This is a genomic window from Mycobacterium sp. NGS54, from assembly GCF_059812465.1.
Map to the genome: position 1 here is coordinate 788,719 of NZ_JCALCS010000002.1, position 56,392 is coordinate 845,110.

The 56,392-nt window shown below is 70.2% G+C and carries 56 protein-coding genes (2 of these 56 running past the window's edge); 29 read left to right on the forward strand and 27 right to left on the reverse strand.

The genetic code is table 11. The features are described from left to right. From rbfA to rimP, 5 genes are all read right to left on the reverse strand, one after another. Positions 1–302: the 5' portion of a 30S ribosome-binding factor RbfA gene (rbfA, locus tag AC5Y5E_RS08530; protein WP_499902531.1), read on the reverse strand. 181 nt of this gene lie to the left of the window's left edge; the window shows 302 of its 483 coding nt (coding positions 1–302); it begins with the start codon at positions 300–302; its stop codon lies beyond the left edge, outside the window. Next, the gene (gene infB, locus AC5Y5E_RS08535) at positions 302–3,037 is read right to left on the reverse strand and encodes a translation initiation factor IF-2 (protein WP_499902532.1); all 2,736 of its coding nucleotides are present in this window, start codon (positions 3,035–3,037) and stop codon (positions 302–304) included. Before infB ends, rbfA begins: the two co-directional genes overlap by 1 nt. Before the next feature lie 63 nt (positions 3,038–3,100). Next, complete coding sequence (locus AC5Y5E_RS08540; RefSeq protein WP_499902533.1) at positions 3,101–3,472, reverse strand: YlxR family protein; 372 nt, start codon at positions 3,470–3,472, stop codon at positions 3,101–3,103. A 62-nt stretch (positions 3,473–3,534) separates the two neighbouring features. Continuing rightward, positions 3,535–4,578, reverse strand: a complete 1,044-nt coding sequence (nusA, locus tag AC5Y5E_RS08545) for a transcription termination factor NusA (RefSeq protein WP_499902534.1) — start codon at positions 4,576–4,578, stop codon at positions 3,535–3,537. Continuing rightward, positions 4,575–5,126: a ribosome maturation factor RimP gene (gene rimP / locus AC5Y5E_RS08550; protein ID WP_499902535.1), complete on the reverse strand. Its 552-nt coding sequence runs from the start codon at positions 5,124–5,126 to the stop codon at positions 4,575–4,577. The genes nusA and rimP overlap by 4 nt, the downstream gene beginning before the upstream one ends. Positions 5,127–5,308: 182 nt before the next feature. On the opposite strand from rimP, the gene AC5Y5E_RS08555 reads away from it, so the two are divergent. Together AC5Y5E_RS08555 and AC5Y5E_RS08560 are read left to right on the forward strand one after the other, a co-directional pair. After that, positions 5,309–5,848, forward strand: a complete 540-nt coding sequence (locus AC5Y5E_RS08555; RefSeq protein ID WP_499902536.1) for a twin-arginine translocation signal domain-containing protein — start codon at positions 5,309–5,311, stop codon at positions 5,846–5,848. Then, complete coding sequence (locus tag AC5Y5E_RS08560; protein ID WP_499879823.1) at positions 5,845–6,291, forward strand: ferritin-like domain-containing protein; 447 nt, start codon at positions 5,845–5,847, stop codon at positions 6,289–6,291. Before AC5Y5E_RS08555 ends, AC5Y5E_RS08560 begins: the two co-directional genes overlap by 4 nt. A gap of 7 nt (positions 6,292–6,298) precedes the next feature. Here AC5Y5E_RS08560 and AC5Y5E_RS08565 read toward each other — a convergent pair whose 3' ends face one another. The 8 genes from AC5Y5E_RS08565 to mqo form a co-directional block, all read right to left on the reverse strand. Beyond that, the gene (locus AC5Y5E_RS08565; RefSeq protein ID WP_499902537.1) at positions 6,299–8,047 is read right to left on the reverse strand and encodes a proline--tRNA ligase; all 1,749 of its coding nucleotides are present in this window, start codon (positions 8,045–8,047) and stop codon (positions 6,299–6,301) included. Positions 8,048–8,165: 118 nt separating this feature from the next. Further along, positions 8,166–9,758, reverse strand: coding sequence for an MFS transporter (locus AC5Y5E_RS08570; protein ID WP_499902538.1), 1,593 nt, complete (start codon positions 9,756–9,758; stop codon positions 8,166–8,168). 22 nt (positions 9,759–9,780) lie between these two features. Further along, entirely contained in the window at positions 9,781–11,007 is a 1,227-nt protein-coding gene (gene cobA / locus AC5Y5E_RS08575) for a uroporphyrinogen-III C-methyltransferase (protein ID WP_499902539.1), read from the reverse strand. 9 nt (positions 11,008–11,016) lie between these two features. Then, positions 11,017–12,384: a cobyrinic acid a,c-diamide synthase CobB gene (locus AC5Y5E_RS08580; protein WP_499902540.1), complete on the reverse strand. Its 1,368-nt coding sequence runs from the start codon at positions 12,382–12,384 to the stop codon at positions 11,017–11,019. Further along, positions 12,381–12,995: a cob(I)yrinic acid a,c-diamide adenosyltransferase gene (cobO, locus tag AC5Y5E_RS08585; RefSeq protein WP_499902541.1), complete on the reverse strand. Its 615-nt coding sequence runs from the start codon at positions 12,993–12,995 to the stop codon at positions 12,381–12,383. The genes AC5Y5E_RS08580 and cobO overlap by 4 nt, the downstream gene beginning before the upstream one ends. Before the next feature lie 16 nt (positions 12,996–13,011). Continuing rightward, on the reverse strand, positions 13,012–14,838 hold the full coding sequence (locus tag AC5Y5E_RS08590; protein ID WP_499902542.1) for a magnesium chelatase subunit D family protein: 1,827 nt from the start codon (positions 14,836–14,838) through the stop codon (positions 13,012–13,014). Beyond that, the gene (locus AC5Y5E_RS08595) at positions 14,835–15,308 is read right to left on the reverse strand and encodes a GNAT family N-acetyltransferase (RefSeq protein ID WP_499902543.1); all 474 of its coding nucleotides are present in this window, start codon (positions 15,306–15,308) and stop codon (positions 14,835–14,837) included. The genes AC5Y5E_RS08590 and AC5Y5E_RS08595 overlap by 4 nt, the downstream gene beginning before the upstream one ends. Next, on the reverse strand, positions 15,305–16,792 hold the full coding sequence (gene mqo, locus AC5Y5E_RS08600) for a malate dehydrogenase (quinone) (RefSeq protein WP_499902544.1): 1,488 nt from the start codon (positions 16,790–16,792) through the stop codon (positions 15,305–15,307). The genes AC5Y5E_RS08595 and mqo overlap by 4 nt, the downstream gene beginning before the upstream one ends. Positions 16,793–16,872: 80 nt before the next feature. On the opposite strand from mqo, the gene AC5Y5E_RS08605 reads away from it, so the two are divergent. Continuing rightward, positions 16,873–17,895 (forward strand): alpha/beta hydrolase, encoded by a 1,023-nt coding sequence (locus AC5Y5E_RS08605; RefSeq protein ID WP_499902545.1) that lies wholly within the window; start codon positions 16,873–16,875, stop codon positions 17,893–17,895. A 10-nt stretch (positions 17,896–17,905) separates the two neighbouring features. After that, positions 17,906–19,285, forward strand: coding sequence for a mycothione reductase (mtr, locus tag AC5Y5E_RS08610; RefSeq protein ID WP_499902546.1), 1,380 nt, complete (start codon positions 17,906–17,908; stop codon positions 19,283–19,285). Here mtr and AC5Y5E_RS08615 read toward each other — a convergent pair. Next, a complete protein-coding gene (locus tag AC5Y5E_RS08615; protein ID WP_499902547.1) occupies positions 19,268–19,756 on the reverse strand; it encodes a Fur family transcriptional regulator in 489 nt (162 codons plus the stop codon). The genes mtr and AC5Y5E_RS08615 overlap by 18 nt on opposite strands. A gap of 97 nt (positions 19,757–19,853) precedes the next feature. Between AC5Y5E_RS08615 and nicT the strand changes: the two genes are divergently transcribed. The 22 genes from nicT (at position 19,854) to AC5Y5E_RS08725 (ending at position 40,059) form a co-directional block, all read left to right on the forward strand. Next, entirely contained in the window at positions 19,854–20,933 is a 1,080-nt protein-coding gene (gene nicT / locus AC5Y5E_RS08620) for a Nickel transporter NicT (RefSeq protein WP_499902548.1), read from the forward strand. 59 nt (positions 20,934–20,992) lie between these two features. After that, positions 20,993–21,328: a hydrogenase maturation nickel metallochaperone HypA gene (locus tag AC5Y5E_RS08625; protein WP_499902549.1), complete on the forward strand. Its 336-nt coding sequence runs from the start codon at positions 20,993–20,995 to the stop codon at positions 21,326–21,328. A gap of 28 nt (positions 21,329–21,356) precedes the next feature. Next, positions 21,357–22,142, forward strand: coding sequence for a hydrogenase nickel incorporation protein HypB (hypB, locus tag AC5Y5E_RS08630; protein WP_499902550.1), 786 nt, complete (start codon positions 21,357–21,359; stop codon positions 22,140–22,142). A 280-nt stretch (positions 22,143–22,422) separates the two neighbouring features. Next, positions 22,423–23,478 (forward strand): NADH-quinone oxidoreductase subunit B family protein, encoded by a 1,056-nt coding sequence (locus AC5Y5E_RS08635; RefSeq protein WP_499902551.1) that lies wholly within the window; start codon positions 22,423–22,425, stop codon positions 23,476–23,478. A gap of 42 nt (positions 23,479–23,520) precedes the next feature. Beyond that, positions 23,521–25,320, forward strand: coding sequence for a nickel-dependent hydrogenase large subunit (locus AC5Y5E_RS08640; RefSeq protein WP_499902552.1), 1,800 nt, complete (start codon positions 23,521–23,523; stop codon positions 25,318–25,320). Between the two features lie 3 nt (positions 25,321–25,323). Continuing rightward, positions 25,324–26,226 (forward strand): NifU-related iron-sulfur-binding protein, encoded by a 903-nt coding sequence (locus AC5Y5E_RS08645; RefSeq protein ID WP_499902553.1) that lies wholly within the window; start codon positions 25,324–25,326, stop codon positions 26,224–26,226. Further along, a complete protein-coding gene (locus tag AC5Y5E_RS08650) occupies positions 26,223–26,870 on the forward strand; it encodes a DUF5947 family protein (protein ID WP_499902554.1) in 648 nt (215 codons plus the stop codon). The genes AC5Y5E_RS08645 and AC5Y5E_RS08650 overlap by 4 nt, the downstream gene beginning before the upstream one ends. Then, positions 26,867–27,520, forward strand: coding sequence for a DUF6084 family protein (locus AC5Y5E_RS08655; RefSeq protein WP_499902555.1), 654 nt, complete (start codon positions 26,867–26,869; stop codon positions 27,518–27,520). The genes AC5Y5E_RS08650 and AC5Y5E_RS08655 overlap by 4 nt, the downstream gene beginning before the upstream one ends. After that, a complete protein-coding gene (locus AC5Y5E_RS08660) occupies positions 27,517–28,839 on the forward strand; it encodes a hypothetical protein (protein ID WP_499902556.1) in 1,323 nt (440 codons plus the stop codon). The genes AC5Y5E_RS08655 and AC5Y5E_RS08660 overlap by 4 nt, the downstream gene beginning before the upstream one ends. A 12-nt stretch (positions 28,840–28,851) precedes the next feature. Beyond that, a complete protein-coding gene (locus AC5Y5E_RS08665; protein WP_499902557.1) occupies positions 28,852–28,971 on the forward strand; it encodes a DUF6893 family small protein in 120 nt (39 codons plus the stop codon). 17 nt (positions 28,972–28,988) lie between these two features. Beyond that, on the forward strand, positions 28,989–29,486 hold the full coding sequence (locus AC5Y5E_RS08670; RefSeq protein WP_499902558.1) for a hydrogenase maturation protease: 498 nt from the start codon (positions 28,989–28,991) through the stop codon (positions 29,484–29,486). Further along, positions 29,486–29,752: a HypC/HybG/HupF family hydrogenase formation chaperone gene (locus tag AC5Y5E_RS08675; protein ID WP_499902559.1), complete on the forward strand. Its 267-nt coding sequence runs from the start codon at positions 29,486–29,488 to the stop codon at positions 29,750–29,752. Before AC5Y5E_RS08670 ends, AC5Y5E_RS08675 begins: the two co-directional genes overlap by 1 nt. Position 29,753: 1 nt before the next feature. Next, positions 29,754–32,126 (forward strand): carbamoyltransferase HypF, encoded by a 2,373-nt coding sequence (hypF, locus tag AC5Y5E_RS08680; RefSeq protein WP_499902560.1) that lies wholly within the window; start codon positions 29,754–29,756, stop codon positions 32,124–32,126. Further along, complete coding sequence (locus AC5Y5E_RS08685; protein WP_499902561.1) at positions 32,126–32,845, forward strand: HypC/HybG/HupF family hydrogenase formation chaperone; 720 nt, start codon at positions 32,126–32,128, stop codon at positions 32,843–32,845. The genes hypF and AC5Y5E_RS08685 overlap by 1 nt, the downstream gene beginning before the upstream one ends. Beyond that, complete coding sequence (locus AC5Y5E_RS08690; protein ID WP_499902562.1) at positions 32,842–33,510, forward strand: D-sedoheptulose-7-phosphate isomerase; 669 nt, start codon at positions 32,842–32,844, stop codon at positions 33,508–33,510. The genes AC5Y5E_RS08685 and AC5Y5E_RS08690 overlap by 4 nt, the downstream gene beginning before the upstream one ends. Beyond that, positions 33,507–34,613, forward strand: a complete 1,107-nt coding sequence (gene hypE / locus AC5Y5E_RS08695) for a hydrogenase expression/formation protein HypE (RefSeq protein WP_499902563.1) — start codon at positions 33,507–33,509, stop codon at positions 34,611–34,613. Before AC5Y5E_RS08690 ends, hypE begins: the two co-directional genes overlap by 4 nt. Before the next feature lie 12 nt (positions 34,614–34,625). After that, positions 34,626–34,898, forward strand: a complete 273-nt coding sequence (locus AC5Y5E_RS08700; protein ID WP_499879851.1) for a HypC/HybG/HupF family hydrogenase formation chaperone — start codon at positions 34,626–34,628, stop codon at positions 34,896–34,898. A gap of 13 nt (positions 34,899–34,911) precedes the next feature. Continuing rightward, positions 34,912–36,039: a hydrogenase formation protein HypD gene (gene hypD, locus AC5Y5E_RS08705; RefSeq protein WP_499902564.1), complete on the forward strand. Its 1,128-nt coding sequence runs from the start codon at positions 34,912–34,914 to the stop codon at positions 36,037–36,039. Continuing rightward, positions 36,036–36,770 carry a DUF6390 family protein gene (locus AC5Y5E_RS08710; protein WP_499902565.1) on the forward strand — a complete coding sequence of 245 codons (735 nt, stop codon included), beginning with the start codon at positions 36,036–36,038 and terminating at the stop codon, positions 36,768–36,770. Before hypD ends, AC5Y5E_RS08710 begins: the two co-directional genes overlap by 4 nt. A gap of 49 nt (positions 36,771–36,819) precedes the next feature. Beyond that, positions 36,820–37,458: a hypothetical protein gene (locus AC5Y5E_RS08715; protein ID WP_499902566.1), complete on the forward strand. Its 639-nt coding sequence runs from the start codon at positions 36,820–36,822 to the stop codon at positions 37,456–37,458. Positions 37,459–37,487: 29 nt separating this feature from the next. Next, positions 37,488–38,600 carry an alkaline phosphatase family protein gene (locus tag AC5Y5E_RS08720; protein ID WP_499902567.1) on the forward strand — a complete coding sequence of 371 codons (1,113 nt, stop codon included), beginning with the start codon at positions 37,488–37,490 and terminating at the stop codon, positions 38,598–38,600. Positions 38,601–39,216: 616 nt separating this feature from the next. After that, positions 39,217–40,059: a PPE domain-containing protein gene (locus AC5Y5E_RS08725; RefSeq protein WP_499902568.1), complete on the forward strand. Its 843-nt coding sequence runs from the start codon at positions 39,217–39,219 to the stop codon at positions 40,057–40,059. On the opposite strand, the gene AC5Y5E_RS08730 is transcribed toward AC5Y5E_RS08725, so the two are convergent. The 7 genes from AC5Y5E_RS08730 to map all read right to left on the reverse strand — a co-directional run bounded on the left by AC5Y5E_RS08730 (position 40,046) and on the right by map (position 47,366). Further along, positions 40,046–40,822, reverse strand: a complete 777-nt coding sequence (locus AC5Y5E_RS08730) for a 3-oxoacyl-ACP reductase (RefSeq protein WP_499902569.1) — start codon at positions 40,820–40,822, stop codon at positions 40,046–40,048. The genes AC5Y5E_RS08725 and AC5Y5E_RS08730 overlap by 14 nt on opposite strands. Beyond that, positions 40,819–42,186, reverse strand: a complete 1,368-nt coding sequence (locus AC5Y5E_RS08735) for an aldehyde dehydrogenase family protein (protein ID WP_499902570.1) — start codon at positions 42,184–42,186, stop codon at positions 40,819–40,821. Before AC5Y5E_RS08735 ends, AC5Y5E_RS08730 begins: the two co-directional genes overlap by 4 nt. Further along, on the reverse strand, positions 42,183–42,968 hold the full coding sequence (locus tag AC5Y5E_RS08740; protein ID WP_499902571.1) for a gamma-glutamyl-gamma-aminobutyrate hydrolase family protein: 786 nt from the start codon (positions 42,966–42,968) through the stop codon (positions 42,183–42,185). Before AC5Y5E_RS08740 ends, AC5Y5E_RS08735 begins: the two co-directional genes overlap by 4 nt. After that, positions 42,955–44,319, reverse strand: coding sequence for a glutamine synthetase family protein (locus tag AC5Y5E_RS08745; RefSeq protein ID WP_499902572.1), 1,365 nt, complete (start codon positions 44,317–44,319; stop codon positions 42,955–42,957). Before AC5Y5E_RS08745 ends, AC5Y5E_RS08740 begins: the two co-directional genes overlap by 14 nt. Positions 44,320–44,330: 11 nt before the next feature. Next, positions 44,331–44,882 (reverse strand): alpha/beta fold hydrolase, encoded by a 552-nt coding sequence (locus AC5Y5E_RS08750; protein WP_499902640.1) that lies wholly within the window; start codon positions 44,880–44,882, stop codon positions 44,331–44,333. 59 nt (positions 44,883–44,941) lie between these two features. Further along, on the reverse strand, positions 44,942–46,438 hold the full coding sequence (locus AC5Y5E_RS08755; protein ID WP_499902573.1) for a cobyric acid synthase: 1,497 nt from the start codon (positions 46,436–46,438) through the stop codon (positions 44,942–44,944). A 70-nt stretch (positions 46,439–46,508) separates the two neighbouring features. Then, complete coding sequence (map, locus tag AC5Y5E_RS08760; RefSeq protein WP_499902574.1) at positions 46,509–47,366, reverse strand: type I methionyl aminopeptidase; 858 nt, start codon at positions 47,364–47,366, stop codon at positions 46,509–46,511. Positions 47,367–47,617: 251 nt separating this feature from the next. Here map and AC5Y5E_RS08765 point away from each other — a divergent pair, with 251 nt between their 5' ends. Further along, complete coding sequence (locus AC5Y5E_RS08765; protein ID WP_499902575.1) at positions 47,618–48,628, forward strand: zinc-dependent alcohol dehydrogenase family protein; 1,011 nt, start codon at positions 47,618–47,620, stop codon at positions 48,626–48,628. Here AC5Y5E_RS08765 and AC5Y5E_RS08770 read toward each other — a convergent pair. Then, a complete protein-coding gene (locus AC5Y5E_RS08770; protein ID WP_499902576.1) occupies positions 48,623–49,426 on the reverse strand; it encodes a helix-turn-helix domain-containing protein in 804 nt (267 codons plus the stop codon). The genes AC5Y5E_RS08765 and AC5Y5E_RS08770 overlap by 6 nt on opposite strands. A 135-nt stretch (positions 49,427–49,561) precedes the next feature. Here AC5Y5E_RS08770 and AC5Y5E_RS08775 point away from each other — a divergent pair, with 135 nt between their 5' ends. Both AC5Y5E_RS08775 and AC5Y5E_RS08780 read left to right on the forward strand, forming a co-directional pair. Beyond that, positions 49,562–50,020 (forward strand): hypothetical protein, encoded by a 459-nt coding sequence (locus AC5Y5E_RS08775; protein ID WP_499902577.1) that lies wholly within the window; start codon positions 49,562–49,564, stop codon positions 50,018–50,020. 40 nt (positions 50,021–50,060) lie between these two features. Next, positions 50,061–51,029, forward strand: a complete 969-nt coding sequence (locus tag AC5Y5E_RS08780) for a zinc-dependent alcohol dehydrogenase family protein (protein ID WP_499902578.1) — start codon at positions 50,061–50,063, stop codon at positions 51,027–51,029. A 116-nt stretch (positions 51,030–51,145) separates the two neighbouring features. Here AC5Y5E_RS08780 and AC5Y5E_RS08785 read toward each other — a convergent pair whose 3' ends face one another. From AC5Y5E_RS08785 to AC5Y5E_RS08805, 5 genes are all read right to left on the reverse strand, one after another. Further along, complete coding sequence (locus AC5Y5E_RS08785) at positions 51,146–51,730, reverse strand: DUF1707 SHOCT-like domain-containing protein (RefSeq protein ID WP_085185630.1); 585 nt, start codon at positions 51,728–51,730, stop codon at positions 51,146–51,148. A 44-nt stretch (positions 51,731–51,774) separates the two neighbouring features. After that, positions 51,775–53,604 carry a penicillin-binding transpeptidase domain-containing protein gene (locus tag AC5Y5E_RS08790; protein ID WP_499902579.1) on the reverse strand — a complete coding sequence of 610 codons (1,830 nt, stop codon included), beginning with the start codon at positions 53,602–53,604 and terminating at the stop codon, positions 51,775–51,777. 153 nt (positions 53,605–53,757) lie between these two features. Then, positions 53,758–54,612 carry a GNAT family N-acetyltransferase gene (locus AC5Y5E_RS08795; RefSeq protein ID WP_499902580.1) on the reverse strand — a complete coding sequence of 285 codons (855 nt, stop codon included), beginning with the start codon at positions 54,610–54,612 and terminating at the stop codon, positions 53,758–53,760. Positions 54,613–54,666: 54 nt separating this feature from the next. Further along, the gene (gene ispG, locus AC5Y5E_RS08800; protein ID WP_499880164.1) at positions 54,667–55,815 is read right to left on the reverse strand and encodes a flavodoxin-dependent (E)-4-hydroxy-3-methylbut-2-enyl-diphosphate synthase; all 1,149 of its coding nucleotides are present in this window, start codon (positions 55,813–55,815) and stop codon (positions 54,667–54,669) included. 11 nt (positions 55,816–55,826) lie between these two features. Continuing rightward, positions 55,827–56,392, reverse strand: the 3' portion of a protein-coding gene (locus tag AC5Y5E_RS08805; RefSeq protein ID WP_499902581.1) for a M50 family metallopeptidase. The gene runs 649 nt beyond the window's last position; the window shows 566 of its 1,215 coding nt (coding positions 650–1,215); its start codon lies beyond the right edge, outside the window — the gene reads right to left on this strand; its stop codon occupies positions 55,827–55,829.

The window sequence follows — 56,392 nt, forward strand, 5'->3', positions numbered from 1 at the left end:
GTGTCGCGGGTGAACGTCAGCGTCGGCGTGAAGCGCACGCCGGTGCCGGCCCCGACCCTGGTGCGCAGCGCGCCCTTGGCCCGCTCCAGCGCCGCGGCCGCGGCGGCGTAGTCGGGCTCGTCGTCGAGCGTGCGGCCCATCACCGTGTAGAACACCGTCGCATCGTGCAGGTCGGCGGTCACCTTGGCGTCGACGATCGTCACCCCGTCCAGGCCCGGATCCTTGATCTCAAACTCGATCGCCGAGGCGACGATCGTGAAAATCCGTTTGGCCAGCCGGCGCGCCCTTGCGGGGTCGGCCATCAGGCGCGTTCCTTCTGGACCAGCTCGTAGGACTCGATGATGTCGCCTTCCTTGATGTCGGAATAGCCCAGCGTCATACCGCATTCGAAGCCCTCGCGGACCTCGGTCACGTCATCCTTCTCCCGGCGCAGCGAGGTGATGGTGAGGTTGTCGGTGACCACGATGTTGTCCCGCAACAGCCGGGCCTTCGCGTTGCGGCGCACCACACCCGAGCTGATCATGCAGCCGGCGATGATGCCGACCTTCGAGGACCGGAAGATCGCCCGGATCTCGGCGCGACCCAGCTGGTTCTCCTCGTAGATCGGCTTGAGCATGCCGCGCAGGGCCTTCTCGATCTCGTCGATCGCCTGGTAGATCACCGAGTAGTAGCGGATCTCCACGCCCTCGCGGTTGGCCAGCTCAGTCGCCTTGCCCTCGGCGCGCACGTTGAAGCCGATGATGATCGCGTCCGACGCCGACGCCAGGTTCACGTTGGTCTCGGTGATGCCACCGACGCCGCGGTCGATGACGCGCAGCGCCACCTCGTCGTCGACCTCGATGCCCATCAGGGCCTCTTCCAGCGCCTCGACCGTACCGGCGTTGTCGCCCTTGAGGATCAGGTTCAGCTGGCTGGTTTCCTTCAGCGCGGCATCCAGATCGTCCAGGCTGATCCGCTTGCGGGTCCGCGCCGCCAGGGCGTTGCGCTTGCGGGCGCTGCGCCGGTCGGCGATCTGGCGCGCGATGCGGTCCTCGTCGACGACCAACAGGTTGTCACCGGCGCCGGGCACCGACGTGAAGCCGATGACCTGCACCGGCCGCGACGGCAACGCCTCGTGGACGTCCTCGCCGTGCTCGTCGACCATGCGGCGCACGCGGCCGTAGGCGTCGCCGGCGACGATCGAGTCGCCGACGCGCAGCGTGCCGCGCTGAATCAGCACGGTGGCAACCGGCCCGCGACCGCGGTCCAGGTGCGCCTCGATCGCCACACCCTGGGCCTCCATGTCGGGGTTGGCTCGCAGGTCCAGGGCGGCGTCCGCGGTCAGCAGCACCGCCTCTTCCAGCGCCTCGATGTTGGTGCCCTGCTTGGCGGAGATGTCCACGAACATCGTGTCGCCACCGAAATCCTCTGCCACCAAACCGAATTCGGTGAGCTGCCCGCGGATCTTGGCCGGGTCGGCGCCCTCCTTGTCGATCTTGTTGACCGCCACCACGATCGGCACATCGGCGGCCTGCGCGTGGTTGATGGCCTCTACCGTCTGCGGCATCACGCCGTCGTCGGCGGCGACGACCAGGATCGCGATGTCGGTCGCCTTGGCGCCGCGGGCACGCATGGCGGTGAACGCCTCGTGACCCGGGGTGTCGATGAAGGTGATCAGCCGCTCGGTGCCCTCGAAGTCGACTCCGACCTGGTAGGCACCGATGTGCTGGGTGATGCCGCCGGCCTCGCCCTCGCGGACATTGGCCTTACGGATGGTGTCCAGCAGCCGGGTTTTACCGTGGTCGACGTGACCCATGACGGTCACCACCGGCGGCCGGGTCTGCAGGTCCTCCTCGCCGCCCTCGTCCTCGCCGTAGGTCAGATCGAAGGACTCCAGCAGCTCGCGGTCCTCGTCCTCGGGGCTGACGACCTGCACGACGTAGTTCATCTCGCTGCCGAGCAGCTCGAGCGTCTCGTCGCCGACCGACTGGGTGGCCGTCACCATCTCGCCGAGGTTGAACAGCGCCTGCACCAGGGCCGCCGGGTTGGCGTTGATCTTGTCGGCGAAGTCGGAGAGCGATGCGCCGCGGGCCAGCCGGATGGTCTCGCCGTTGCCGTGCGGCAACCGCACGCCCCCGACGACCGGCGCCTGCATGTTTTCGTATTCGGCGCGTTTCGCCCGCTTCGACTTGCGACCGCGCCGCGGCGCGCCGCCCGGGCGGCCGAACGCGCCGGCCGCGCCGCCGCGCTGACCGGGACGGCCACCGCCGCCACCGCCGCCGCCGGGACGACCCCTGAAGCCGCCGCCGCCCCCGGGTGGGGCGCCGACGCCGCCGCCACCGCCGCGGTAGTTACCGCCGCCGCCGTCGGAGCGGCCGCCGGGCCCACCGGGCCGGCCGCCGCCCGGTCGCGGGGCGCCGGGCCGGGCCGGGCGGCCCTGCCCCGCGGCGCCACCGGGCCGGGGCGGCATGCTGCCGGGCGAAGCGCCCGGTCGCGGCGCGCCCGGCCGGGCCGCCCCGGGACGGGGGGCCTGCGGGCGCGGGATGGGCCGGTCGACGGGTTGCGCCGACGAGAACGGGTTGTTGCCGACGCGCGGGGCGCGCGGCTTCGGAATCGGGCCAGGCCGCGGGCCCGGTGTCATGCCGGGCTGCGGGGCCGGTTGGCCGGCCGGCTGCGCGGGGGCCGGGGCCGCCGGTTGCCCGGGCTGGGGCCGCGGGGGCGCCGGGGGCGCTTCGGCGGTCGCGGCCGGGGCGGCCGCCGTGGTCCCGCCGGCGGCGGGCTTGGGGGGCGCGGCGGTCGCCTCGCCGTTCGGCGCGGGCTTGCTGATCGCCTTGTCGAGGGCCTGGTCGAGCGACTTGTCGGGGGCCTTGGCGGGCGCCTTGGTGGCGGCCTGCTTGCTGCCGCCGAAGGACTCGCGCAGCCGGCGAGCCACCGGCGCCTCTACCGTCGACGATGCGGATTTAACGAATTCGCCCTGCTCATTCAGCCGGGCGAGCACTTCCTTGCTGGTGACACCGAGTTCCTTGGCCAACTCGTGTACGCGGGCCTTACCTGCCACTACATCTCCTGTCTATGAGGCGACAGCAGCGGGCCGCGCCTCGGGTTTAGCTATGACGCATTGTCATCGGGACTTCACGGTGTGCTCATGTTCTTTGCTGCCTCTTCTGTTGCCGGGCGAGTCGCGCACTGCCAAGTGCTCGACCACCGCGGATGTGTCCAGTGGACCGGTGATGCGCAACGCTCTGGTGAAAGCCCGCCGCCGAATCGCCTGTTGAACGCACTGTGGCACGGGATGCAGCCATGCACCCCGCCCCGGCAGGCTACTCCTGTCGTCAACGATCGCGGCGTATGCGCCGTTCCCCGTCGGCACAGCCACCACGCGAAGCAGTTCGGCGGCCAGCTCTCGCTTTCGGCACCCCACACACGTCCGCACCGGTCCATCAGTGCTTCTGTGCGCCCGCGTGTGAGGAGCCGAAGGCTCGCGCTGGATCACGGCTCAGTCTAGCGTCACTTCAGCGATGGCCCGAACCGCCCGCACAGGCCCGTTACGTCAGGTCAGTGATCGTGCGCCACGGGGTGACCGGCGCCGTGTTCGGCCTGGCTCTCGGCGTGCCCCGGCGAATCCCCGCGAATGTCGATGCGCCAGCCGGTGAGTCGGGCGGCCAACCGCGCGTTCTGGCCCTCCTTGCCGATGGCCAGCGACAGCTGGAAGTCGGGCACAACAACGCGGGCGGCCCGGGCGGTCTGGTCGATGACCGACACGGAGACCACCTTGGCCGGCGACAGCGCGTTGGCGACGAACCGGGCCGGGTCGTCGTCGTAGTCGATGATGTCGATCTTCTCTCCGGAGAGCTCGCTCATCACGTTGCGGACCCGCTGGCCCATCGGGCCGATGCAGGCGCCCTTGGCGTTCAGGCCGGGGACGTTCGAGCGCACCGCGATCTTGGAGCGGTGCCCCGCCTCCCGGGCCACCGCCACGATCTCCACCGACCCGTCGGCGATTTCGGGGACCTCCAGCGAAAACAGCTTGCGGACCAGGTTGGGGTGGGTGCGCGACAGCGTGATCAGCGGCTCGCGGGACCCGCGCGTCACGCCGACGACATAGCAGCGGACCCGGTTGCCGTGCTCGTAGCTCTCGCCGGGGACCTGTTCGGCCGCCGGGATCACGCCCTCGGATGCCTTGGTCTCGGTGCCCATCCGCACCACGACCAGCCCACGCGCGTTGGCCCGGCTGTCGCGCTGGATCACCCCGGCCACGATCTCCCCCTCGCGGGTGGAGAACTCGCCGTAGGTGCGCTCGTTTTCGGCGTCCCGGAACCGCTGCAGCATCACCTGGCGCGCGGTCGTCGCGGCGATGCGGCCGAAACCCTCGGGGGTGTCGTCCCATTCGCTGATGACGTTGCCGTCCTCGTCGGTCTCGCGGGCCATCACCTTGACGACGCCGGTCTTGCGGTCGATCTCGATGCGGGCCTCGTTCTGGTGGCCTTGGGTGTGCCGGTAGGCGGTGAGCAGCGCGGATTTGATGGTCTCGAGCAGTTCGTTGACCGAGATGCCCCGGTCCACCTCGATCGCGTGCAGTGCGCCCATGTCGATGTTCATGCTCCGGCCTCCGTCCTAGTCGGCCGACCCCCGAACGGCCCAGTCGCCAATTCCAGCTCCGCCTGGGCTGGCGGTGAAAACTCAACCTGCACAACGGCTTTTACGATCTCGGCGAGCGGGACCTCGCGCACCGTCCAGTCCCGGCCCGTGCGAACCACCACCGCGACGGTGCCATCCCGGGTCTCGCCGACGCGCGCGGTCAGCTGCGATCCGTCGGACAACACGACCTCCACCTTGCGGCCGCGGGCGCGGCGGAAATGCTTCTCGCTGGTCAGCGGGCGGTCGACGCCGGGCGAACTGACCTCCAGCACGTAGCGGTCGCGGATGGCGTCGAGAAGGTCCGAGCCGTCGAGCAAAGCCGAGGCCGAACGCGACAGGGTGGCGATCGTGTCGAGGTCGAGGGGGTCGTCGCCATCGGCGATCACGGTTATCCGCGGCGGGCGCGCGCGGGTGTCGACGACCACGTCTTCGATTTCGTAACCGGCGCGCGCGAATTCTGCGTCGAGTAGCTCGATCACCTGCGTCTGCAAAGGTAGCCCGGTGGTCACGGCGAGCTCCTCATCTTGAGTTGTCCGGTCATCTGGCGGATGTCGCCACCCGGGTGGTTTCCGGGTGGTTTCCGGTGCGAGTCAGCTATCAACGATACGCCAGGAATCGCCGATGACGGCGTGATCGCGCGTGGTCACGGTCCTTGGACCTGCCCCCCTTCACGCAATGGCAGGATGTTGCTGTGCCTAGCGGAGGACCGGTCACCAACCGGCGGGGTGTGCTCGCCGGCGCCGCGGCCCTTGCCGCGCTCGGGGTGGTCGCGTCCGCTTGCGGCGAGTCGCAGCCCAAACCGCCCGCCGCCGAAAACCTGGTGGGGCCGCTGGACCAGGCCCGCAAAGACAGCGCGCTGGCCGGCGCCGCGGCCACGGCCGTGGGTCTCGCCCCCCAGGTCGCGGCGGCGCTGACCGTGGTCGCGACCCAGCGCGCCGCGCACGCCCGCGCGCTGTCCACCGAGATCTCCCGGGCGGCCGGCAAGCTCGCCCCGTCGGGGAGCGAGACGACGGGCACCAGCCCCAGCCCCACCCCCGCCGAGCCGCCGGGCCCGCCACCGCCGCCGCCGCCGGTGCCCGACGTGATCAATTCGCTGCGCGCGTCCGCGGAGAGTGCCAGCCGGCTGGTGACGACCGAGTCGGGTTATCGGGCCGGGCTGCTGGCGTCGATCGCCGCGTCGTGCACAGCATCCGCGACCGTGGCGCTGGTGCCCGGGGGACCGTCGATATGACGTCGGGCAAAGACGCCGACAACGCGGCGCTGTGCGACGCGCTGGCCATCGAACACTCGACGATCTACGGCTACGGCATCGTGTCCGCGCTGTCACCGCCCAGCGTCAACGACATGGTGGTGCAGGCCCTGGGCGAGCACCGCCAGCGCCGCGACGACGTCATCGCGATGCTGGCCGCGCGCAAGGTCACCGCGCCGGTCGCCGCGGCCGGCTACCAGCTGCCGATGCTGGTGGGCAGCCCGGCGGACGCGGCGCGGCTGGCGGCCCGGATGGAGAACGACTGCGCGACGGCGTGGCGCGCGGTGATCGAGCACGCGGAGACGGCGGATGACCGCGCGTTCGCCGCGAACGCCCTGACGCAGAGCACGGTCATGGGCGCCCGGTGGAACCGGGTGCTGGGCGCGTGGCCCATCACGACGAGCTTCCCGGGCGGCAACGACTAGCGGGCGCTTACCCGTTCAGGGCCGCCACGATGTCGGTGGCCAGCGAGGCGCCCACGGTCAGCTCGCGGGTCTGCCCGTCGAAGCGATCCCGCAGCTCGACCTTGCCGTCGGCCCAGCCCCGCCCCACCACGACGATCCGCGGCACCCCCAGCAGCTCGGCGTCCTTGAACTTGACCCCGGGCGACGCCTGGCGGTCGTCGAGCAGCACCTCGATGCCCAGCCGGTCCAGGTCGGCGGCCAGCGCGGTCGCCCCGGCGCGGGCCTCGGCGTCCTTGTTGGCGATGACCAGGTGCACGTCGAACGGCGCGACTGCCGAAGGCCAGCGCAGGCCCAGCTCGTCGTGGTGCTGCTCGGCGATGACGGCCACCATCCGCGACACGCCCAGGCCGTAGGAGCCCATGGTCAGGCGCACCGGCTTGCCGTCCTCACCGAGGACGTCGACGGTGAAGGCGTCGGTGTACTTGCGGCCGAGCTGGAAGATGTGCCCGATCTCGATGCCCCGGGCGGACACCAGCGGGCCGGCCCCGTCCGGGGACGGGTCGCCGTCGCGCACCTCGGCGGCCTCGATGGTGCCGTCGGCCGTGAAGTCCCGGCCAGCCACCAGCCCGACGACGTGCCGGCCGGGCTCGTCGGCCCCGGTGATCCAGCTGGTGCCGTCCACCACCCGCGGGTCGACAAGGTAACGAACGCCGTTGTCGCGCAACGCTTTCGGCCCGATATAGCCCTTCACCAGGAACGGGTACTTGGCGAAGTCCGCGTCGTCGAGCAATGCGTAGTCGGCCGGTTCCAGCGCCGCGCCCAGCCTCTTGTCGTCGACCTCCCGGTCCCCGGGCACCCCGATGGCCAGCAGCTCCCACTCGCCGCCCGGCTGGCGGACCTTGAGCAGCACGTTCTTCAGGGTGTCGGCCGCGGTGACCTCGCGGCCCAGGCCCGCCGTGTTGGCCCACTCGACCAGGGTGGCGATCGTCGGGGTGTCGCCGGTGTCGTGGACCACCGCCTCGGGCAGCCCGCCGATCGGGCGCGCCTCCGGGCGGGCGGTGACCACGGCCTCGACGTTGGCCGCGTAGCCGGACTCCAGGCAGCGCACGAAGGTGTCCTCGCCGACCGGGCTCTCCGCCAGGAACTCCTCCGACGCGCTGCCGCCCATCGCGCCGGAGACCGCGGACACGATGACGTAGCGCACCCGCAGCTTCTGGAAGATGCGCTGGTAGGCCTCCCGGTGCGCGTGGTAGGCGGCCTTGAGCCCGGCGTCGTCGATGTCGAACGAGTAGGAGTCCTTCATCAGGAACTCCCGGACGCGCAGGATGCCGGCCCGAGGGCGGGCCTCGTCGCGGTACTTGTTCTGGATTTGGAACAGCAGCAGCGGAAAGTCCTTGTAGGAGCTGTACTCGCCCTTGACCGTCAGCGCGAAGAGCTCCTCGTGCGTGGGCCCCAGCAGGTAGTCGTTGCCGCGGCGGTCCTGCAGCCGAAACACCCCGTCGCCGTATTCGGTCCACCGGTTGGTCGTCTCGTACGGTGCGCGCGGCAGCAGCGCCGGGAACAGGATCTCCTGGCCGCCGATCGCGTTCATCTCGTCGCGCACGATCCGCTCGATCCTGCGCAGCACCCGCAGCCCCAGGGGCAGCCAGCTGTACAGCCCGGGCGCGACGGGCCGCACGTAGCCCGCCCGAATGAGCAGCTTGTGGCTGGGCACTTCGGCGTCGGCGGGGTCGTCGCGCAGGGTGCGCAGGAACAGCTCGGACATCCGGGTGATCACAGCGGGCAAGCCTAGCGGCGGCCGAGTGGCTGCGGAAAATCGGTGCGAAAGTGCAACTGCCGACGCAATTCCCGAGTGGGCCCGTCGCTAACCGCACGCTCGCGACAGGTCAGGCGAGCTAGATCTCGCCGGCGTCGAGCGCGTCCTTGACCTCTTGCGCGTGGGCGACCTGCTGCGGCGTGTAGCCGATGAACAGCGCCGCCGCACCGACGAAGATCGCCGCCCCGGCCAGCCACAGCAGGCCGTAGGTATAGCCGTGGTCCAGGGCCCGCAGTTGCGCGTCGTTCATGAACTTCACCGGGCCGGTGGTGCCGCCCAGGTACAGCGTGCGGGAGGTGATCACGGCCTGGATGACGGCCAGCACCAGCGGGCCGCCCAGGCTCTGCAGCATCAGCGTCATAGCCGAAACCGGGCCGATCTGGTCGAACCCGACGCCGGCGATCGCCGACAGGGTCAGCGGGACGACGGCCATGCCGATGCCGATGCCGCCCACGACGATGGGCACCACCAGGTTGGGGAAGTAGGGCACGCCCCGATGCATGAAAAACGAGCCGTAGATCATCGCCCAGAAAAGCAGAAGTCCGCCGCCGATCGTCAGCACGCGCGGGGAGAACCGCGACACCAGCTGCGACGAGATGCCCAGGCCGATGCCCATCGCGATGACGAACGGGATGAAGCCGACGCCGGCGCGCAGCGCGCTGTACCCCAGGATGTCCTGCACGTACAGGCCGATGCACACCGTCAGGCTGAACATGACGCCGCCGGCCAGAAAGATCGCGACGAACGTGACCAGCCGGTTGCGGTCGCGGAACAGCTTGAACGGGACGACGGGATTCTCGGCGGTGCGTTCCACCATGACGAAGGCGAGCGCCGCCGCCATCGCGACCGCGCCCGAGCCGATGGTGGTGGTCGAGATCCAGCCCTTCGCCGGACCCATCGAGAAGGCGAACACGGCGGCGGTGCAGGCCAGCGTGGCCAGGATGGCGCCGGTGGCGTCGAGCTTCATCCGCTCGCGGTTGGTTTCGCGCAGGGCGGTGCGGGCCAGGTAGATCATCGCCAGCCCGATCGGCACGTTCACCAGGAACGCCAGCCGCCACGAGACCTCGGTGAGCGCGCCGCCGACCACCAGGCCCATCACGGAGCCGATCGCGGTCATCGCGGCGAACACGGCCGTCGCGGCGTTGCGCGCCGGCCCCTTGGGGAACGTGGTCGCCACCAGCGCCAGACCGGTCGGCGACGCGATGGCCGACCCGATGCCCTGCAGCAGCCGGGCGATGACCATGGTCGCCTCGTCCCAGGCGACCGCGCACAGCACGGAGGAGATGGTGAACAGCGCGACGCCGACGATGAACGTGCGCTTGCGCCCGATCGTGTCGCCGAGGCGCCCACCCAGCAGCATCAGCCCGCCGAACGTCAGCACGTACGCGGTGATCACCCAGCTACGGCTGGCGTCGGAGAGGCTCAGCTCGTTCTGGATCTTAGGAAGCGCGACGATCGCGACGGTGCTGTCCATGGTCGCCAGCAGCTGCATGCCGCCGATCGCGATCACGGCCGCGATGAAACGCCACGAAGGCAGCCACGCGGGCGAATACCTGCCGATACGTGAGGAGGCGGTCTCCGCCGGCGGCGTAGCGCGCACCGGGGCCGGACGATCGGGGCGTGCGGACGTCCAATTTTGGGCCGCGCGCTCTGCGTCGTTGAGAGCCGTCATAACGGGTTACCTTACAGTAATCTTAAGAATCTTTTAAACGCCGAACGCCGCTCAGGCCCACTACGGCCCCGATCACGATGATCGCGGGAGGTCGGATCCCCTCGGCGCGGATCTTGTCCGGCGTGTCGGCCAGGGTGGCCCGCAACGTGTGCTGAGCTGCGGTTGTCCCGTGCTGCACCACCAGCACCGGCGTCTGTGCAGGTCGGCCGCCCTTTATCAGCACATCGACGAACAGCTCGATGCGTTCGACGGCCATCAGCAAAACGATGGTGCCCCGCATCGCGGCCAAAGCATCCCAATTCACTAACGATTCGGGGTGGCCCGGCGCAACGTGGCCGCTGACCACCACGAACTCGTGATTTATCGCCCGGTGCGTCACCGGAACGCCCGCCAGGGCGGGCACGCCTATGGCACTTGTCACACCCGGCACCACGGTCACCGGGATCCCGGCCTCGGCGCACGCCAGCACCTCCTCATATCCGCGCGCGAACACGAAGGGGTCCCCGCCCTTGAGGCGGACGACGAAGCTCCCGGACCGGGCCCGCTCGATCATGACGTCGTTGATCGCGTCCTGGGCCATCGCGCGCCCGTACGGGATCTTGGCGGCGTCGATGACCTCCACGTGCGGCGGCAGCTCCGCGAGCAGTTCCGGCGGCGCCAGCCGGTCGGCGACCACGACGTCGGCCTGGGCGAGCAGCCGCCGCCCGCGCACGGTGATCAGTTCGGGGTCGCCGGGCCCGCCCCCGACCAGCGCCACCCCGCCGCGCACCACGTCGGAGCTCTCCGGGTCTTCCAGCGTGATGACCCCCTGCTGCAGCGCCTCCCGGATGGCCGACCGGATGGCCGCGGACCGGCGGTGCTCGCCGCCGGCCAGCACCCCCACCGACAACCCGGCGTAGCTGAAGGTCGCCGGGGTCACCGCGGTTCCCTCGACGGCGACGTCGGCCCGGACGCAGAAGATCTGGCTGCGTTCGGCCTCGGCGACGACGGCCGCGTTCACCCGGGCGTCGTCGGTGGCCGCGATCGCGTACCAGGCGCCGTCGAGGTCGCCGTCGCGGTATTCGCGCACCGACAGCACGATTCCGCTCATCGCCTCGACGGCCGGGGTGGCGGTGCGCGTGATGACGTGCACCTCCGCGCCGCTGGCGATGAGCAGGGGCAACCGGCGCTGGGCGACGGTCCCGCCGCCGACGACGACGACCTTCTTGCCGGCCAGCCGCAGCCCGGCCAGGTAGGCGTTGTCGGTCACCCGGCAAGCCTAAGGGGTGTGCGACGGCCGGCCCGCGTGCGCGACGAAGCGCGCCACGGCGCCCGGCGCCGCGGCCGGGTGGGTGTGCAGGTACGACGCGTGCACACCGGCGTGCACGGCGCCGTCGGAGACGGGGTCCGCGTCGCCGCCCCGGTACACCCACGCCGGCTGGTAGCTCCGGGCGAAAGTGACTGCGGTGCGGTGGAATTCGTGCCCGACCACTCGCTCGCCGACGGAATACAGCGGCGAATCGGCCACGGCGACGGCCTCGCGATAGGCCAGCGTGAGGTTCGGCGTGAACCGTGCCGACCCGGCCAGGACCCCGCACATCGGGTGCCCGTCGAGCTCGGCGGCCAGATAGATCAGCCCGGCGCATTCGGCGTGCACGGGCGCGCCGGCGGCGGCCAGCTCGTTGATCTGGCGGCGGACAACGTCGTTGGCGGACAGCTCCGCGGTGAACTGTTCGGGAAAGCCGCCGGGCAACAGGACCGCGTCGGCGCCGGCGGGCAACGCGTCGACGAGCGGGTCGAACTCGGCGACGTCGGCGCCGGCGGCGCGCAGCAGCTCCGCGTGCTCGGCATAGCCGAAGCTGAAGGCCCTCCCGGCCGCCATGGCGACGGTCGCGCGCACCGGCGCCCTCTCCCCCACCGCCGCGACCGGGTCCCACGGCTCGTCGGCGCAGCCGCAGCGGGCGACCGCCACCACGGCGGCCAGATCGACGTGGCGGGCGATCAGGGCGGTCATCGCCTCCACCGCGTCGTGCGCGCGGCGCCCATACTCCACGGCCGTGACGAGACCGAGATACCTTGTGGGCAGCTCCAATTCGGCGGTGCGCGGGATGGCGCCCAGCACCGGCACCCCGGCCTGCTCGCAGGCCTGCCGCAGCACCTGCTCGTGCCGGGCCGATCCGACCCGGTTGAGGATCACGCCGGTGACGCGGGTGGCAGCGTCGAAGGTCGAAAACCCGTGCAGCAGCGCGGCGATGCTGTGACTCTGGCCCCGCGCGTCGACCACCAGAATCACCGGGGCGCCCAGCAGGCCGGCGACGTGCGCGGTGGAGCCCGCCGCGGGGGCCGTCGTTCCGATGCGCCCGTCGAAGAGCCCCATCACGCCCTCGACCACCGCGATGTCCGCGCCGGCGGCGCCGTGCGCGTAGAGCGGGCCGATGAGCCGCTCCCCCACCAGCACCGGATCCAGGTTGCGGCCGGGGCGCCCGGCGGCCAGGCCGTGGTAGCCCGGGTCGATGAAGTCCGGGCCGACCTTGAACGGCGCGACGGCATGGCCCGCCGTTCGCAGGGCCCCTATCAAACCCGTTGCGACGGTGGTCTTTCCACTTCCCGATGCGGGCGCGGCGATGACCACCGCGGGGACGCTCACCACTCGATGCCCTTCTGCCCCTTGCGCCCCGCGTCCATCGGGTGCTTGACCTTGGCCATCTCGGTGACCAGGTCGGCGGCGTCGACCAGCCGTTGCGGGGCGTCGCGCCCGGTGATCACCACGTGCTGGTGGCCCGGCCTGGCCAGCAGGACGTCGACCACGTCGCCGGTGTCGACCCAGCCCCACTTGAGCGGGTAGGTGAATTCGTCCAGCACGTAGAAGTCGTGGCGCTGCGCGGCCAGCCGGCGCGCGATCTCGGCCCACCCGTCGGCCGCGGCCGCCGCGTGGTCGATGTCGCTGCCCGCCTTGCGCGTCCAGGACCAGCCCGCGCCCATCTTGTGCCATTCGACGGCTCCGCCGGCGCCGTCGGAGTCGTGGAGTTCGCCGAGCCGGGCGAAGGCCGCCTCCTCGCCGACCTTCCATTTCGCGCTCTTGACGAACTGGAACACGGCCACGCGCAGGCCGGCGTTCCACGCCCGCAACGCCATTCCGAATGCGGCCGTCGACTTCCCCTTGCCCGCACCGGTGTGCACCGCCAGCACGGGCGTGTTGCGCCGCGCCCGGGTGGTCAGGCCGTCGTCGGGCACTTCGAGCGGTTTTCCCTGTGGCATGGGCGCTTGTCCTCGCTCAGGCCGCGCCGCGCACGGCGCGCGTGAGATGGTCGGCGCGCAAGTGCTCCAGCCGCACCGCCGGCGCGCCGAGCCGATCGGCGAGCTGGCCGGCCAGCCCCAGCCGCACGTACGACGTCTCGCAGTCGACGACCACCGCGGCGGTGCCTTCGGCGAGCAGCCGGGCCGCCGCGATCCGGCTGCGCCCCAACGGGTCCGGCCCGGCGGTGGCCCGGCCGTCGGTGAGTACGACCACCAGCGGGCGCCGCGCGCGGTCGCGCGCCTTCTCCCGGACGATCAGCTCGCGCGCGGCCAGCAGGCCCTCGGCGAGCGGGGTCTTGCCGCCGGTGTCGAAGCGGGCCAGTCGCCGCCCGGCGATGTGCGCCGACGACGTCGGCGGGAGCAACAGCCGCGCTTCGGTCTGACGGAAGGTGATCACCGCGACCTTGTCCCGGCGCTGGTAGGCGTCGCGCAGCAGCGACAGGGTGGCGCCGCTCACGGCGGCCATGCGATCCCGGGCGGCCATCGAGCCCGAAGCGTCGACGACGAAGATCACCAGGTTGCCTTCGCGCCCCTCGCGGATGGCGCGGCGCACGTCTCCCGGCTCCGGCCGCAGCGGACCCGCCCCGGCGCGCTCGGCGGCGGCCAGCAGGGTCGCGAACAGGTGCAGGCCGTGCGCGCCGGTCTCGCTGCCGCCGGCGGCGGCCACCACGGAGCCGGAGGCGTTGCGCGCCCGCGACCGCCGGCCCGGCGCGCCCTCGCCGACGCCGGGAACGCTCAGCGCCCGGGCGCGAAAGGTCGCCGACGGCGGCGCGCTCGGCTTCGTCGACGGCGCCCGCTGCGGCTTCGAATCATGTTGCGGTTCGGGCGCATCCGCGGCCTCTCCGCCACCCGGCGGATCGGGATCGGGCTCGGGGTCCTCGGTTCCGGCTTGCGCCAATGCCTCGTCCAGCTGGTCGCGATCGATGCCGGGATCGTCGAACGGGTCGCGGCGGCGGCGGTGCGGCAACGCCAGCTCGGCCGCCACCCGGATGTCCTGCTCCTCGACGGTCCTGGCGCCGCGCCACGCGGCGTGCGCGACGGCCGTGCGGGCCACCACCAGGTCGGCCCGCATGCCGTCGACGTCGAACGCCGCGCACAGCGCCGCGATGCGCCGTAATTCGTTGTCCGGCAAGGCCACCTCGTCGACCAGGGCCCGCGCCGTGGCGATCCTGCGGGCCAGCTCCGCGTCCGCGTCTGCGTAACGCGCGGCGAACGCGTCCGGATCGGCCTCGTAGGCCATCCGCTGCCGGATCACCTGCGTACGCACGTCGACGTCGCGCGACGCGCGCACGTCGACGGTGAGGCCGAACCGGTCCAGCAGCTGCGGGCGCAGCTCGCCCTCCTCCGGGTTCATGGTGCCGATCAACACGAAGCGCGCCTCGTGCGAGTGGGAGACGCCGTCGCGCTCGATGTGCACCCGCCCCATCGCCGCGGCGTCGAGCAGCACGTCGACGAGGTGGTCGTGCAACAGGTTGACCTCGTCGACGTAGAGCACGCCGCCGTGGGCGCGGGCCAGCAGCCCCGGGGAAAACGCGTGCTCTCCGTCGCGCAGCACCCGCTGCAGGTCCAGCGATCCGATCACCCGGTCTTCGGTTGCGCCGAGCGGCATTTCGACCAGCCCCGCCGATCCGTTTCCGGTCGCGGCGGACAGCAGCCCGGCCAGCCCGCGCACGGCCGTCGACTTGGCCGTACCCTTCTCCCCGCGGATGAGCGCGCCGCCGATCTCCGGGCGCACGGCACACAGCAGCAGGGCGAGCCGCAGTTGGTCGTGCCCGACGATCGCGCTGAACGGATAGGGCCTCACGGCTGCTCCGCCAGGCCGGAGCGGGAGGGCTTGAGCATGGGCACGTGTGGGATGCCGTCGTCGACGAAATCGTCGCCGGCACGGACGAATCCGTGCTGGGCGTACATGTCGGACAGGTATGTCTGCGCGTCGATCCGGCACGGGTAGTCGCCGACCTCGGCGAGCGCGGCGCGCAGCAGCCGGGTGGTGTGCCCCTGGCCGCGGGCGCTGCGTTTGGTGCACAGCCGGCCGATCCGGAACGCCTTCTCGCCTCCCGCGTGCTCCTCCATCAACCGCAGCGTGCAGATCACCTCGCCGTCGGGCGTCTCAAGCCAGAAGTGCCGGGTTTCGGCGAGCAGGTCGCGCCCGTCGAGCTCCGGGTACGGGCAGGCCTGCTCGACGACGAACACCTCCACCCGCAGCTTGAGCAGCTCGTAAAGGGTCCGGGCGTCAAGGTCTTTGGACCAGGAGCGGCGCAGCGTTTCAGTCATAACGCCGCCAGCCCCAGCGCCTTGGTGCCCCACGCCCAGACGTCGTCGAACAGCGCGGGCTCGCGGGACAGCTCCGTCCCGAGCGACGGCACCATCTCCTTGAGCGTCGGCAGCCACGAGGCGTACCGGTCGGCGAAGCAGCGCGCCAGCACGTCGAGCATGGCCGGCACCGCGGTGGACGCCCCCGGGGAACCCCCCAGCAGGCCGGCGATGCTGCCGTCGCCGGCGCTGAGCACGGTGGTGTTGAAGTCGAGCGCCCCGCCCCGGCGCCTGTCGCGGCGGATCACCTGAACCCGCTGGCCGGCGACCGTCAGCTCCCAGTCCGAATCCGTTGCGGTGGGGGCGAATTCGCGCAGCGCGCGCACGCGGTCGGGCTCGGAGAGCCGCAGCTGGCCGATCAGGTAGTTGACCAGCGGCAGCTGGGTGACCCCGACGCCGAGCATCGACAGCAGGTTGTCCGGCTTGATCGAGCGCGGGAGGTCGGTGAAGTGGCCGTGTTTCAGGAACTTCGGCGACCAGCCGGCGTACGGCCCGAACACCAGCCACGACTTGCCGTTGACGAACCGCAGGTCGAGATGCAGCGCGCCCAGCGGCGGCGCGCCCGGCGCCGGGGTCCCGTACACCTTGGCGCGGTGCGCGGCGGTGAGCGCCGGGTTGTCCGTGCGCAGGAACCGGCCGCCGATCGGAAAGCCGGCGTAGCCCCTGACCTCCTTGATACCCGACTTCTGCAACAGCGGCAGCGCGTCCCCGCCCGCGCCGACGAACACGAATTTGGCGTTCAGCCGGCGCTTTTCGCCCGTGCGGCGGTTGCGGACCAGCAGCGTCCAGCTGCCGTCGGATTGGCGGGTCAGGTTGCGGACCTCGTGGCCGAACAGCGCCGTGGCCCCGCCCCGCACGCAATAGCCGACGAGTTGGCGGGACAGCGCACCGAAGTCGACGTCGGTGCCGTCGGCGGCCCAGTTCAGCGCGGTCGGCTCGGAGAAGTCGCGCTTGGCGGCCATGAACGGCAGCCGCCGCGCGAACTCACCCGCGTCGTCGATCAATTCGGTGCGCGCGAACAGGGGATTGTGCGCCAGCGCGCGCTGCCGCCGCCGCAGGTAGTCCACGCGCCGCGCGCCGCGCACGAAGCTGGCGTGCGGGACCGGGTTGAGGAAGCCGCGGTCGGTCAGGATGCCGTTCTCGATCGCGTACGCCCAGAACTGGCGGGTCACCTGGAACTGCTCGTTGATGCGGACCGCTTTGGTGATGTCGATGGAGCCGTCGGGGTTCTCCGGTGTGTAGTTCAGCTCGCACAGCGCGGAGTGCCCGGTGCCGGCGTTGTTCCAGGGGCTGCTGCTCTCGGCGGCGACGGCGTCCAGCCGCTCGATCAGGGTGATGTCCCAGCCCGGCTCCAGCCGCCGCAGCAACGCCCCCAGCGTGGCACTCATGACGCCGGCGCCCACCAGCGCGACATCGGTGCGCGCGGTTGCGCCTCGGCCTGACACCGTCCCAGGTTATCCCGGCGCCCTCCGGGCACTTACGACGTGCGGCCACCCGTCACCAGCAAAACCTTTAAGCTGGCCTCGTGACTGGCTGGGTGCCCGACGTGCTGCCCGGCTATTGGCAGCACACGATCCCGCTCGGACCCGACCCCGCCGGCGAGGGCGAGATCGTGGCAACGCTGATCCGGCGCGGCGAGCCCACCGGAGCGCGGCACGCCGTCCTGGCCGTACACGGCTACACCGACTACTTCTTCCACACCGAGTTGGCCGACCGCTTCGCCGACCACGGCTTTGCCTTCTACGCGCTGGACCTACAGAAGTGCGGCCGCTCGCGCCGCGATGGCCAGACCCCGCATTTCATCACCGACCTGGCCCACTACGACGCCGAACTCGCGCACGCCCTGGCCGTCATCCGCGCGCCCGACCCGTCCGGCCGGCGAGCCAAGGTGCTGGTCTACGGCCATTCCTCCGGCGGGCTCATCGTGCCGTTGTGGCTGGACCGGTTGCGCCGGCGCGACCCGGCCGCGCACGGCGGCGTCGGCGGCGCGGTGCTCAACAGCCCGTTCCTCGACCTGCACGGCCCCGCGGTGCTGCGCCACTCGGCGACCTCGGCGCTGATCGCCGGCCTGTCCCGGGTGCGGTCCAAGGGCGTGGTCCGCGGGTCGACCGAGGGCGGCTACGGCACCACCCTGCACCGCGACTATCACGGCGAGTTCGACTACAACCTGCAGTGGAAGCCGCTGGGCGGCTTCCCCATCACCCTCGGCTGGTTGCACGCCATCCGCCGTGGCCAGGCCCGGCTGCACCGCGGCCTGGACGTCGGCGTGCCCAACCTGATCCTGCGTTCCGACCACACCGTGGCCGAAACCAGCGACCCGGCGTCCATGCAAACCGGCGACGCGGTCCTCGACGTCACCCAGATCGCCAAGTGGGCCGGCTGCGTCGGCAATCGCACCACCATCGTCCCGGTGCCCGACGCCAAACACGACGTGTTCCTGTCGCTCAACCCCGCGCGCCGGAGGGCGTATCGCGAACTGGACGCGTGGCTGGACCACTACCTCAGCAAAGAAAACGCCGACGCGTCGGCACCCTCGGAGAAGGGGTGACGGACCGGGCATGGAAACGTACGACATCGCCATCATCGGAACCGGTTCGGGCAACACCATTCTCGACGATCGCTACGCGGGCAAGCGCGCCGCGATCTGCGAGCAGGGCACCTTCGGGGGCACCTGCCTCAACGTCGGATGCATCCCGACGAAGATGTTCGTCTACGCCGCCGAGGTCGCCGCGGGGATCCGGGGCGCGGCCCGCTATGGCATCGACGCGCGCATCGATCAGGTGCGCTGGGACGAGATCGTCTCGCGTGTCTTCGGGCGCATCGACCCCATCTCGATGAGCGGCGAGGAATACCGGCGCTCGCTGCCCAATGTCGACCTCTACGAACGGCACACCCGGTTCCGGCCGGTCCAGCCCGACGGGCGATACCTGTTGCGCACCGACGCGGGCGAGGAATTCACCGCCGATCAGGTGGTGATCGCGGCGGGCTCGCGGCCGGTGATCCCCTCGACCATCCTCGCCTCCGACGTGCACTACCACACCAGCGACACCATCATGCGCATCCCCGAGCTGCCCGAGCACCTGGTGATCATCGGAAGCGGCTTCGTGGCAACGGAATTCGCGCACGTCTTTTCCGCGCTCGGGGTGCGAGTCACCCTGGTCGTCCGGGGTTCCACGCTGCTGCGGCACTTCGACGACACCATCTGCAGACGGTTTACCCGCATCGCCGCGCGCAAATGGGAGCTGCGCACCCACCGCATGGTCGCGCGCGCGGCCAACCGCGGCTCCGGCGTCTCCCTGGAGCTCGACGACGGCTCCACCCTGAACGCCGACCTGCTGCTGGTGGCGACCGGCCGGTTGCCCAACGGCGACCTGCTGGACGCCGAACAGGCCGGCATCGACGTCCAGAACGGCCAGGTGGTGGTCGACGAATACCAAAGAACCTCGGCGCGAGGCGTTTTCGCGCTCGGCGACGTCTCGTCGCCCTACCAGCTCAAGCACGTCGCCAACCACGAGGCCCGCGTCGTGCAGCACAACCTGCTGTGCGACTGGGACGACACCGAGTCGATGGCCGTGACCGACCACCGGTTCGTGCCGTCGGCGGTGTTCACCGATCCCCAGCTGGCGACCGTCGGCCTCACCGAAAACCAGGCCATCGCACGCGGATTCGACATCTCCGTCGCCGTGCAGGACTACGCGGACGTCGCCTACGGCTGGGCGATGGAGGACACCACCGGCATCGTCAAACTCATCGCCGAGCGCAACAGCGGATGCCTGCTGGGCGCCCACATCATGGGCCACCAGGCGTCGTCGATCATCCAGCCGCTGATCCAGGCGATGAGCTTCGGGCTGACCGCCGCGGAGATGGCGCGCGGCCAGTACTGGATTCATCCGGCGCTGCCCGAGGTGGTCGAAAACGCGCTATTGGGTCTGGGCTGAGCTCTGGCACCGCGGGCACAGCCCGTGCAGCGTCAGGCCGGCCGCCTCCGACAGCGCGAAGGAGCTGCCCGCCATCGCGTGCTCCAGCGCCGAGCTCAGCTGCCGGGCGGGCACCTCGATGATCGAGCCGCACCGCGTGCACACCGCGTGGTGGTGGGGCGCGGTGGCCAGGCCGTAGGTGGTCACGCCGCCCTCGAGGGTCAGCGCGTGCAGTACCCCCTGATCGACCAGCGTCGTCACCGTGCGGTAAATGGTCGCCACGTCGGGCGGCTGGCTGCCGGGCGGCAGGGACGCGCGCACCCGCTGGTGGATCTCCGCCACCGGCAGGTGCCCGTTGACGGGCTCGAGCACCGCCAACACCTGGATCCGCGACGCCATCCGCCGCAGCCCGTGGGCCCGAAGCAGGTCACCGATCCGTTCGGTGACGGCCGGGTCCAGCGCGGTGGCCTGTTTCGCGGCCTTGGGCGTCATCTTCCCAGTGTCGCGGCCGGCACCCGGGATTGCCAGTTTTGGCCCGCGACTCCTGCAATCCACTTGCACTTGGCTCACGGCCCCTCCTAGTGTCGTGATGGTGGTCAGCAAGCTTCGAAGCGCCTTGGCGCCGGCGGAGTGGTGGCGGCTGGGGTCGATGCTGGCGGTGATCGCCGCGCTGCACCTGATTGGCTGGGGCACCCTGGTGCTGCTCGTCGATCCGGCCCGACTCAGCGTGGGGGGCAAGGCTTTTGGCATCGGTGTCGGGCTGACGGCCTACGCCCTGGGCATGCGCCACGCCTTCGACGCCGACCACATCGCCGCCATCGACAACACCACCCGCAAGCTGATGAGCGACGGGCAGCGCCCGCTTGCCGTCGGCTTCTTCTTCTCGCTCGGCCATTCCACCGTGGTCTTCGCGCTGGCCCTGCTACTGGCGACCGGGGTGAGGGCGGCGCTGGGACCGGTCGAGGACGGCTCCTCGGCGCTGCATCACTACACCGGCCTGATCGGCACCAGCGTCTCGGGCGTGTTCCTCTACCTGATCGCGGCCCTCAACGTCGTCGTGCTGGTCGGCATCCTGCGGGTGTTCGCGCGCCTGCGCCGCGGTCGCTACGACGAGACCGAACTCGAGCGGCAGCTGCAGAACCGCGGGCTGATCAACCGGTTCCTCGGCCGCGTCACCCGATCGATCACCAAGTCCTGGCACCTCTACCCGGTCGGGCTGCTGTTCGGGCTGGGCTTCGACACCGCCACCGAGATCGCGCTGCTGGTGCTGGCGGGCACCAGCGCCGCGGCCGGCCTGCCGTGGTACGCCATCCTGTGCCTGCCCGTGCTGTTCACCGCCGGCATGTGCCTGCTGGACACGATCGACGGATCGTTCATGAACTTCGCCTACGGCTGGGCCTTCGCCAGCCCGCTGCGCAAGATCTACTACAACATCACCATCACCGGGCTGTCGGTCGCGGTCGCGCTGCTGATCGGGACCGTCGAACTGCTCGGTCTGTTCGCCGGCCAGCTGGGCTGGCGGGGCGGGTTCTGGAACTGGATCAGCGGCCTCGACCTCAACGCCGTCGGCTTCGCCGTGGTCGGCGTCTTCGTGCTCACCTGGGCGGTCGCCCTGCTGGTGTGGCGGTACGCGCGCTTCGAGGAAAAGTGGGGTTCGGCCCGGGGCTGACGCATGACCGGGCGTCGACACCCGCCGCGGTTTGCCCCATTCAGGTGTAGAAAAGTGCCATGCACGAGCTGTCGCTGTGCGAGGCCATCGCCGGTCTGGTGAAGACCCACGCCGGGGGCCGGCACGTCGAGGTGGTGCGGGTGCGCATCGGCGCCCTTCGCCAGGTGGTGCCGGAGTCGCTGTCGTTCTGCTGGACGCTGGTCCGGGATTCCGAGGACATGCCGGACGCCGAGCTGGAACTCGAATGCGTCGGCGCCGAGGTGCACTGCCGGTCGTGCGGCCGCGAATCGGAGATCACGTCGGCCTGGTCGATCTGGTGCCCGCAGTGCGACAGCCCCGATGTCGAGGTGCTGCACGGCAACGAGTTCCTGGTGACGTCCTTGGACGTCTCGTGAAAAACGCTCCACCCGAACGGATTTGACAATGGGCAGATTTCACCGGCACGACGACGGAACCGTGCACACCCACGACCACGACCATCCCGATCACGAGCATCCCGATCACGAGCACGGGGACCACAGTCGCTACCAGACGGGCAAGCAGCGCATCGACGTGCTGGAGGCCATCTTCGCCGAGAACGACACCCTCGCCGAGGCCAACCGGGCGGCGTTCGAGAGCCACGGGATCCGCACGCTGAACCTGATGAGCTCCCCGGGATCGGGCAAGACGACCGTGCTGCAGTCCACGCTCGACGAGCTGGCCGGCGAATTCGCGATCGGCGTCATCGAGGGCGACATCGCCACCGACCTGGACGCGGCCAAGCTCAGGGGGCGCGGCGCCCAGGTGTCACTGCTCAACACAAGTAATGGGTTTGGCGGCGAGTGTCACCTCGACGCGCCCATGGTCAACCGCGCCCTGCCCGGCCTGGACCTGCCCGGCCTGGACCTGGTGATCATCGAGAACGTCGGCAACCTGGTCTGCCCGGCGGAATTCGACGTCGGCGAGCACGCCAAGGCCATGGTGTACTCCGTGACCGAGGGCGAGGACAAGCCGCTGAAGTATCCGGTGATGTTCCGATCGGTGGACGTGGTGCTGCTCAACAAGATTGATCTGGTGCCCTACCTGGACGTCGACGTCGACTCGTACATCTCGCACATTCGCGAGGTCAACGCCACGGCCGAGGTCCTGCCGGTCAGCGCGCGCACCGGCGCCGGCATGGGCGCCTGGTTCGGCTGGCTACGGCGATTCGCGGCGAACCCCGACGAGTGATCTTGCCAATCGCTTGCAAGACCGCGGGGATTTTCCGGCCCTTCGTTAGGCTTGCTCACGGGTTGGCCGGCCGCGCGGTCCGCGGGCGAAATCGCCTGCCGGGCAACACCGATCGGTGAACCGACGGGCCAATAGAACGTCTGTATATTCGCCGGCAAACTCTGGACCGTTGACAACCGTCTGAGGCGGGAGTAGACCCAAAATCAGCGCTGCGCAAGTGGGCCGACGGTCGACTCCGGCAGCGCAGGAGCGTTTCAGCCCGGCTCCGGAAAGCTGCAGCATGCCAACAGAAGCGGCAGTCAAAGCAGAAGAAACATTGATCCATGTTCTATGGATTAACGCGGGCCTCAGTTGCGACGGCGATTCGGTGGCGTTGACTGCCGCCACCCAGCCCAGCGTCGAGGAAATAGCCCTCGGCGCGCTCCCGGGCTTACCCAAGGTCGCGGTGCACTGGCCCCTGATCGATTTCGAGTGCGGCCCGAACGGAGGGGCCGACGACTTCCTCGAGTGGTTCTTCAGAGCCGATCGCGGCGAGCTCGAGCCGTTCGTGCTCGTCGTCGAGGGGTCCATCCCCAACGAGAAGATCAAGGATGAAGGGTACTGGTGCGGGTTCGGCAACGACCCGGCCACCGGCCAGCCCATGACCACCAGCGAGTGGCTGGACCGGCTGGCGCCGAAAGCCACCGCGGTGGTCGCGGTCGGGACCTGCGCCACCTACGGCGGCATCCACGCGATGGCCGGCAACCCGACAGGAGCGATGGGCGTGCCCGACTACCTCGGCTGGGACTGGAAGAGCAAGGCCGGCATCCCGATCGTCTGCGTCCCGGGCTGCCCGATCCACCCGGACAACCTGTCCGAGACGCTGACCTACCTGCTCTACATGGCGACCGGTCAGGCGCCGATGATCCCGCTCGACGACGCGCTGCGCCCCAAGTGGCTGTTCGGCAACACCGTGCACGAGGGGTGCGACCGCGCCGGCTACTACGAGCAGGGCGATTTCGCCACCGAATACGGCTCCCCGAAATGCATTGTGAAGCTTGGCTGTTGGGGCCCGGTGGTGAAGTGCAACGTGCCCAAGCGCGGGTGGATCAACGGCGTCGGCGGCTGCCCGAACGTCGGCGGCATCTGCATCGGATGCACCATGCCGGGGTTCCCGGACAAGTTCATGCCGTTCATGGACGAGCCGCCGGGCGGCAAGCTGTCCAGCACCGCGGTCGGGTTGTACGGCAGCGTGATCCGCAATCTTCGGGGCATCACGGGGCGCACCGTCGACAAAGAGCCGAAGTGGCGCCACAACGGCGACCAACTCACCACCGGGGCGCGCCGCACCTGGTAGGTCGCGGCACGCCTTCTTCTCACTGCACCTGGAGAGACTTCGATGACAACTATCGTTCCCGAGCCGAGCACCGCCAAGCGGGAACCGGGCCAGCTCGTCGAGATGGCCTGGGACCCCATCACCCGGATCGTGGGCAGCCTCGGCATCTACACCAAGATCGATTTCGAGAACAAGGAAGTCGTCGAGTGCCACAGCACCTCGTCGATCTTCCGCGGCTACTCGATCTTCATGAAGGGCAAGGACCCCCGCGACGCCCACTTCATCACCAGCCGCATCTGCGGCATCTGCGGCGACAACCACGCCACCTGTTCGTGCTACACGCAGAACATGGCGTACGGGGTCAAACCACCGCACCTGGGCGAGTGGCTGATCAACCTCGGCGAGGCCGCCGAGTACATGTTCGACCACAACATCTTCCAGGAGAACCTGGTCGGGGTGGACTTCTGCGAGAAGATGGTCGCCGAGACCAACCCAAGCGTGCTCTCGCTGGCGGAGAAGACCCAGGCGCCGCACGCCGACGCGCACGGGTACCGGACGATCGCCGACATCATGCGGTCGCTCAACCCGTTCAGCGGCGAGTTCTACCGCGAGGCGCTGCAGGTCAGTCGCTGGACACGAGAGATGTTCTGCCTCATGGAGGGTCGCCACGTGCACCCGTCCACGCTGTACCCCGGCGGCATCGGCACCGTCGCGACCATCCAGCTGATGACGGACTACATGACGCGGCTGATGCGCTACGTCGAGTTCATGAAGAAGGTCGTGCCGATGCACGACGACCTGTTCGACTTCTTCTACGAGGCGTTGCCCGGTTACGAGAAGGTCGGGCTGCGACGCACGCTGCTCGGCTGCTGGGGCTCGTTCCAGGACCCCGAGGTGTGCAACTTCGCCTACAAGGACATGGAGCGTTGGGGCAACGCGATGTTCGTCACCCCGGGCGTGGTGGTCGACGGCAAACTCGTCACCCACTCGCTGGTGGACATCAACCTCGGCATCCGGATCCTCTTGGGCAGTTCGTATTACGACGACTGGACCGACCAGGAGATGTTCGTCAAGACCGACCCGCTGGGCAACGCGGTGGACCGGCGCCACCCGTGGAACCAGCACACCAACCCGCATCCGCAGAAGCGGGACATGGAGGGCGGCAAGTACAGCTGGGTGATGTCCCCGCGCTGGTTCGACGGCACCGACCACCTGGCGCTCGACACCGGCGGCGGACCGCTGGCCCGGCTGTGGGCAACGGCGCTCGCCGGCCTGGTCGACATCGGCTACGTCAAGGCGACCGGCAACAGCGTCAAGATCAACCTGCCGAAGACCGCGCTGAAGGGCCCCGTCGAGTTCGAGTGGAAGGTGCCCAAGTACGGCAGCAACACGATCGAACGCGACCGGGCCCGCACCTACTTCCAGGCCTACGCCGCCGCATGCGCGCTGCACTTCGCCGAGAAGGCGCTGGCGGAAATCCGCGCGGGACGAACCAAGACGTGGGAGAAGTTCGAGGTGCCCGACGAGGCCATCGGTTGCGGCTTCACCGAGGCGGTGCGCGGCGTGCTCAGCCACCACATGGTGATCCGGGACGGCAAGATCGCGAATTACCATCCGTACCCGCCCACCCCGTGGAACGCCAACCCGCGCGACAGCTACGGGACGCCGGGCCCGTACGAGGACGCGGTGCAGGGTCAGCCGATCTTCGAGGAGAACGGCCGGGACACCTTCAAGGGCATCGACGTGATGCGCACGGTGCGCAGCTTCGACCCGTGCCTGCCCTGCGGCGTGCACATGTACCTCGGGAAGGGCAAGACCCTGGAGAGACTGCACACGCCGACCCAATCGCCTGTCGGGGAGTGACGCATGGCGGATCGCCCGAACCCCGATAACGACACGCAGTGGCGCGCAGCGGGCGATCGGATCCAGACACTCCTGGATTCCTGCGCGGCGGGTGGGGCGGCCGCCCACGAGCGCGCGCAGCAGTTGGTCCGCGAGGTGGTCGGGCTCTACGGGGCCGCCCTCGAACGGATCGTGCGAGCCGGCGACGCCGGTTTCGCCGAGCGGCTGGCCACCGACGACCTGGTGGCCAGCCTGCTGCTCGTCCACGGCCTGCACCCGCACGACGCGCACCGGCGGGTGTCCGACGCGCTCGACCGGGTGCGGCCCTACCTCGGGTCGCACGGCGGCGACGTCGACCTGCTGGAGGTTGTTCCCGTCGGAGCGACGGGAGAAATCGTGGTGCGGCTGGCGTTCAAGGGGAGTTGCAAGAGCTGCCCCTCGTCGGCCGTGACGCTGGAGCTGGCCGTCGAGGACGCGGTCCGGGCCGCCGCGCCGGAGATCTCGTCGATCGAGGTGGTGACGGCCGAGCCGGCGAGCAACGCGGCCGTGATCCCGACGGAATCGCTGATGGCGCACCTCCGTTCGAACGCGTCGAACGGGGCCGGCAACTGGCACCCGCTTCCCGAGGTGGCCGAGCTGGAGCCCGGCGACGTCGCGGGGTTCCGGGTCGCCGGCACCGCGCTGCTGGTGTGCAGGGTCGGCGACCTGCCGCTGGCCTACCGCGACCATTGCCCGGTGTGTGATGACTCGTTGGCGGGCGCGCGACTGAACGAGACGCAGCTCGGTTGCCCGCGCTGCGGCACGCAGTTCGACGTCGTGCACGCGGGCGCCGGCCCCGATGGAACCCACCTCGAGCCGCTCCCCCTGTTGCCCCGCGACGGGGTGCCCTCGGTGGCGCTGGCCGAACCGCTGGGAGCGCGCGCATGACGAGCCCGTATGACGTTCTGGCCCGCATCCGCAGCGACCGCGCGGCTCCCGAGCCGGCGGACGAGCGGTGCGAGATGTGCGCGGAGACGATCCCCGACGAGCACCAGCACGTTGTGAATGTGGCCGCCCGGCAGCTGATGTGCGTATGCCGGGCCTGTTATCTGCTGTTCACCGACCGCACCGCCGAACTGCGCTACCGGGCGGTGCCGGACCGGTATCTGGCTTTTGGAGGCTTCGCACTGGATCGCCGCGCGTGGGAGGCGCTGCAGATTCCCGTCGGCGTCGCCTTCTTCTTCACCAACTCCGCGCTGGGGCGCACCGTCGCCTTCTACCCCGGCCCGGCCGGGGCGACCGAATCCGAACTCGACCTTGCGGCCTGGAAGGCCATCGGCGGCGCCGATCCGCGGGTGGCCCTGCTGACCGACGACGTCGAGGCGCTGCTGGTCCGCGTCCCGGAGAACGGCGCGGATGATGCCGAAACCGCCGAGCCGCAAAGCTATCTCGTGCCCATCGACGCCTGCTACGAGTTCGTCGGGCGCCTGCGCATGCTGTGGCGCGGGTTCGACGGCGGCCAGGAGGCTCGCGCCTTCATCGACGACTTCTTTTCGCGGGTCGCCGCGCGCGCGGTGGAGACGCCACCATGAGCGGAGAGCACGTGGACGTGAACTTCGCGGTCCTCGACGTGGCGCCCGAACCGTACTCGGTGAGCCCGGTGCTGACCGCACGGGTCAGCGTCGCCGCAAGCGGTGACGACCCGGTGCACGCGATCGCCCTGCGCTGCCAGGTCCGCATCGAACCGCTGCGCCGCTCCTACTCGGAGGCGGAGGCGGCCGGGCTGCTCGACCTGTTCGGGCCCCGCGAACGCTGGGCCGCCACCCAGCGCACCTTCCTCTGGCAGCACGCCACCGCGATGGTGCCGGGCTTCGCCGGCAACACGACGGTCGCGCTCCCGCTGGACTGCACCTACGACTTCGAGGTCGCCGCCGCCAAGTACCTGCACGCGCTGCGCGACGGCGCCCTGCCCCTCCAGTTCCTTTTCAGCGGAACCATTTTCGTCAAATCCGAACGCGGGTTCTCGGTCCAGCAGGTGCCGTGGGACTGCGAGTATCGCTACGACATGCCGGTCGCTGTCTGGCGCGACCTGATCGAGCAGCACTATCCGAACACCGGCTGGGTGCGCCTGAGCCACGAAACCATCGCGGCGCTGGCGGCCTACAAGTCGGCGCAGGGGATGCTCGACCTCGACCACGCGGTCACCACGCTGTTGGGTGTCGACCGGGAGGAGGCCAAATGACCTCCGCCTGGGACCGGGCCCGCGCCGTCGCCGACGCGGTGCTGTACGAGGGCTACCTGCTCTACCCGTACCGCGGCACGTCGAGCAAGAACCAGTCGCGCTGGCAGTTCGGCGTTTTGGGTCCGCCCGGCGCCGCGGAGGCGGGCCTGGGCGAAGACGACACCCTGGCGGCGCAGTTCCTGGTCGACGGTTCCCAGGCGCTGACCCTGGTGGTCCGGTTCCTGCAGTTGCAGCACCGCGGGGCCGAGCGCGAATTCGCCCACGGCGCATTCGAACCGGTCGACGAGCTGACCACCGCGGCCGGGTCGTGGCTGACCTGGGACGAGGCGGTCGAGTGCGAACTGTCCTTCGGCCCGCTCGAGTTGGACGGTCCGCCGCGCACGCTGCCGGTCGCGGCGAAGGCCGCCACGGACGTCGAACTGCTCGCCGGGGGGCGGCTGGTCCGTGAGCGACGCGAGGTGCGCGGTGAGCTGACGGTCGCCAGCGAACCGGACGGCGACCTGCGCCGCGTCTCGGTGCGGGTGGCCAACGTCGGCGCGGCCGCGGCCGACAAAACCGATGCGATCGCGCGGTCCATGATCGGCACCCACCTCATCGCCGAAGTCGTTGGCGGTCAATTCGTTTCGCTGCTCGAGCCGCCGCCGAGCGCCGTCGCGGCGGCGGCGCGCTGCCGCCAGCACCGCTGCTTCCCCGTGCTGGCGGGCCCCGCCGGTACCCGCGACATCCTCCTGATCTCGCCGATCATCCTCTACGACCACCCCGAGGTCGCCGAACAGAGCAACACGGCGCTGTACGACTGCACCGAGATCGACGAGATCCTCACCCTGCGCGTGATGACGATGACCGACGAGGAGAAGGCCCAGGCCCGGGCCACCGATCCGCGGGCCGCGCAGATCATCGACCAGTGCGACGCCATGTCACCCGACGCGATGGCGCGCCTGCACGGGGTGCTGCGCGACCCGCACGCCCTGTCCGGGCTGGTGCCCGAGGTCCCCGAGGGCGTCGACTGGTGGGACCCGCTGGCCGACACCGCCGTTCGCCCCGAAGTCGACGCGGTCCTGGTGAACGGTGTGCGGGTCGCGCGCGGCAGCCGGGTCCGGCTGCGGCCGGCGCGCAACGCCGACGCGCAGGACATCTTCGTCGCCGGCAAGACCGCCCGCGTGACCTCGGTGCACGAGGACGTGGAGGGCAACAAGCACGTCGCGGTCGTCGTCGACGACGACCCCGCCGCCGAGCTGCACGACTGGTACGGCCGCTACCTGTATTTCTCCCCCGACGAGGTCGAGCCGCTCGAAGCCGGACAAACCGCAAATCCCTGAAAGGAGTTCGAAATGGAAGTCTTGGGCTGGATATTCATCGCCATCCTCGCGTTGGTGGCCGCGATCGCAGTCACGCTCGGACTGATATCGCTGCCCGACGCCCGCCGCTACCTGAAGCTGAGGCGGATGTAGCCAACCCGGGGGAACCGATGACAACGCGCATCCTGGTGGCCGGGATCGGCAACATTTTCCTGGGGGACGACGGTTTCGGCTCGGAAGTGGTCCGCAACGCCGAGGTCCCGCAGGACGACGCGGGCGGCAATTCCTGCGTCCGGGTCATCGACTACGGCATCCGCGGCATGCACCTGGCCTACGACCTGCTCGAGGAGTGGGATTCGTTGGTCCTCGTCGACGCCGTGCCCAGCCGCGGCAGCCCCGGCACGCTGCACGTGTTCCAGGCGGACTGCGAAGAGTCCTCGGGGGCAACGGGTTTGGACGCCCACAGCATGGATCCGGCGGCGGTGTTCACCAGCCTGCGGGCCCTCGGCGGCAGCCCGCCGTACACGGTGGTCGTCGGCTGCGAGGCGGGCAGCGTCGAGGAAGGCATCGGCCTCACCGAGCCCGTGGCCAAGGCCGTCCCCCGCGCCGCGCGTGCTGTCCAGGAGATCGTGGCCGCGCTGCAGACCGCGACGCGGGCGGACCGCTGATGTGCCTGGGGATCCCGGGTCAGGTGATCCGGATGTTGGACGGCTACGAGGGGCAGCTCGCGCTGGTCGACGTCACCGGTGAGGAGCGCCGGGTCAACGTCGGAATGCTGCCGGAGGAGACGTTCGCGCCCGGCGACTGGATAATCATCCACATGGGCTTCGCGGTGGAGAAGACCGACCGCGCCGGCGCGGAGGAGGCGATGGCCGGCCTCGAGCTGATGGGCAGGGGCCGCACCGACCCGACAACCCGCCCGGAGGGCGGTTGAGATGACCCAATCCCCCCTGATGCTGCGGGCCGATCCCTCTTGCGCTCGAGTCCGGCAGCGCTTCACCGTGACCGGTGTTGTCCAGGGGGTTGGCTTCCGTCCCTTCGTCCACCGCATCGCCAGCGAGCTCGGCCTGGCCGGATTCGTCGGCAACGATTCCGGCGCGGTGTTCCTCGAGGTGCAGGGCGACCGCGCCAGCGTCGACGAATTCGGGCGCCGGCTGCGCGCCGAGGCGCCACCGCTGGCGCGCATCGGCAGCGTGACCGTCACCGACCTGGTCGCCGACCCCGGGGGTGACCCCGAGTTCCGGATCGTCGAAAGCCGGACGGTCACCGGCGAGCGCACTTTTAAGACGCCCATCCCGCCCGACATCGCGGCGTGCGACGACTGCGTGCGCGAGCTGTTCGACCCGCGCGACCGGCGTTACCGCCATCCCTTCGTGACGTGCACCAACTGCGGGCCGCGGTTCACCATCATCCGCGCGTTGCCCTACGACCGCCCGGCGACCACCATGTCGACCTTCGCCATGTGCGAACGGTGCGCGGCCGAATACCACGATCCGGCGGACCGCCGGTTCCACGCGCAGCCGATCGCCTGCCCCGATTGCGGCCCGTCGCTACGGTTTTCGTCGGTGGCCGGTGAGGTGACCGGATCGGACGCCGCGCTGGCGGCCGCCCAACGGGCCCTGGCGGCCGGCGCCGTCGTCGCCGTCAAGGGGATCGGCGGGTACCACCTGGCCTGCGCGGTCGACGACGACACGGCGGTCGGGGCGCTGCGGGCCCGAAAGGCGCGGGGCGCCAAGCCGTTCGCCATGCTGGTCCGCGACCTCGATGTGGCGCGCCGCTGCGCGCACATCGACGCCGACGAGGCCGCGGTGTTGTCCAGCCCCGCCCGCCCGATCGTGCTGCTGCGCCGCCGCGATGTAGCGCCCGTCGCCGACGCCGTCGCGCCCGGCAGCCCGCTGCTCGGGCTGATGCTGCCCTACTCCCCGATCCATCACCTGCTGCTGGCGCCCATCCCCGGCGCCGCCGGACGGGTCCCCGACGCGCTGGTGCTCACCAGCGCCAACCGCTCCGACGAGCCCATCTGCTTCACCGATGAGGATGCCGCCGAACGGCTTGGAGCGCTGTGCGACGCGGTCCTCGACCACGACCGGCCGATCCACATCCCGTGCGACGACTCGGTGGTGCGCGTGGTCAGGGACGAAAAAGGGGCTCGGGAGTTGCCGATCCGCCGGTCCCGCGGTTACGCGCCGCTGCCGGTCGACCTCGGGCGGCCGGGTCCCGCTGTGCTCGCGGTGGGGGGGGAGCTGAAGAACACCTTCTGCCTCACCGACGGCTCGCGCGCCTACCTGTCCGGTCACGTCGGCGACATGGCCACCTGGGAGACGCTGCGGGCGTTCGAGCGCGCGGTCGGTCAGCTCACCGGGATGCGCGGCGAGCCCGCGCGATTGGCCGCCGACCTGCATCCCGGGTATCACACCCGGGACTGGGCGGAGCGCCACGCCGGCGAGCGACCGCTGGATCTCGTCCAGCACCACCACGCGCACGTCGTCTCGCTGCTGGCCGAGCACGGCCGTATCGGGCAGCCCGTCATCGGTGTCTCGTTCGACGGGACCGGGTATGGCTGCTACCAAACCATCTGGGGCGGTGAGATTCTCGCCCTCGGGACCGACAGCCACCGGTTCGTTCGGGCCGGCCACCTGCTGCCGGTGCCGCTGCCGGGCGGCGACGCCGCGGTGCGCAACCCGTGGCGGATGGCGCTGTCCCAGTTGTGGGCGGCCGGCATCGACTGGACCCCGGACCTGGCGCCGGTCGCCGCCGCGACCGAGGACGAATTGCGGCTGACCCGTTCGCAGTTGGACAGCGGCGTCGGGTGCGTGCCGTGCTCGAGCGTGGGCCGGCTGTTCGACGCGGTCGCCTCGCTGCTCGGGGTGCGGCACCGGATCGACTACGAGGGCCAGGCCGCCATCGAGCTCGAGGCGCTCGCGGAGTCGGCCCTGGGCGATCAGGGGCCGTCGCTGCCGCTGGCCGTGCGGGCCGACGGGGTGGTCGATCCGACGACCATGGTGCAGACGATGGTGGCGGCCCTCTACGCCGGCACCCGGCCCGCGCTGCTGGCCGCCGCCTTCCACGAGGCGCTCGCGGACGCCGTCGCCAAGGTCGTGCGCCACGTGGCGGGCGAGGTCCGGCTGGTGGGGCTCACCGGCGGGGTCTTCCAGAACGTGCTGCTGTTGCGCGCGTGCCGCACGCGCCTGCAGCGCAACGGGTTCGAGGTGCTGACCCATCACACCGTTCCGCCCAACGACGGCGGGCTGGCGCTGGGTCAGGCCGCGATCTCGATGCTGATGGGTTCGAAAGAAGATGATCGATGATGACCACCACCGCGATCGACCGCGGCCTGGGCGCGGAATTGGCCGAGGACCTGGCCGCCACCGCATTCACGCTGGCCAAGCGGTTCGCCGCGGGGGCGACCATGTGGTCCATCGCGCCGTCGTGGGAACCGCACGCGCTGCACATCGCGGTCGAGTTCGTGCATCCCGTGATCGTGGGCAAGCGGGCGCTGCCCGCGGTCGCGCTGACCGGCCCCGACCTGGTTGGCCTGGTGCGGGTGTCGGTGCGGCCCGGCGACATCGTGGTCGCGGTCTCCGGAGCCGACGACGCGCAGGTGCGCTCGGTGATGCGCCGAAGTCCCGCGTGGGGCGCGACCACGATCTGGATCGGCAGCGGCGAGCGGCCGACGGCCGGAATGGCGGATCACGTGCTGTGGCTCGACGACCCCGATCCGCGGGTGCCCGCGACGGGCGGCTTCGTGCTCTTCTACCACCTGCTGTGGGAGCTGACCCACGTGTGTTTCGAGCACCCGGGATTGCTGAAAGACGAATGTACGGACGATGTTTGCGTGACGTGCAGCGACGAGGGACGCCTGGGCGAGGTCGTCGGCCCGTCGGACGGCGGGCAGGCGCCGGTGCGCACCGCGCGGGGCGTCGAGGACGTGATCACCACGCTCGTCGATCCGGTCGCGGCCGGCGAGCTGGTGCTGGTGCACGCGGGCATGGCGATCAGCCGCGTCGGCGAGGAGGACGGCTCATGAGCCAGGACGAACCCACCAACTTCCTGTACCCGTTCATCGATGCGCAGGAGGACGACCCCAAGTCGCTGCTGGCCGACCTGGCCGCGTCGGCGCAGGCCAAGGCGGCGGAGAGCCTGGCGCTGCGGCGCTCGACCCTGGAGGCCAACGCCGACCTGCTGGAGGCGGCCGCCACCGAGATGGCGCGCCGGTTCGGGACGGGCGGCCGGTTGTTCACCTGCGGAAACGGCGGCAGTTGCACCGATTCCACGACTTTGGCGAGGCTGTTCGCCCGGCCGCCGATCGGCAAGCCGCTGCCCGCGTGGCCGTTGACCGCCGACCAGGCAATCCTGACCGCGCTGGGCAACGACGTCGGTTTCGAGTTGGTGTTCGCCCGCCAATTGATCGCGCGGGCGAAGGCCGGCGACATCGCGATCGCCATGTCGACCAGCGGCGGCTCGCCCAACCTGCTTGCGGCGCTGGCCGAGGGCCGCCGGCGCGGCCTGTACACCATCGGTTTCGCCGGCTACGACGGCGGCGCCTTCGCCCACGACCCGAACGTGGACGCCTGCTTCGTGGTTCGCTCGCAGAGCGTGCACCGCATTCAGGAATCGCAGGCGTTGCTGGGCTACCAGCTGTGGTTGAGCGTGCATGAACATCTCGGCGATCAGGGTCGGGGCGCGGCATGAGCACGGGCGAATACCTTTCGTCGGGGCCCCGCTTCGGCGAGGGCGAGGTGATCGAGCGGATCGAGTCGTTCCGCAGGCGCCGCCCCCGGTTGCTCGACGACCACGTGACGCTGGCCCACGGCGCCGGCGGCAAGGCCTCGGCCGCGCTGGTGGACGCGGTGTTCCTGGAGGCGTTCCGCAACCCACTGCTGGAGTCCCTCGGCGACGGCGCGGTCCTGACGCTGCCCGGCGGCGAGCGCCTGGCGATGTCGACGGACTCGTTCGTGGTGCAGCCCAGGCGTTTTCCCGGCGGGTCGATCGGCGAGCTCGCCGTCCACGGCACCTGCAACGACCTCGCGATGGCCGGCGCCGTGCCGGCCTGGATCTCGGCGGCGTTCGTGATCGAAGAGGGCTTCGGAATCGCCGAGTTGAAGGAGATCGTCGCCGACATGGCGGCCGCGGCCGCGGTGGCGGGCGTGCAGATCGTCACCGGCGACACCAAGGTGGTGCCCAAGGGCGCGGCCGACGGGTTGTTCATCACCACCACCGGGGCGGGCGTGATTCCCGAGGGGCGCTCGCTGTCGGCCGAGTCGGTGCGCACCGGCGACAAGGTGCTGCTGTCCGGGTCGATGGGCGACCACGGGATGGCCGTCATGCTCGCCCGCGGCGACCTCGCGATCGAGGCCGACATCGCCTCCGACACCGCGTCGGTCAGCCCGCTGGTGGAGCTGCTGCTGGCCGCCGCCCCGTCCACCCGGTGGATGCGCGACGCGACCCGCGGCGGGGTCGGCACCGTGTGCAACGAGCTCGCCCAGGCGTGCGGCCTCGGGGTGCTGCTGGAAGAGGAGCGACTTCCGGTGCGGCCCATGGTCAATGGCGCGTGCGAGCTGCTCGGCATCGACCCCTTGTACGTGGCCAACGAGGGCAAGTTCGTCGCGGTCGTCGCCCCGGCGGAGGCCGACGCCGGGCTGGCCGCGCTGCGGTCCCATCCCCTGGGCGCCGACGCGGCCGAGGTCGGGGAGATCGTCGCCGAACCCGCCGAAACCGTGGTGCTGCGCACCGGGTTCGGCGGAACGCGGATCGTCGACATGCTCGTCGGGGACCCGCTGCCGAGGATTTGCTGAAAGGAGCTGGCCATGTGTCTTGGGATTCCGGGCCGGATCGTCGAAATCACCGACCCGGCAAACTATCTGGCGAAGGTGGACGTCAGCGGCGTGCAGCGCACGATCAGCGTGCGCCTGCTGGAGGACGACATGCCCGAGCCCGACGACTGGGTCCTGGTCCACGTCGGTTTCGCCATGGCCAAGATCGACGAGAGCGAGGCGCTGCTCACCCTGGCCGCTATCCAGAAACTCGGCGAGGCCTATACCACCGAAATGGAAGCCTTCGACTCGTCGGCCATCATTTAAGAGGGGTACGCAGATGAAATTCGTTGACGAGTTCCGTGACCCGGCCGCGGCCCGCAAGCTGTTGGGCGCCATCGAGCGCCTGGCCAGTGGCCGTGAACAGTTCAAGTTCATGGAGGTGTGCGGCGGGCACACACACACGATCTACCGGCACGGCATCGAACACCTGCTGCCCGACAATGTGGAACTGGTGCACGGCCCGGGTTGCCCGGTCTGCGTGATCCCCATGGGCCGCATCGACGACGCGATGTGGCTGGCGGCCCAGCCCGACGTGATCTTCACCTGTTTCGGCGACATGATGCGGGTGCCCGGGTCGGCCGGCAGCCTGCTGGACGCCAAGGCCCGCGGCGCGGACGTGCGGTTCGTCTACTCGCCGCTGGACGCGCTGAAGATCGCCGTCGACAACCCCGACAAACAGGTGGTGTTCTTCGCCATCGGCTTCGAGACCACCGCGCCCTCGACCGCCGTGACGCTGGTGCGCGCCCGGGATATGGGCCTGGCCAACTTCAGCGTCTTTTGCAACCACGTCACGATCGTGCCGCCGATCAAGGCCATCCTCGAATCGCCCGATCTGCGGCTGTCGGGTTTCATCGGCCCCGGGCACGTGTCGACGGTGGTGGGCAACCGCCCCTACCGGTTCGTGCCCGAGGTATACCGAAAGCCGTTGGTGGTGGCCGGTTTCGAGCCGCTGGACATCCTGGCGGCGGTCGCGATGCTGCTGACCCAGATCCGCGAGGGCCGCTGCGAGGTGGAAAACCAGTACAAGCGCGTGGTGCCCGAGGGCGGCAACCCCGCGGCGCTGACGCTGATGGGCAAGGTGTTCGCGCTGCGCCCGCACTTCGAATGGCGCGGGCTGGGGTTCATCTCGCAAAGCGCGCTGCGGCTGCACGACGACTTCGCGGAATTCGACGCCGAGCTGCGCTTCGCGATGCCCGGCGTGCGCGTCGCCGACCCCAAGGCCTGCCAGTGCGGCGAGGTCCTCAAGGGCGTGCTCAAGCCCTGGGAGTGCAAGGTTTTCGGCACCGCGTGCACACCGGAGACGCCGATCGGCACCTGCATGGTCTCCCCCGAGGGGGCGTGTGCCGCCTACTACAACTTCGGCCGCATGCATCGCGACGCGGTGAAGCTGGTGGGGCGCGCTTGACCGATATCGCCGGTGCCGAGATGTTCGCCCGGTACGCGTACGCCCCCAACGCCCTGGGCTACTGCGGTCCCCCGCTGGGGGCGACCCTGCGCGACGGTTCCGTCGACGAGGTGCGCCGCGCGGCGACGGGGTTTTCCGGGGCGTGGCCCTACCTGCGGGTGCTCTCCGAACTGACCGGCATCGCCGACCCGCTGGACTATCGGCTGGTCGAATCCTATTGGCTCGGCGGTGGTCTCGGAGCCGGCCTCGACCCGCAAGACTTCTTCGACGCGCTGCTGGCGATCATCGGCCCGCAAGCGGGCCGGTACTGGTCACACCTCACGCCCGGGCTGGCCCACGAGGCCGCCGCCAACCACTGCTTCCACGTGTTCGGGGTGTACCCGTGGACCCGGTTCCTCGGCCGCGGGATGGATGAACACCCGCTGAGCGTCCTGGACAACTGCCGGATCACCTGGGGCACAGTCGTTTCCCGCGATGGCGACGACGTCGAGGTGCTGTGCCGCAAGCTGCTCTGGGACGGCCGGGCGCTATCGCTGTCCGAGCCCGCGGTCCGCCCGCTCGACGTCTGGGCCGACGGCTACAGCGCCGTGCCCGACGTCGCCGTCGGCGACGAGGTCGCGGTGCACTGGGGCCGGCTATGCGGCCGGGTCTCACCGGAGCAGGTTCGCGCGCTCGCCGACAGCACCGATCGTCAGCTGCGGGTGACCAGTCAGCGGCTGACGCACGTCTAGGCAAGAATCGCGCAAGGATTAGGCAAGGCGTCCGCCGGACTCTTTGCACATGACCACACTCTCCTACCGCCCGCGGGCCCTCACCAAGCTCGCCCTGATCGCCGCGGCGACCGTTGTGGCAGCCTGTGCGCACACAACGGCGCCCGCAACGGTGACGTCCACGGCGGGTCCGGCGACGACGTCGCCCGTGACCGGCGCGGTCACATTCGAATACCTGCAGCGCGCGCCCGTGCCGGCGCTGTGCGAGCACGATCCGGGCCAACTGAGAAACGGGCAGTTGCCGAAACAGGAGGGGCATCCCGGAAACGTCGGGATCGCGCTGAATTACGACACCGCCGCCTACAAGGTGGCGTTTGGCGACCTGACGGGGGGCGGCGGCGACGCCGCCATGGTCATCCACTGCAATGCCGGTGGGGTCGGGTGGCCGGAGACCGTGCAGCTCTATACCGCGGGCCCGCAGCTCTCCACCACCGGGCCCAGGCGGCTCGGTGGAATCGACCTCGGCGACCTCACCCACGGCGGCAGGGAAATCGTGACCGATCTGTCCATCTCGGGCCGCGTCGCGCATGTGACGTGGATGACCACCGGTCCGAATGACGGAATGTGTTGTGCGACCGTGAAGATGACGGCCGAGCTGCGTTGGGACGGTTCGGCGGTAGTTGCGGAGAACGTGCGCCGCGCCAACTAGGAACGTCTGGCTCGTGCCAGACTGGCCCGATGCAGGGTTCGATCTGCGACGTGCTGCCGGCCGCGGCCGCCCTGCTCGGCGCCCCCGACGGGGCCGACCGCTTGGGCCTCGCGGAATCCGTCGGCGCCGTCGATCGCGTCGCGGTCGTGCTGGTCGACGGGCTCGGCTGGCACCTGCTGCCACAGCTGGCCGGGAATGCGCCGCTGCTGGCCGCGGTGCTCACCGGCGAGAAGGGGCGGCTTGCCGAACTGACGTGTACCTTCCCGTCGACCACGCCGAGCAGCCTGGTGTCCCTGGGGACCGGGGCCCGTCCCGGCGAGCACGGCATCCTTGGTTTCACCCTCAACGTGCCCGGCACCGAGCGGGTGCTGACTCACATCGTGTGGCGCGACGATCCGCCGCACGACCAATGGCAGCCGCTGCCCACCTGGTTCGGGCGCCTGCGGCGGTCCGGCATCGCCGCACGCGCCGTGCTGCCCGCGGCCTTCACGGGCAGCGGGCTGACGGACGCGGCCTATCGCGGCGCCCAGTTCCGCCCGACGCAGCCGGCGGACGACTACGCCGCGGAGCTGGCGGGCGAGCTGAACGCGGCGCCCGGGCTGGTGTACGGCTACACCGCCGACCTGGACACCGCGGCCCACCTGTTCGGCATCGGCTCCGAACGGTGGCACGAGGCGGCGGCGCGCGTCGACGCGCTGCTGACCCGGCTGGTCGAGGCCCTGCCGCCGAACGCGGCGCTGCTGGTGACCGCCGACCACGGCGGCCTCAACGTCCCCCCGGACGCCCGGGTCGACCTCGACGCCGACCCGCGGCTGGGCGACGGGGTGCGCGTGGTCGCCGGCGAGCCGCGGGTGCGCTACCTGCACACCGAGCCGGGCGCCGCCGCCGACGTGCGGGCGACCTGGGCCGAGGTGCTCGACGACCGGGCACACGTCTACGGCCGCGATCAGGCGGTGGCCACCGGCATGTTCGGGCCGGTCGACCCGGCGCACCTGGCGCGGATCGGCGACGTCGTCGTCGTCTGCACCGGCGACACCGCCGTCCTGGCCACCGCCCACGAGCCCCCGGAAATCGCGCGCCTCATCGGCTTTCACGGCGGGGCCACCCCGGCCGAGATGGCGATCCCGCTGATCGTTTTCTGAGCCGTCACCACCAGGCCATGCGAAACCGCGCCAGGTCGCTCAGCCGAACGAGGGCGCGCCGCAGACCCATCCGGACCATCTCACGGAGCCGCGGCGCGCGGATACGCCGGGGCGGCGAGCCGGCGTCCACACCCGCCGTGGCGCCAACTCGGGATCTGTCCGGGACCAGCCATCGAGGCGCCCCCACCAATTCGGGGGGCATCGGTTCGTGCGACATTCGGGGGCACTCGCCGGCCGACTCCAGGCAATAGACGCCGTTGGGATCACTTTTCGAGGAGCCATCCCGGGGAATCCAAACGCCCGAAGGGTGCTGGACAATTTCCCTGCCGCAGTGGCGGCAGGTGGCCGCGTACAACTTTCGTTCCCTTGTGATATTTCGCTAGCAGGTCCGCGTCGCCCCGACCGCATCGCGTTATGTCAACTTTACGTCGCAGTCACGCGGAAATGAAAGCGCGCGTTTTCAGCCTTCGTTTCGTGTCGGGTTTGGAGCGTTCTCACAGCTCGCTCCCGCCGTTGACCCAGCATGCGGCACTACCGTCGGGACACTGTGCGCCCGGGCTGTAACCCCTGGGCGTATCTCAAGGAAGATTCGATGCTTTCGGGTGCAGGGGTTGTAATGGATTTCGCGAAGCTACCGCCGGAAATCAACTCGGGGCTGGTGCATTCGGGCCCCGGCGCGGGATCGATGGCGGCGGCGGCCACGGCCTGGGAGCGGCTGGCCGAGGGGCTGCATGCGGCGGCGGCGCAGGCGCCGACGACGGAAGGCGCGGCGCCCTACGTAGATTGGCTCGCCGCCACCGCGGCGCGGGCCGAGCGGGCGGGTGCCCAGGCCGCGGCGGCGGCGAGCGCCCACCACTCGGCGCTGGCGGCGATGGTTCCGCCACGGGCGATCACCGCCAACCGCGCCCGGCGACGCTCGCTGGCCCGGCGGAACCACCTCGGGCAGGCCGGCCCGGCAATCGCAAACGTCGACGCCGAGTACGAGCGCATGTGGGCCCGCGACGCCGACGCCATGTACGCCTACGCCCGCGCCGCGGCCGCCGCGGCCACACTGGCCCCGTTCACCTCGCCGCCAGGTTGCCGGGGCACGACCGCCGGCACGTGGGCGCTGCGCTCCGCGCCGGACGTCGTGTCGGCCGGCGATCGGGTGATGTCCGCTATTCCCCAAGCGCTGCAGGCGTTTTCGGCGTCGCCGCTGACCTCGCTCGAGGCGACGCTGTCTGCGGTCACCCCGTCGCTGTCCAGGCTGAGTTCGCTGTGCGCGCCGTCGGGCGCCGCGATCAGGCAGCTCAACATCCTCAACAAGGCGGCGGCATTGCGCTGGCTGTTCACGAAGCCGGCCCGCGTCGGCCCCGCCGGCAGTTTCGGACGCGGGGCGGCGATCGGGGGGCTCTGCGTGCCACCGGCGTGGGCAACCGCGACGGCGCGGCACCGGCACCCGGCTGTCAGAGCGGGGTGACGTAGGCGGAGCTGATGCCGCCGTCGACCAGGAACGTCGACGCGGTGATGAACGATGCGTCGTCGCTGGCCAAAAACGCGACCGCGGCGGCGATTTCGTCCGGTTCGGCGAATCGGCCCAGCGGCACGTGCACCAGCCGGCGCGCCGCCCGTTCGGGGTCCTTGGCGAAAAGCTCTTGCAGCAGCGGGGTGTTGACCGGTCCCGGGCACAGCGCGTTGACGCGGATGCCCTGCCGGGCGTACTGCACGCCCAATTCCCGCGACATCGCCAGTACCCCGCCCTTGGACGCGGTGTAGGAGATCTGCGAGGTGGCCGATCCCAGCACCGCGACGAACGACGCCGTGTTGATGATCGAGCCCCTGCCGAAGGGCACCATGTGCCGCAGCGCGGCCCGGCAACACAGGTACACCGATTTGAGGTTGACGTCCTGGACCCGTTGCCACGCCGGAAGTTCGGTGTTCTCGATCAGGTCGTCGTCCGGTGGTGAGATGCCGGCGTTGTTGAACGCGATGTCGACCCAGCCGTAGGCCTCGGCCGCGGCGTCGAACAGCGCGTTGACCGCGTCTTCGTCCGAAACATCAGTGGGCACGAACAAACCCGACAGCTCCTCGGCGGCCGCCGCGCCGGCGTCGCGGTCGACGTCACCCACCACGATGCTCGCGCCCTCCGCGCGCATCCGGCGCGCCGCGGCCAACCCGATGCCGCCGGCACCGCCGGTGATCACGGCCACCCGGCCCGCCAGCCGCTGTGACAGGTCCATCACGAGCCCTCCTTGACGGCGATGAAGACGTTCTTGGTCTCGGTGAAATGCAATGGCGCGTCGGGGCCCAGCTCGCGGCCCAGCCCGGACTGCTTGAAACCGCCGAACGGCGTGCTGTACCGGACCGACGAGTGCGAGTTCACCGACAGGTTGCCGGACTCGATCGCCCGCGACACCCGCAAGGCGCGGGATAGGTCGTCGGTCCAGATGGATCCTGAGAGCCCGTAGTCGGTGTCGTTGGCCAGCGCGACGGCGTCGTGCTCGTCGTCGAAGGCCAACACGGTGACGACCGGGCCGAAGATCTCCTCGGTGACGGCGCGGTCGGTGCGCTGCGGGGTGAGAACCGTTGGCGGAAACCAGAATCCGGGGCCGGACGGCGCCACGCCGCGGAAGGCGACGGGGGCGTCGTCGGGCACGTAGGAGGCGACCCTGTCGCGGTGCGCGCCGGACACCAGGGGCCCCATCTCGGTGTCCCGGGAAGCGGGGTCCCCGACCGTGACGGCCCGCACCGCGGGCTCGAGCAACTCCATGAACCGGTCATACACGCTGCGCTGCACCAGGATCCGGCTGCGCGCGCAGCAGTCCTGCCCGGCGTTGTCGAACACCCCGGCGGGCGCGGTCGCCGCCGCGCGCTCCAGGTCGCAGTCGGCGAAGACGATGTTGGCGCTCTTGCCGCCCAGTTCCAGCGTCACCCGCTTGACGTGCGCGGCCGCGCCCGCCATGACGCGCTTGCCCACCTCGGTGGAGCCGGTGAACACCACCTTGCGCACTCCCGCGTGGGTGACGAACCGCTCCCCCACCACGGCACCCTTCCCGGGCAGCACCTGCAGCAGGTCCGCGTCGAGTCCCGCCTCGACCGCCAGCTCTCCCAGCCGCATTGTGGTCAGCGGCGTCCACTCAGCGGGCTTGACCAACACGGCGTTGCCGGCGGCCAGCGCGGGGGCGATGCTCCACGCCGCGATCGGCATCGGGAAGTTCCACGGCGTGATCACGCCGACCACACCCAGCGGTTCGTTGAAGGTGATGTCGAGCCCGTCGGCGACGGGAATCTGCTTGCCGGACAGGCGTTCCGGGCTACCCGAATAGAACGTCAACACGTCGCGGACATGGCCGGCCTCCCATTCCGCCGACGCGATCGGGTGCCCCGAGTTGGCCACCTCGAGGGCGGCGAGCTCGTCGACGTGGGCGTCGACGACGGCGGCGAACGCGCGCAGGGCCGCCGCGCGCCCCGCCGGCGCCAACCGCGCCCAGCGCCGCTGGGCCGCCCGGGCGCGCTGCACCGCGTCGTCGACCGCGGCGGCGTCGAGCAGGTCGACCGACCGCAGCACTTCCTCGGTCGCCGGGTTGACCAGTTGCGTCGCCGTCATCGGGTGACCGCGTGCGACCGCGCGGCCTCGACCACCGCCTTGAACAGCCGCAGGTCGTCGAGCGATTTCTCCGGATGCCATTGCACCGCAAGCCCGAACGCCTGGCCCGGCACCTCGACGGCCTCGACCACGCCGTCGGGGTCCATGGCGCTCACCACCAGGCCGTCACCGACCTTGTCGATGGCCTGGTGGTGGTAGCAGGGCGCGTCGACGCACTCGCCGATCAACGCGGCCAGGCGCGTGCCCGCGACGGTGCGGACCGGCAACCGGCTGAACACGCCGTTGCCGGCCCGGTGGCCGTGGTGGCCGAGGACGTCGGGCAGATGCTGGTGCAGGGTGCCGCCGAACGCGACGTTGAGCAGCTGCGCGCCGCGGCAGATGCCGAGCACGGGAAGCCCGCGGTCCAGCGCGCCGCGCAGCAGCGCGAGCTCCCAGGCGTCGCGGTCGCCGCGTGGCGCGTCGGTGGCCGGATGGGGTTCCTGGTCGTAGTGCGCGGGGTCGAGGTCATAGCCCCCGGTGATCACCAGCGCGTCCAGGCGCTCGAGCAGCCGGTCGGCGACCTCGAGGTCCACCGGCTGCGGCGGCAGCAGCACGGCGATGCCACCGGCCATGACGACGCCCTCGAAGTAATCGGCCGGCAGGTAACCGGCGGCGACGTCCCATATCCCCGTCCGCACCTGCTCCAGGTAACTGGTCAGGCCGATCACGGGCCTACGTGGCGATCGCAAGCGCGGCGTAGCCGGGCGCAGCGGGTCGCCACCGTCCGACTCAGAGGCGTTCAAACCCTCGCATCCTCTCCCAGTCCGTGACCGCCGCGTTGAACGCCGCCACCTCCACGCGTGCGTTGTTCAGGTAATGCGCGACGACGTCGTCGCCGAAGACCTCCCGCGCGAGCGCCGAGCCTTCGAAGAGCGCCGCCGCCTCGGCGAGCGTGGCGGGCAGTCGCTCGACGTCGGTTGCGTCGTAGGCGTTCCCGACGTAGGGCGCGGGCGGCTCAAGGCCCCGTTCCATACCGTACAGCCCGCCGGCGATCAGCGCCGCCGCAGCGAGGTAGGGGTTGACGTCGCCGCCGGGAACCCGGCATTCGACCCGGATGTTGCGCCCGTGGCCGACGACCCGCAGGGCGCAGGTGCGGTTGTCCAGGCCCCACGCGATCGCGGTGGGCGCGAAGCTGCCGTCGGCGAATCGCTTGTAGGAGTTGATGTTTGGCGCGTAGAACAGTGTCAGTTCGCGCAGGGTGGCCAACAGTCCCGCGAGGAAACCGCAGAACGTCGCCGACATTCCGTGCGGGCGGGTGGCGTCGTCGAACACCGCTTTGCCTTTTTCAGGGCCGTCCCGGTCGCGCAGCGACAGGTGAATGTGGCAGCTGTTCCCTTCCCGCTCATCGTATTTCGCCATGAAGGTCAGGCTCTTTCCGTGCTGGTCGGCGATCTCCTTGGCACCGTTCTTGTAGACGGTGTGGTTATCGCACGTGACCATCGCCTCGTCGTAGCGGAACCCGATTTCCTGCTGGCCCCGGTTGCATTCGCCCTTGACCGCCTCGAAGCGCAGGCCCGCGCCCTCCATCCCCAGCCGGATGTCGCGCAGCAGCGGCTCCATCCGCGACGACGCCAGCATCGCGTAGTCGATGTTGTAGTCGCTGGCCGGCGTCAGCCCGCGATACCCGCTCGCCCAGGCCTGACGGTACGGCTCGTCGAACACGATGAACTCCAGCTCGGTGGCGATGTCGGCGGCCAGCCCGCGCTCGCCCAGCCGGCCGAGCTGGCGGCGCAGGATCGCCCGCGGCGCGACGGCGACCTCGCCGCCGTCGGCCCAGCCGAGATCGGCGATCACCAGGGCGGTGCCGGGCAGCCACGGAACCAGGCGCAGCGTGGCCAGATCCGGGGTCATCACCATGTCCCCGTAGCCGGTTTCCCAGCTCGACATCGCGTAGCCGGAGACGGTGTTCATGTCGACGTCGACGGCGAGCAGATAGCTGCAGCACTCGGCGCCGTGCGCGGCTATTTCCTCGGCGAAGAGCCGGGCCGACACGCGTTTGCCGACCAGCCTGCCCTGCATGTCGGCGAACGCCACGATCACGGTGTCCACCGCGCCGCTTCCCACCAGCTCTTCCAGCGCGGCCAACGTGAGCATGGCGGACGGCGCTACCACGTGCTGGTGCGCAAGACGATCTCGGCGGCCAGCTGCGCCGTCGACTCCTGCACGGTGCGCCGGCCCAGGTCGACCACGCGGTATTCGGCGTAGACGTACCGCTGGCTCGCGTCGGCCACCGCCTTGGCGGCCGCGGAGCTGACCAACACGGTGGTGCCGATTTCCACGGGCGGGCAGTGCTCGTCGAGCACCACGCCCTTGGGGTCGGCCACCCGCGGATGGCCGCGGTCGATCACGACCAGGCCGACGAACCGGCCCAACCGGGTGGCCGCCAGTTCCCAGGCGAGCTCGCCGCCGGCGCGGTCGCCGAAGACGACGGCCCAGCGGATGCCCAGCGAGTCGAGGATGCCGACCACCGATTTCGCGGTCAGCCGTGGATCGAGGCCGATGACGACCGTCCGCAGCGAGGCGGTGTGCAGCCGCTCGCACACCGCGTCATAGGCGACCGGCGAACGCTGCTGGTCTCCGAGGATGACGACGACGACGCCCTTGTCCGGCCCGGCTACCGACACCGGGACGGGGAATCCGTCGAGCGTGGTCATCATCGAGTGCACCCACGCACGTTACCTGTCAAAGGCCAGCGTGCGCGAGGTTTCCTCCTCACCTACTGGCGTAACGCGCTGGTTATCGGCGGTCGCGGCGGCGGCCCGTCGAGCAGCCCGAGGACCGCGTCGACGTCCAGATGGGCGGCCAGCAGGTCCGCGATCGCGTCGAGTTGGGCGTCGCGGCGCGCGGCGACGTCGGTGTCGGCGACGACGAACCCGCCGCGGCCGGCCGCGTCGGCGACCCGGGAGAGCCACCCCCGGCGGAAGTCGTCGTTGTCGAGCAGGCCGTGCCAGTGGGTGCCGTAGACCGCGCCGCGCACGACACCCTGGGGTTCGGCGTCCTGTGCGAACCAGGTCTCCTCGGCGCAGCGCGCGAGCCGCCCGTGATGAATTTCGTATCCGGAGAGCGGCCGCTGCCAGCGCCGCAGGACCTTGGCCTGGCCGAAGACGATGTCGGCGTCCAGCAGGCCCAGGCCGGCGACCTCGCCCGCGCCGGATTCGACCGGATCCTCGATGCGGCGGCACAGCATCTGGAACCCGCCGCAGATGCCCAGCACCGGCTTGCCGGCCCGGGCGTGGTCGACGATCGCGCCGGCCAGGCCGCGCTCCCGCAGCCACGACAGGTCGGCGACGGTCGCCTTGCTGCCCGGAACCACGATCACGTCGGTGTCGGCCACGTCGGCGGGATCGGTGATCCAGCGCACCAGCACGCCGGGCTCGCAGGCCAGGGCCTCGACGTCGGTGGAGTTGGAGATGCGGGGCAGCCGGATCGCCGAAACCCGCAGCCACTGGTCGCCGCGCGGCGGCGCGGGCCTGCCGACGACGCGGTTCGCGACCACCGACAGCGAGTCCTCGGCGTCCAGCCAGAGCTCCTCGGCGTAGGGCAGCACCCCGTAGGTCGGGCGGCCGGTCATCGCCTGCAGCTGCTGCAGGCCGGGTTCCAGGAGCGCGGGGTCGCCGCGGAACTTGTTGACCACGAAGCCGGCGATCAGCGCCTGGTCGTCGGGCTCGAGCACCGCGACCGTCCCGAACAGGTGCGCCAACAGGCCGCCGCGATCGATGTCACCGACCAGGATCACCGGCAGGTTCGCGGCCCGGGCCAACCCCATATTGGCCAAATCCGTGGACCGCAGGTTGATCTCGGCCGGCGAGCCGGCGCCCTCGCAGATCACCGCGTCGAATTCGTCTCGCAGGCTGGACAATTCGTCGGCGACGATGCCGGCCAGCCGGTCGCGGTGCTCGAAATAGCAGGCCGCGGTGACCGACTCGGCGACCTGACCGCGGATCACCAGCTGCGACGTCCGATCACCGCCCGGTTTGAGCAGGATCGGGTTGAACCGCACGCTGGGCTCCAGCCCCGCCGCGCGTGCCTGGATCGCCTGGGCGCGGCCGATCTCGCCGCCTTCGACGGTGACCACCGAGTTGTTGGACATGTTCTGGGCCTTGAACGGCGCCACCCGAATCCCCTTGCGCGCCAACAACCGGCACAGGCCCGCCACCACCACCGATTTACCGGCGTCGGAGCTGGTGCCGGCGACCAGCAGAGCCCCGCTCACTTTTCTGTGGCGACCAGACGCAGAATCGCACTTTCCGGGCGGAAACAGTGCGATTCTGTGTCTGCTCGCGCTAGAGACAAGTGAGGATCTCGGCGCCGGTGTCGGTGACCAGCAGCGTGTGCTCGAACTGGGCGGTCCACTTGCGGTCCTTGGTCACCACCGTCCAGCCGTCATCCCAGATCTCGTAGTCCAGGGCGCCGAGGTTGATCATCGGCTCGATGGTGAACGTCATTCCCGGCTGGATGACCGTCGCCACCGAGGGCTGGTCGTAGTGCAGCACCACCAAACCGTTGTGAAAGGTGGTGCCGATGCCGTGCCCGGTGAAGTCACGAACCACGTTGTACCCGAACCGGTTTGCGTACGACTGGATGACGCGGCCGACCACCGAGAGCGCGCGGCCCGGTTTGACGGCGTTGATCGCGCGCATCGTCGCCTCGTGGGTTCGCTCCACGAGCAGCCGGTGCTCTTGCGCGACGTCGCCGGCCAGGAACGTCGCGTTGGTGTCGCCGTGCACCCCGTCGATGTAGGCGGTGACGTCGATGTTGACGATGTCGCCGTCCTCGATCACCGTCGAGTCGGGGATGCCGTGGCAGATGACCTCATTGAGCGACGTGCAGCACGACTTCGGGAAGCCCTTGTAGCCCAGCGTCGACGGGTAGGCGCCGTTGTCGATCATGTACTCGTGGGCGATCCGGTCGAGCTCGTCGGTCGTCACCCCGGGCGCGACCGCCTTGCCCGCCTCGGCCAGGGCGCCCGCCGCGATCCGGCCGGCGACGCGCATCTTCTCGATCACCTCGGGCGTCTGCACCCACGGCTCGCTGCCCTCCCGGGCGGTCGGCTTGCCGACATACTCGGGACGGGGGATGCGCCCGGGAACCGGCAGAGTCGGTGATATCACCCCGGGGGAAAGCGCGGTGCGAGCTGGCATGCAGGCCAGCTTAATAGGCGTTCGCGCGGCGCGGCGCGTGCGCGTCAGCGGCTTTGAGTGGGAGCGCAGGGCGCCACAGCTTCACAATCGCCGCCGCCAGTTCACACGGAAACCCGTCAGCTCACGCGATGAACGGCCTCGGCGGGTTCACCAGGCCCTCAGAAACCGCGCCGCGGTGGCAGCATTACCCGCTAGTGCGGCTGTATTCGGCCACGCTGATCGACCGAAGGAGCGCCAGAACGATGCGAGCGATGCGGTCTGTCGTCGCCGACAGGGTTGGCGAACCGTCCGAGGTCCTGAACCTGCAGACCCGCCCGATTCCGGAGCCCGGTCCCGGCCAGGTCCGCATCCGGGTGTCAGCGGTACCCGTCGAGGCCAGCGATCTGCATACCATCCGCGGCCGGTACGGATTCACCCCGAATTTCCCCGCGGTGCCCGGAATCGAATCCGTCGGTGTGATCGACGAACTCGGTGGCGGTGCGGATGGTCTGACCGTCGGACAGCGCGTCATGACGGTCGGAGTGACGGGCACGTGGCAGGAGTACGTTATCGCCGACGCCTCGCGGGTCGTGCCCGTTCCTGCGGGCATGAGCAATTCCACGGCCGCTCAGATTCTCGGTAATCCGCTCACCGCGGTGATCTTGACCGGCGATGAGCTCGATGTTCAACCGGGTGAATGGCTGCTTCAGACCGCGGCCGGTTCAATCGTGGGCCGGTCGGTCATCCAACTCGGAGTGCACGTCGGCTTCAAGACGCTCAACGTGGTTCGCCGTCGATCCGCGGTCGGGGAGATCCTCGCGGCAGGGGGCACCGCGGTGATCTGCACCGAGGATGAGGACCTGCGCGAGCGGGTGGCCGACATAGCGGGCCACGACCGCGTGTCCAAGGCGATCGACTGTGTCAGCGGTCAGGTGGGTGCGGACGTGTCGCGCGCGCTGGCGCCGCGCGGTGAGCTAATCGTCTACGGCGCGCTGTCCACGCATCGCCAGACCGATCCCGACAAACTCACCGTCCCGATCTTCGCGCGCTCACTGATCTACGAAACCAAGACAGTTCGGGGGTTCTGGCTGTTCCGCTGGTTGACCGAAACCCCGACGGATCGGATAGCCGCAACGATCAACCGGACAGTTCAGCTCGCCGACAGCGGCGTGCTGCGGGTGCCGGAGGGCCAGCCCATCCCCGTCGAAAAGTTCGGCGAGGCCGTCCATTTGGCCGAGGCCCCCGCACACGGGGGCAAACCGCTGCTGGTGTTCGGGTTATGAGGCCGCGAGTGCGGCGAGCGCTTTTGCCGAATCACTGCCCGGCTCGGGGTGGTAAATGAACACCTGAGTGTCGGAGTCGGGGATGCTGAGCCTCGTGCGGCGAAGGTAGAGATCACCCGCCACGGGATGGCGGATGTGCAGGATGCCGGTGCGGTATCCGACGTCCGCGCGTGCCCAGAGTTCGCGGAATCGGTCGCTGGCCGCCGAGAGCTCGTCGACCAGGGCGCGCAAGCGGGGATCGCCCACATCACCGGCCACGGATTCCCGCAGACCACTCACCGCGACCTCAGTTGCCTCGTCCCAGTCGACGAAGAAGTCGCGAGCAGCTGGCGCCAGCAGCCGCCATCGCAAGAAGTTTTCGCCGGGGGCGAATCCCGGAGACAATGCACACGCAATTGCATTGGCGGCCAACACATCCTGGTATCGGTTGGTGACGATCGCGGGAAGCGAGATCTGGTCGATCAGTTGATCCAGACCGTCAACCGCCGTCTCTGCAACGGGTCGAGGGTTGTGCGCCGACCGCAAGCCCGCAAGCCGATGCAGATGTTCGGTGGCGCTGATGTCCAGTCGCAGCGCCCGGGCTAGCGCATCGAGCACCTGTGCGGACGGGCGCCGGTCACGGCCTTGCTCGAGCCGCAGGTAGTAGTCGGCGCTGATCCCGGCGAGCATCGCCAATTCCTCGCGGCGCAATCCCGGGACACGCCTGCGAGGTCCGGCATGAAGCCCGACATCCTCTGGGCCGATTTGTTCGCGACGTGCGCGCAGAAAATCACCCAGCGCGCCAGCCGTCGTCGACATTGCCTGATCTTAAGACTGTTCCTCGCAACCCCAGGATCAACAAGGTTGCCTTGCGGACCCCCTACCCGGAATTGGCATTACCGGCGAAACGCTTCCGGTGAAACGAAATACCCACACCATCAATCAAGGAGCGCCATGACGACTCTTCACTTTCACCAGTCAACAACCTCCACCCCTGCGCAGTTCGTCGCCGGGCTCACCGATTTCGGACCGGGCCGTTCGGAGATCTTCCCGAACAGCGCCGAGAGCGACCTCGAAGTGCACCGCCTGGGCGAGCGTGACGCCGACGTCACCGAGGGTTCGGGCGGCATCTGGGAGCGCCTGCATTACGACTGGTCCGACCCCAACCGCGTCGTGCTGACCACCACCGACTCGAACACCTGGGGTGGCGCGTCGGGTTACGTCTACACCCTCAGCCGGCGTCCCGACGGCACCACGGATGTGGACGTCGTCATCGTCCGCGAGGGCAAGTCCTTCAAGGGCCGCGTGTTGGCGCTCCTCCTCGCGACGGGCGGCCGCAACGTGTTGAAGAAGCCGTTCGTCCACAGCGTCAAGGCCATCGAGGCCCGCAGCGACGCCGAAAGTCGTCGATAACCGCTGCCAAAATTTGACCAGCCCAGTGAGAGGAATTGTCATGCGCGCCATCCAAATTGACCGGTTCGGTGACCCCGCACAGGTGCTCCGCGTCGTCGACATCGAGGAGCCGCCGCCACCGGGACCGCATGAGGTGCTGGTCAGCGTTGAGTACTCGCCGTTGAACAAGCACGACCTACTCGTCGTCACCGGCATGCTGGCGCGACCCCCTCTACCCCACATACCAGGCGCAGAGGGGGTCGCGCGCGTGCTTGCCACGGGCGCCGAGGTCGACGGCCTGCGGGTCGGCGATCTGGTCGTGCTACCCCTGTATTCGGGTGCGTGGCGTGAGCGGCTCGTGGTGCCCGCCGACGGCCTGTTCGCACTGCCGGCCGACGGCGACATCGAGCAGTACTCGATGCTGGGCAGCAACCCCCCGACGGCAGGCTTGATGCTCAGTGAATGCACCCCCCTGCAGCCCGGTGACTGGGTGGTTCAGAACGCCGCGAACTCCGGTGTGGGGCGGTCATTGATCGCGCTGGCCCACCGCCGTGGACTCAGGACGATCAACCTGGCCCGCGACGAGTCGACGTTCGCCGAGCTCACAGCAGCCGGGGCCGACGTGGTCCACGACGACGGCCCCGATGCGGTCGGCGATGTTCGAGCAATCATCGGCGACGCGCGGGTGGCGCTGGCGGTGGACGCCGTCGGTGGTCCAGGGGTGGCGCGGCTGCTCGGCTTGCTGTCCGACGGTGGATCGTTGGTCAGCTATTCCTGGGCCAGGGACGAACCCATGTGGGTCGACACCTCGACACTGGTCGCCAAGCACCTCACGGTCCGGGGATTCTTTGTCGGCGATTTCGACTACCGCGACCAGGTGCGGCCTGTCATCCGTGAGGCGGCACCGCTGGTGGCCGACGGCACCCTCGTGGTCCCGGTAGCGGGCGCGTACCCCCTCGAGCAGATCCAGGACGCGGTGCAGCATCTCCTCCGTGGCGGCAAGATCCTGCTGAACGTGGCGGGGCGATGAACGCGCGCACATCGCGCGTGTGAATCACTGCTTTGAGTGTGAGGGTCGGCCGCCACGGCTTCACAATCGCCGCCGCCAATTCACACGTAACGCCGTCAGTTCACACGCAAAGCCGATCAACCGGAGCGGCGGCGCAGCAACGAGCGCCGCGGCCCGCGGATGATCAGCGACCCGCACACCACCCGGCCCGTCAACACGACATGCGGCGTGCCCTCGCCCGGCGCGCCTTTGCGACGGTCGCTGGCGCTGCCCACGTAGACCTCGACGTCGTCGATCGACGCGCTGGCGCCGTCGGGCAACCGCACCTCCACCGACCCGAACCGCATGTCCAGCTCGATGATCACCACCGGCCCGGCGAATCGGGCCCGGGTGAGGTCGAGGTGCACCGAGCCGAGCCGGCGCACCAGCGCCAGCCGGGTCGGCACGGTCCACTCGCCGTGGCGCTTGAGCGAGCCGGCCCAGCCGCGCAGCTCCACCCGGTCGGCCGCGGACGAGACGAACGCGCCGGGCCCGGGCAGGTCACCGACCAGCCCGTCCAGCTCGCTTCGGGTGCGCGCGTAGGACACCTGGGTGGAGCGCTGCTCGAACTCGTCGATGTCGATCAGGCCGAGCGCGACGGCGTTGTGCAGCCGCCGCATCGTGCCGTTCCGGTCGGCGTCGGAGACCCGGAGCGCCAGCATGTCCCCGCCGGTATCGGTCATGTTCGCAATTTACCGCTGTTGGGTGCCCCCGGGGGCCGGGCAGTTCAGGCCAGGTAGCCCGGCGGCATGGACTCGAACATGAATTTCGTCATCCGAACGGCCCACTCCGAGCTGCCGCCCCCGACGATCAGCGCGGCGAAGGCGAGATCGCCGCGGTACCCGGCGAACCAGGAGTGCGATCCGCCCGGGAACTCGGCCTCACCGGTCTTCCCGTAGATCTCGCCGCAGCCGTTGATCTCCTTGGCGGTCCCGTTGGTCACCACCAGCCGCATCATCGGCCGCAGCGCGTCGACCATCTTCGGGCTGATCGGGGTGTCTGGGACGTTCGGGCCCTCGACCGTCGTCGGGCGCCCGGCGATCAGCTGCGGCACCGGGGTTTTGCCGGCCGCGACCGTGGCCGCCACCAGGGCCATCCCGAACGGGCTCGCCAGCACCTTGCCCTGGCCGAAGCCGTCCTCGGTGCGCTCGGCCAGGTCCACCGTCGGCGGCACGGACCCGGTCACGGTGGTGAGGCCGTCGACGGTGTAGTCGAGTCCGATGCCGTAGCGGGTGGCCGTCTGGGTCAGGCCGCGGGGCGGCATCCTGCTGCTCAGCTCGGCGAACGTGGTGTTGCACGAACTGGCGAACGCGCGCGACATGGACACCACGCCCAGGTCGAAGCCGCCGTAGTTGGGGATGGTGCGATGCCCGATGTCGATGTGGCCCGGGCAACCCAGCATCGAGTTGGGCGTGGCCATGTCGCGGTCGATCGCCGCGCCCGCCGTGATCATCTTGAACGTCGACCCGGGCGGGAACAGGCCGTTGGTGGCCGGCAGGCCGTCGGCGTCGGCGCCCTTGTTCTGCGCGATCGCGAGGATCTCCCCCGTCGACGGCTTGATCGCGACGATCATCGCCTTGCCGCCCTTGTTGTCCACGGCGCGCTGCGCGGCGTTCTGCACGACCCGGTCGAGCGTGATCGACACCGACGGCGCCGGCAACCCCTCGACCTCGTGCAGCACGGCGACGTCGACGTTGTTCTGGTTGACGCTGACCACCCGCCAGCCCGCCTGGCCGTCCAGCTGGTCCGTCACGGCTTTTTTCACCTCGCCAATGACGGCCGGCGCGAAATGCGGGTCGGTGGGCAGCATTTCGGGCTGTGGCGTGACGACGATGCCGGGCAGCCGGCCGATCGCGGGAAAGACCTTGTCGTTGTCGGCGGGAAGCAGCGTGACGCCGAGGTCCACCTGGTTAGTCGTCGAGCTGGCCCGCTCGGCGAGCAGCTGTGGGTCGGTCAACGTGTCGTTGAACGGCCGCAGCACCTCGACGATCGTGTGGGTGGTGAAGCTCAGCGACTGCGGCGGTCCGGCCGCGGCGGCGTCCAGCGTGTAGTGATAGCGGTAGCCCGGCGCCAGCACGTCGCTGCCGCCGAGTTCGTTGACCGACGCGCGCCGCGGCTGATCGGCCCGCAACGCGAACGTCTGATGCTCGCCCAGCCGCGGATGCAGGTCGGTCGGGGTCCAGCGGACCTCCCAGCGCCCCTCGTCGCGGGCCATCTTCAGCTGGCCGTCGTAGCTCCAGGTCCGGTTCTTGGGCAGGTGCCAGGTGAAGCGGTAGTCGACGGTGCCGGTGTCCTCGGCGTACTTCGAGCTGAGGACCTGCGCGTCCAGGTGGGTGGCCTGCAGACCGGACCAGGCCGCGTTGAGCGCCTCGCGGGCCTCGTTGGGGTTGTCGGCGAGCTGCGCGGCCGTCGCGGTGTCCCCGATTGCCAAGGCGCCGAAGAACTTTTCGGCGGCCGGGCCCGGGCCTTCGGGCCGCGGGGTGCAGCCGGACAGGCCGACCGACGCGACGAGCAGCAGGCTCGTCGCGGCCGATACCAGTGGGGTTTTTGTGACCATCGGTACAGATGTTATGAATGCTGGGCCGCCAACAAGCGTCGACACACCGAGACCTGACCGTTATGCGCGGATTGGGCTGCCGAGCGTCACGTCAGAGCGACGTTCGGCGTCGAGCGTCACGCCAGAGTGACGCACGCTCGCGGGAGAAGGACCTCAGTCCAGCAGGACCGTCGCGAAGGTGCCGACTTCGGCGAAGCCCACCCGCGCGTACGCGGCGCGGGCGACGGCGTTGAAGCTGTTCACGTACAGGCTGGCGACCCGCCCGGTAGCCACGATCACGGCGGCCACCGTCGCGGTGCCCGCCGTGCCCAGCCCCTGGCCGCGCCACTCCGGGTGCACCCAAACCCCTTGGATCTGACCGACGCCCGGCGACTGCGACCCGACTTCGGCCTTGAAGATCACCTGCCCGTGCTCGAAGCGGGCCCAGGCCCGGCCGGCCGCGATCAGGCTGGCCACCCGCCGGCGGTAGCCGCGCCCGCCGTCGCCGAGCCGCGGGTCGACGCCGACCTCGCCGATGAACATGTCGACCGCGGCCACCAGGTAGGCGTCCAGCTCGTCCGGCCGCACCTGCCGAACGCCGGGGTCGATGTCGCAGTTCGGGTGGCTGGTCAGCGCCATCAGCGGCTGGTCGTCACGCACGTCGCGCGCCGGGCCCCAGGCCGACTCGAGGCGCTCCCACATCGGCATCACCAAGTGGGCCCTGCCGACCAGCGAGGAACAGCGCCGCGTGGCGCTCATCGCCTCGTCGGCGAAGGCGTTCAGGTCGGCCGGTCCGCCGCGCAACGGGATGAGGTTGGCGCCGGCGAAGCACAGCGATTCGTCGGGGCCGCGGCGCGTCCACAGTTCGCCGCCGATCGCATTGGGCTCGATGCCATGGTCGGCCACCCGGGCCGCGACCATGCACGAGCCCACCGGGTCGTCGCCCAGCACCCGCCAGACCGCGCCGGCGTCACGCACCACGGACACCCGCCGCTCGCCGACAAGGCGAAAGATGGGCGGAGCCGACATCGGGGGAACTCTCTGTGGTGCGAACTGAAGATCAGAGCTGGGCGCGGGCCCCTATCAGCTTACGGTCACAATCGGCGAACCGCTCGATTCTGTTCCCGGTCCGTGACCCGTTTCCATTTCGGAGGCCAACCGCATGGCCTCCTCGATCAGCGTCTCGACGATCTGGGCCTCGGGCACGGTCTTGATCACCTCGCCGCGAACGAAGATCTGTCCCTTGCCATTTCCCGACGCGACGCCCAGGTCGGCCTCGCGGGCCTCGCCCGGACCGTTGACGACGCAGCCCATCACGGCGACCCGCAGCGGGACGTCGAGCCCGTCCAGGCCGGCGGTGACCGCGTTGGCCAGCGTGTAGACGTCGACCTGCGCGCGCCCGCACGAGGGGCAGGACACGATCTCGAGCCCGCGGGGCCGCAGGTTCAGCGATTCGAGGATCTGGATGCCGACCTTGACCTCCTCGACCGGCGGCGCGGACAGCGACACCCGGATGGTGTCGCCGATCCCCCGCGACAGCAGGGCGCCGAACGCGACCGCCGACTTGATGGTGCCCTGGAAGGCCGGGCCGGCCTCGGTGACACCGAGGTGCAGCGGGTAGTCGCATTGCGCGGCCAGCTGTTCGTAGGCGGCGACCATCACGACGGGATCGTTGTGCTTGACGCTGATCTTGATGTCGCCGAAGCCGTGCTCCTCGAACAGCGAGGCCTCCCACAGCGCGGACTCGACCAGCGCCTCGGGGGTGGCCTTGCCGTACTTCTCCATGAACCGCTTGTCCAGCGAGCCGGCGTTGACGCCGATGCGGATCGGGATGCCGGCCGCCGCCGCGGCCTTGGCGACCTCGCCGACGCGGCCGTCGAATTCCTTGATGTTGCCCGGGTTCACCCGCACCGCGGCGCAGCCGGCGTCGATGGCGGCGAAGATGTACTTCGGCTGGAAGTGGATGTCGGCGATCACCGGGATCTGGCTGTGCCGCGCGATCTCGGCCAGCGCGTCGGCGTCCTCCTGGCGCGGGCACGCGACCCGGACGATGTCGCAGCCGGCGGCGGTCAGCTCCGCGATCTGCTGCAGCGTCGTGTTGACGTCGTGCGTCTTGGTGGTGCACATCGACTGCACCGAGATCGGGTGGTCGCTGCCGACGCCGACGTCGCGGACCATCAGTTGCCGCGTCTTGCGCCGCGGTGCCAGCGTGGGCGGCGGGGCGTCCGGCATGCCCAGGCTGGTCACTGGAACAGCCTGATCGGGTTGACGAGGTCGGCGGTCACGGTCAGCAGCATGTAGCCGACCACGAACACCAACACCACGTACGTGGCGGGCATCAGCTTGAGGTAGTTCACCGGCGCGGCCGCGACCATGCCGCGGGCCGAGCGGATCAGGTTGCGGATCTTCTCGAACACCGCGATGGCGATGTGGCCGCCGTCGAAGGGCAGCAGCGGCACCAGGTTGATGGCGCCCAGGATGAGATTCAGCTGCGCCAGGAAGAACCAGAACGCCACCCACAGCCCGTGGTCGACGGTGTCGCCGCCGATGATGCTGGCGCCGACGACGCTCATCGGGGTTCCGGGGTCGCGCTGGCCGCCGCCGATGGCGTGCACCAGCGCACCGACCTTCGTCGGGATGGTCACCAGCGCCTTGCCCACCTCGACGGTCAGGTCGCCGGCGAACGCGAAGGTGGCCGGGATCGCCGACAGGACGTTGTAGTGCGTCGGCGCGACCCGGACCGTGCCGACGCCGATGGCGCCAACCGTGGAGGCCTCCGGCTGGCCCTTGGCGCCCTTGGTCAGGAAGC

Coding starts and splice junctions, on each gene's coding strand:
- nusA (WP_499902534.1), bottom strand. CDS start 4,578: ATGAACATCGACATGGGCGCACTGCACGCGATCGAGGTGGACCGGGGC.
- AC5Y5E_RS08560 (WP_499879823.1), top strand. CDS start 5,845: ATGACGTCGGGCAAAGACGCCGACAACGCGGCGCTGTGCGACGCGCTG.
- AC5Y5E_RS08570 (WP_499902538.1), bottom strand. CDS start 9,758: ATGACGGCTCTCAACGACGCAGAGCGCGCGGCCCAAAATTGGACGTCC.
- cobO (WP_499902541.1), bottom strand. CDS start 12,995: ATGCCACAGGGAAAACCGCTCGAAGTGCCCGACGACGGCCTGACCACC.
- AC5Y5E_RS08595 (WP_499902543.1), bottom strand. CDS start 15,308: ATGACTGAAACGCTGCGCCGCTCCTGGTCCAAAGACCTTGACGCCCGG.
- mtr (WP_499902546.1), top strand. CDS start 17,906: ATGGAAACGTACGACATCGCCATCATCGGAACCGGTTCGGGCAACACC.
- AC5Y5E_RS08615 (WP_499902547.1), bottom strand. CDS start 19,756: ATGACGCCCAAGGCCGCGAAACAGGCCACCGCGCTGGACCCGGCCGTC.
- nicT (WP_499902548.1), top strand. CDS start 19,854: ATGGTGGTCAGCAAGCTTCGAAGCGCCTTGGCGCCGGCGGAGTGGTGG.
- AC5Y5E_RS08625 (WP_499902549.1), top strand. CDS start 20,993: ATGCACGAGCTGTCGCTGTGCGAGGCCATCGCCGGTCTGGTGAAGACC.
- hypB (WP_499902550.1), top strand. CDS start 21,357: ATGGGCAGATTTCACCGGCACGACGACGGAACCGTGCACACCCACGAC.
- AC5Y5E_RS08635 (WP_499902551.1), top strand. CDS start 22,423: ATGCCAACAGAAGCGGCAGTCAAAGCAGAAGAAACATTGATCCATGTT.
- AC5Y5E_RS08640 (WP_499902552.1), top strand. CDS start 23,521: ATGACAACTATCGTTCCCGAGCCGAGCACCGCCAAGCGGGAACCGGGC.
- AC5Y5E_RS08645 (WP_499902553.1), top strand. CDS start 25,324: ATGGCGGATCGCCCGAACCCCGATAACGACACGCAGTGGCGCGCAGCG.
- AC5Y5E_RS08650 (WP_499902554.1), top strand. CDS start 26,223: ATGACGAGCCCGTATGACGTTCTGGCCCGCATCCGCAGCGACCGCGCG.
- AC5Y5E_RS08655 (WP_499902555.1), top strand. CDS start 26,867: ATGAGCGGAGAGCACGTGGACGTGAACTTCGCGGTCCTCGACGTGGCG.
- AC5Y5E_RS08660 (WP_499902556.1), top strand. CDS start 27,517: ATGACCTCCGCCTGGGACCGGGCCCGCGCCGTCGCCGACGCGGTGCTG.
- AC5Y5E_RS08665 (WP_499902557.1), top strand. CDS start 28,852: ATGGAAGTCTTGGGCTGGATATTCATCGCCATCCTCGCGTTGGTGGCC.
- AC5Y5E_RS08670 (WP_499902558.1), top strand. CDS start 28,989: ATGACAACGCGCATCCTGGTGGCCGGGATCGGCAACATTTTCCTGGGG.
- AC5Y5E_RS08675 (WP_499902559.1), top strand. CDS start 29,486: ATGTGCCTGGGGATCCCGGGTCAGGTGATCCGGATGTTGGACGGCTAC.
- hypF (WP_499902560.1), top strand. CDS start 29,754: ATGACCCAATCCCCCCTGATGCTGCGGGCCGATCCCTCTTGCGCTCGA.
- AC5Y5E_RS08685 (WP_499902561.1), top strand. CDS start 32,126: ATGACCACCACCGCGATCGACCGCGGCCTGGGCGCGGAATTGGCCGAG.
- AC5Y5E_RS08690 (WP_499902562.1), top strand. CDS start 32,842: ATGAGCCAGGACGAACCCACCAACTTCCTGTACCCGTTCATCGATGCG.
- hypE (WP_499902563.1), top strand. CDS start 33,507: ATGAGCACGGGCGAATACCTTTCGTCGGGGCCCCGCTTCGGCGAGGGC.
- AC5Y5E_RS08700 (WP_499879851.1), top strand. CDS start 34,626: ATGTGTCTTGGGATTCCGGGCCGGATCGTCGAAATCACCGACCCGGCA.
- hypD (WP_499902564.1), top strand. CDS start 34,912: ATGAAATTCGTTGACGAGTTCCGTGACCCGGCCGCGGCCCGCAAGCTG.
- AC5Y5E_RS08715 (WP_499902566.1), top strand. CDS start 36,820: ATGACCACACTCTCCTACCGCCCGCGGGCCCTCACCAAGCTCGCCCTG.
- AC5Y5E_RS08720 (WP_499902567.1), top strand. CDS start 37,488: ATGCAGGGTTCGATCTGCGACGTGCTGCCGGCCGCGGCCGCCCTGCTC.
- AC5Y5E_RS08725 (WP_499902568.1), top strand. CDS start 39,217: ATGGATTTCGCGAAGCTACCGCCGGAAATCAACTCGGGGCTGGTGCAT.
- AC5Y5E_RS08735 (WP_499902570.1), bottom strand. CDS start 42,186: ATGACGGCGACGCAACTGGTCAACCCGGCGACCGAGGAAGTGCTGCGG.
- AC5Y5E_RS08745 (WP_499902572.1), bottom strand. CDS start 44,319: ATGCTCACGTTGGCCGCGCTGGAAGAGCTGGTGGGAAGCGGCGCGGTG.
- AC5Y5E_RS08750 (WP_499902640.1), bottom strand. CDS start 44,882: ATGATGACCACGCTCGACGGATTCCCCGTCCCGGTGTCGGTAGCCGGG.
- map (WP_499902574.1), bottom strand. CDS start 47,366: ATGCCAGCTCGCACCGCGCTTTCCCCCGGGGTGATATCACCGACTCTG.
- AC5Y5E_RS08765 (WP_499902575.1), top strand. CDS start 47,618: ATGCGGTCTGTCGTCGCCGACAGGGTTGGCGAACCGTCCGAGGTCCTG.
- AC5Y5E_RS08770 (WP_499902576.1), bottom strand. CDS start 49,426: ATGTCGACGACGGCTGGCGCGCTGGGTGATTTTCTGCGCGCACGTCGC.
- AC5Y5E_RS08775 (WP_499902577.1), top strand. CDS start 49,562: ATGACGACTCTTCACTTTCACCAGTCAACAACCTCCACCCCTGCGCAG.
- AC5Y5E_RS08780 (WP_499902578.1), top strand. CDS start 50,061: ATGCGCGCCATCCAAATTGACCGGTTCGGTGACCCCGCACAGGTGCTC.
- AC5Y5E_RS08785 (WP_085185630.1), bottom strand. CDS start 51,730: ATGACCGATACCGGCGGGGACATGCTGGCGCTCCGGGTCTCCGACGCC.
- AC5Y5E_RS08790 (WP_499902579.1), bottom strand. CDS start 53,604: ATGGTCACAAAAACCCCACTGGTATCGGCCGCGACGAGCCTGCTGCTC.
- AC5Y5E_RS08795 (WP_499902580.1), bottom strand. CDS start 54,612: ATGTCGGCTCCGCCCATCTTTCGCCTTGTCGGCGAGCGGCGGGTGTCC.
- ispG (WP_499880164.1), bottom strand. CDS start 55,815: ATGCCGGACGCCCCGCCGCCCACGCTGGCACCGCGGCGCAAGACGCGG.